This window comes from Flavonifractor hominis, assembly GCF_040095835.1.
GTDB lineage: Bacteria > Bacillota > Clostridia > Oscillospirales > Oscillospiraceae > Flavonifractor > Flavonifractor hominis.
This window is the reverse complement of the sequence record NZ_JBBMFT010000005.1, coordinates 112,511-170,181: the sequence shown is the minus strand read 5'-3', so window position 1 is coordinate 170,181 and position 57,671 is coordinate 112,511. Positions and strand designations below refer to the sequence as shown.

At 60.2% G+C, this 57,671-nt stretch carries 39 protein-coding genes and 1 other RNA gene (2 of these 40 running past the window's edge); 18 read left to right on the top strand and 22 right to left on the bottom strand.

From position 1 onward, the window contains the following. Together spo0A and spoIVB are read right to left on the bottom strand one after the other, a co-directional pair. Positions 1-360, bottom strand: the start of a protein-coding gene (gene spo0A, locus WMO45_RS09940; RefSeq protein ID WP_435387686.1) for a sporulation transcription factor Spo0A. The gene continues 378 nt to the left of window position 1, outside the view; 360 of the gene's 738 nt are visible here — the first part of the coding sequence; the start codon lies at positions 358-360; the stop codon falls past the left edge of the window. Between the two features lie 361 nt (positions 361-721). Further along, on the bottom strand, positions 722-1,759 hold the full coding sequence (gene spoIVB / locus WMO45_RS09935; protein ID WP_349140560.1) for a SpoIVB peptidase: 1,038 nt from the start codon (positions 1,757-1,759) through the stop codon (positions 722-724). A 260-nt stretch (positions 1,760-2,019) separates the two neighbouring features. Between spoIVB and WMO45_RS09930 the strand changes: the two genes are divergently transcribed. Together WMO45_RS09930 and WMO45_RS09925 are read left to right on the top strand one after the other, a co-directional pair. Further along, positions 2,020-2,508, top strand: a complete 489-nt coding sequence (locus tag WMO45_RS09930) for a DUF6512 family protein (protein WP_349140558.1) — start codon at positions 2,020-2,022, stop codon at positions 2,506-2,508. 122 nt (positions 2,509-2,630) lie between these two features. Beyond that, on the top strand, positions 2,631-3,050 hold the full coding sequence (locus tag WMO45_RS09925; RefSeq protein WP_349140557.1) for a hypothetical protein: 420 nt from the start codon (positions 2,631-2,633) through the stop codon (positions 3,048-3,050). A gap of 70 nt (positions 3,051-3,120) precedes the next feature. Here WMO45_RS09925 and WMO45_RS09920 read toward each other — a convergent pair whose 3' ends face one another. Then, complete coding sequence (locus WMO45_RS09920) at positions 3,121-5,745, bottom strand: S-layer homology domain-containing protein (protein ID WP_349140555.1); 2,625 nt, start codon at positions 5,743-5,745, stop codon at positions 3,121-3,123. A 416-nt stretch (positions 5,746-6,161) separates the two neighbouring features. On the opposite strand from WMO45_RS09920, the gene WMO45_RS09915 reads away from it, so the two are divergent. Genes WMO45_RS09915 through WMO45_RS09900 form a run of 4 tightly spaced genes read left to right on the top strand, consistent with a single transcriptional unit; the run spans position 6,162 to position 12,356 of the window. Further along, positions 6,162-8,075, top strand: coding sequence for an HlyD family efflux transporter periplasmic adaptor subunit (locus WMO45_RS09915; protein WP_349140554.1), 1,914 nt, complete (start codon positions 6,162-6,164; stop codon positions 8,073-8,075). Positions 8,076-8,087: 12 nt separating this feature from the next. Further along, complete coding sequence (locus WMO45_RS09910; RefSeq protein WP_349140553.1) at positions 8,088-8,783, top strand: ABC transporter ATP-binding protein; 696 nt, start codon at positions 8,088-8,090, stop codon at positions 8,781-8,783. Further along, the gene (locus WMO45_RS09905) at positions 8,780-9,979 is read left to right on the top strand and encodes an ABC transporter permease (RefSeq protein ID WP_349140552.1); all 1,200 of its coding nucleotides are present in this window, start codon (positions 8,780-8,782) and stop codon (positions 9,977-9,979) included. Before WMO45_RS09910 ends, WMO45_RS09905 begins: the two co-directional genes overlap by 4 nt. 13 nt (positions 9,980-9,992) lie before the next feature. Then, positions 9,993-12,356 carry an S-layer homology domain-containing protein gene (locus WMO45_RS09900; protein WP_349140550.1) on the top strand — a complete coding sequence of 788 codons (2,364 nt, stop codon included), beginning with the start codon at positions 9,993-9,995 and terminating at the stop codon, positions 12,354-12,356. Positions 12,357-12,441: 85 nt separating this feature from the next. On the opposite strand, the gene WMO45_RS09895 is transcribed toward WMO45_RS09900, so the two are convergent. The 3 genes from WMO45_RS09895 to WMO45_RS09885 form a co-directional block, all read right to left on the bottom strand. Continuing rightward, a complete protein-coding gene (locus WMO45_RS09895) occupies positions 12,442-14,094 on the bottom strand; it encodes a recombinase family protein (RefSeq protein WP_349140549.1) in 1,653 nt (550 codons plus the stop codon). Between the two features lie 3 nt (positions 14,095-14,097). Beyond that, positions 14,098-14,355, bottom strand: a complete 258-nt coding sequence (locus WMO45_RS09890) for a hypothetical protein (protein WP_349140548.1) — start codon at positions 14,353-14,355, stop codon at positions 14,098-14,100. A 275-nt stretch (positions 14,356-14,630) separates the two neighbouring features. Next, the gene (locus WMO45_RS09885; protein ID WP_349140546.1) at positions 14,631-15,152 is read right to left on the bottom strand and encodes a PadR family transcriptional regulator; all 522 of its coding nucleotides are present in this window, start codon (positions 15,150-15,152) and stop codon (positions 14,631-14,633) included. A 193-nt stretch (positions 15,153-15,345) separates the two neighbouring features. Here WMO45_RS09885 and WMO45_RS09880 point away from each other — a divergent pair, with 193 nt between their 5' ends. From WMO45_RS09880 to WMO45_RS09855, 6 genes are all read left to right on the top strand, one after another. Further along, complete coding sequence (locus WMO45_RS09880) at positions 15,346-16,722, top strand: MATE family efflux transporter (RefSeq protein ID WP_349140545.1); 1,377 nt, start codon at positions 15,346-15,348, stop codon at positions 16,720-16,722. A 68-nt stretch (positions 16,723-16,790) separates the two neighbouring features. Continuing rightward, complete coding sequence (locus tag WMO45_RS09875) at positions 16,791-17,315, top strand: PadR family transcriptional regulator (RefSeq protein WP_349140544.1); 525 nt, start codon at positions 16,791-16,793, stop codon at positions 17,313-17,315. Beyond that, a complete protein-coding gene (locus WMO45_RS09870) occupies positions 17,312-17,734 on the top strand; it encodes a YjdF family protein (protein ID WP_349140543.1) in 423 nt (140 codons plus the stop codon). The genes WMO45_RS09875 and WMO45_RS09870 overlap by 4 nt, the downstream gene beginning before the upstream one ends. Position 17,735: 1 nt before the next feature. Continuing rightward, positions 17,736-17,921, top strand: a complete 186-nt coding sequence (locus WMO45_RS09865; RefSeq protein ID WP_349140542.1) for a cysteine-rich KTR domain-containing protein — start codon at positions 17,736-17,738, stop codon at positions 17,919-17,921. 457 nt (positions 17,922-18,378) lie between these two features. Then, the gene (locus WMO45_RS09860; protein WP_349140540.1) at positions 18,379-18,807 is read left to right on the top strand and encodes an RNA polymerase sigma factor; all 429 of its coding nucleotides are present in this window, start codon (positions 18,379-18,381) and stop codon (positions 18,805-18,807) included. A gap of 1 nt (position 18,808) precedes the next feature. Then, complete coding sequence (locus WMO45_RS09855; RefSeq protein ID WP_156622122.1) at positions 18,809-19,045, top strand: helix-turn-helix domain-containing protein; 237 nt, start codon at positions 18,809-18,811, stop codon at positions 19,043-19,045. A 281-nt stretch (positions 19,046-19,326) separates the two neighbouring features. Here WMO45_RS09855 and WMO45_RS09850 read toward each other — a convergent pair whose 3' ends face one another. The 10 genes from WMO45_RS09850 to WMO45_RS09805 form a co-directional block, all read right to left on the bottom strand. Further along, positions 19,327-22,047 (bottom strand): ATP-dependent DNA helicase, encoded by a 2,721-nt coding sequence (locus tag WMO45_RS09850; protein ID WP_349140538.1) that lies wholly within the window; start codon positions 22,045-22,047, stop codon positions 19,327-19,329. A 285-nt stretch (positions 22,048-22,332) separates the two neighbouring features. Further along, positions 22,333-24,060: a phospho-sugar mutase gene (locus tag WMO45_RS09845; RefSeq protein WP_349140536.1), complete on the bottom strand. Its 1,728-nt coding sequence runs from the start codon at positions 24,058-24,060 to the stop codon at positions 22,333-22,335. Positions 24,061-24,154: 94 nt separating this feature from the next. Beyond that, complete coding sequence (rlmH, locus tag WMO45_RS09840; protein ID WP_349140534.1) at positions 24,155-24,643, bottom strand: 23S rRNA (pseudouridine(1915)-N(3))-methyltransferase RlmH; 489 nt, start codon at positions 24,641-24,643, stop codon at positions 24,155-24,157. Next, positions 24,640-25,419 (bottom strand): MBL fold metallo-hydrolase, encoded by a 780-nt coding sequence (locus WMO45_RS09835; protein ID WP_349140532.1) that lies wholly within the window; start codon positions 25,417-25,419, stop codon positions 24,640-24,642. Before WMO45_RS09835 ends, rlmH begins: the two co-directional genes overlap by 4 nt. Positions 25,420-25,474: 55 nt before the next feature. Continuing rightward, positions 25,475-26,767: a UDP-N-acetylglucosamine 1-carboxyvinyltransferase gene (gene murA / locus WMO45_RS09830; RefSeq protein ID WP_349140531.1), complete on the bottom strand. Its 1,293-nt coding sequence runs from the start codon at positions 26,765-26,767 to the stop codon at positions 25,475-25,477. Between the two features lie 424 nt (positions 26,768-27,191). Continuing rightward, complete coding sequence (locus WMO45_RS09825) at positions 27,192-28,016, bottom strand: two-component system regulatory protein YycI (RefSeq protein WP_349140530.1); 825 nt, start codon at positions 28,014-28,016, stop codon at positions 27,192-27,194. A 9-nt stretch (positions 28,017-28,025) separates the two neighbouring features. Next, the gene (locus tag WMO45_RS09820) at positions 28,026-29,387 is read right to left on the bottom strand and encodes a hypothetical protein (RefSeq protein WP_349140529.1); all 1,362 of its coding nucleotides are present in this window, start codon (positions 29,385-29,387) and stop codon (positions 28,026-28,028) included. Then, positions 29,374-31,164: an ATP-binding protein gene (locus WMO45_RS09815; RefSeq protein ID WP_349140527.1), complete on the bottom strand. Its 1,791-nt coding sequence runs from the start codon at positions 31,162-31,164 to the stop codon at positions 29,374-29,376. The genes WMO45_RS09820 and WMO45_RS09815 overlap by 14 nt, the downstream gene beginning before the upstream one ends. 35 nt (positions 31,165-31,199) lie before the next feature. After that, on the bottom strand, positions 31,200-31,898 hold the full coding sequence (locus WMO45_RS09810; protein WP_349140526.1) for a response regulator: 699 nt from the start codon (positions 31,896-31,898) through the stop codon (positions 31,200-31,202). Positions 31,899-31,910: 12 nt separating this feature from the next. Then, positions 31,911-32,447, bottom strand: a complete 537-nt coding sequence (locus tag WMO45_RS09805) for an NUDIX domain-containing protein (RefSeq protein WP_349140524.1) — start codon at positions 32,445-32,447, stop codon at positions 31,911-31,913. Positions 32,448-32,612: 165 nt separating this feature from the next. On the opposite strand from WMO45_RS09805, the gene WMO45_RS09800 reads away from it, so the two are divergent. From WMO45_RS09800 to WMO45_RS09780, 5 genes are all read left to right on the top strand, one after another. Further along, the gene (locus WMO45_RS09800) at positions 32,613-33,107 is read left to right on the top strand and encodes an adaptor protein MecA (RefSeq protein ID WP_349140523.1); all 495 of its coding nucleotides are present in this window, start codon (positions 32,613-32,615) and stop codon (positions 33,105-33,107) included. A gap of 71 nt (positions 33,108-33,178) precedes the next feature. After that, positions 33,179-33,652, top strand: coding sequence for an SsrA-binding protein SmpB (gene smpB / locus WMO45_RS09795; protein WP_349140521.1), 474 nt, complete (start codon positions 33,179-33,181; stop codon positions 33,650-33,652). Positions 33,653-33,692: 40 nt separating this feature from the next. Next, complete coding sequence (locus WMO45_RS09790) at positions 33,693-34,214, top strand: peptidylprolyl isomerase (protein ID WP_349140519.1); 522 nt, start codon at positions 33,693-33,695, stop codon at positions 34,212-34,214. A 67-nt stretch (positions 34,215-34,281) separates the two neighbouring features. Continuing rightward, positions 34,282-34,629: a transfer-messenger RNA gene (gene ssrA / locus WMO45_RS09785) on the top strand. 466 nt (positions 34,630-35,095) lie between these two features. Continuing rightward, the gene (locus WMO45_RS09780; RefSeq protein WP_349140518.1) at positions 35,096-37,648 is read left to right on the top strand and encodes an alpha/beta hydrolase domain-containing protein; all 2,553 of its coding nucleotides are present in this window, start codon (positions 35,096-35,098) and stop codon (positions 37,646-37,648) included. Between the two features lie 60 nt (positions 37,649-37,708). Here the strand turns inward: WMO45_RS09780 and WMO45_RS09775 are convergent, their stop codons facing one another. The 5 genes from WMO45_RS09775 to WMO45_RS09755 form a co-directional block, all read right to left on the bottom strand. Next, entirely contained in the window at positions 37,709-39,559 is a 1,851-nt protein-coding gene (locus WMO45_RS09775; protein WP_349140516.1) for an ABC transporter ATP-binding protein, read from the bottom strand. After that, positions 39,556-41,715, bottom strand: a complete 2,160-nt coding sequence (locus WMO45_RS09770; protein WP_349140515.1) for an ABC transporter ATP-binding protein — start codon at positions 41,713-41,715, stop codon at positions 39,556-39,558. Before WMO45_RS09770 ends, WMO45_RS09775 begins: the two co-directional genes overlap by 4 nt. Positions 41,716-41,727: 12 nt before the next feature. After that, complete coding sequence (locus WMO45_RS09765) at positions 41,728-42,186, bottom strand: MarR family winged helix-turn-helix transcriptional regulator (protein ID WP_349140514.1); 459 nt, start codon at positions 42,184-42,186, stop codon at positions 41,728-41,730. A 184-nt stretch (positions 42,187-42,370) separates the two neighbouring features. After that, positions 42,371-49,090 (bottom strand): S-layer homology domain-containing protein, encoded by a 6,720-nt coding sequence (locus WMO45_RS09760; RefSeq protein ID WP_349140513.1) that lies wholly within the window; start codon positions 49,088-49,090, stop codon positions 42,371-42,373. A gap of 413 nt (positions 49,091-49,503) precedes the next feature. Beyond that, positions 49,504-55,779 carry an S-layer homology domain-containing protein gene (locus WMO45_RS09755; protein WP_349140512.1) on the bottom strand — a complete coding sequence of 2,092 codons (6,276 nt, stop codon included), beginning with the start codon at positions 55,777-55,779 and terminating at the stop codon, positions 49,504-49,506. Positions 55,780-56,134: 355 nt separating this feature from the next. Between WMO45_RS09755 and WMO45_RS09750 the strand changes: the two genes are divergently transcribed. After that, positions 56,135-56,611 carry a TspO/MBR family protein gene (locus tag WMO45_RS09750; RefSeq protein ID WP_349140510.1) on the top strand — a complete coding sequence of 159 codons (477 nt, stop codon included), beginning with the start codon at positions 56,135-56,137 and terminating at the stop codon, positions 56,609-56,611. Between the two features lie 50 nt (positions 56,612-56,661). Here WMO45_RS09750 and hcp read toward each other — a convergent pair whose 3' ends face one another. After that, positions 56,662-57,671, bottom strand: the 3' portion of a protein-coding gene (gene hcp / locus WMO45_RS09745) for a hydroxylamine reductase (RefSeq protein WP_349140508.1). It continues 631 nt past the right edge of the window; the window shows 1,010 of its 1,641 coding nt (coding positions 632-1,641); its start codon lies off the right edge, out of view; the stop codon is at positions 56,662-56,664.

Genomic DNA, 57,671 nt, shown 5'->3' with positions numbered 1-57,671 from the left:
CTCGCCCTCTCCGCCGGCCATCTGACGGATGCGCTCCATCAGCGCCGACATGCGGCAGGGCTTCATCATATAATAATCCGCACCCGCAGATGCGGCCAGTTCCGCCATATTGCCCCGGGCAAAGCCGGACATGATCAGCACTTTGGGCCGCTTTTCCAGCTCCGCCAGCTCGCCCAGCACTTCCAGCCCGTCCATCCGGGCCAGGACCAGATCCATCACCAGTACGTCCGGCTCCGTCTCCTGTACCAGGCGGGTCGTATCGGCCCCGTCGCCGGTCTCCCCCACCAATTCCAGGTCGCTCTCTTCCGCCAGGGCTCCCGCAAACAGACGGCGGAATTCCTCGCTGGCGTCGGCCATCATAACTCTCTTCCTGCTTTCCACTCTTGACACCCTTTCCCGCAGGTCGCCCTGCGCAGCGTTTGCCAGCCTGGCCAAGGCTGCTTACCGGTTGCCTATAATTTACCATAATCAGACAGCGAACGCAAGGGTTTTACTGGAAATTTATGGTTATTTCTCCTCGACACCGTTCGACTTTTCACCCGCTTTTTGGACAACCTTCCACCCTTTCCGGCCCTTTCCAGCACCCGTTCGGGCCCTTTTCTTTTTCCAGTGTATGGAAGCAGTTTCCAGTAACTGGCGAATCCTTTCCAGCCAGCCGCGGATCGGAACCGGTCCCACAGACAAAGCAGCCCACACCGAAACGGTGTGGGCTGCTTTGTTCTTAGGCGCCCTCCAGCATAGTTTCGATCAAAATGCCGTATCCTTGAGTTGGATCATTGACCAGCACGTGGGTCACGGCGCCCACCAGCCTGCCGTCCTGGAGGATGGGCGAGCCGCTCATGCCCTGGACGATGCCGCCGGTGGCCTCCAGCAGCTCCGGGTCGGTGACCTTGAGCATCAGGTTCCGGGTGTCATTCTCTCCCTCGGGGTAGATGCGCACGATTTCCACATCGTAGTCCTGCACCTGGTCCCCGGCGATGTTGGAGCGGATGGTGGCCGCGCCGGTGTGGACCTGGCTGCGGGTGGCCACAGGCACCGCCTCCAGCCCCTGGGTCAGCTCTTCCCCGGCCAGGGTGCCGAACACACCCCGGTCGGTGTTGGCGTAGAGCTCACCCAGGTCCCGGTCGATCTGGAACGCCCCCTGAAGCTGTCCGGGTGCCCCCTTTTCCCCTTTCTGGATGTTGGTCACTTCGGAATAGAGGATGGAGCCCGACTGCAGGGGCATGAGTCTGGACGTATCCACATCGTTGATGCCGTGGCCCAGCGCGCCGAAGACGCCCGAGTCGGGATCGCAGAAGGTCAGCGTACCGATGCCCGCCATGGAGTCCCGGATCCAGGCCCCCAGCTTGTACTGCCCGTCGCTGCTGCACTGGACGGCCTGAGCGGTAAGCTGTATGGTCTTGTCGTCCCGCAGGGCCCGGATGCTCATGCTCTGGCCGGCCACCTCCTGGAGCACGCTCTGCACTTCCTCAATGCTGTCCACTTCTTCCCGGTTGATGTGGGTGATGATGTCCCCCTCCTTCAGTCCGCAGTCCTGGGCGGGGGTATGGGCGCCGTCAGAGGCGTCCACCGCCGAAAAGCCCACCACCATCACGCCGTCGGAAAAAAGTTTGATCCCCACCGTCCGGCCCATGGGGATCACCGTCTCAGGGATCTCCGCGGCCCGGGCGGGGGCGGCCAATCCCCACGCGCTCAGCATGAACACCACCGCCGCCAGGAGCGCCGCTTGCCGGCGCCCCCCTTTTTGTTCCACCTTCATGCAACCACCTCTGTTTTTTTGATCTGGATCACAAAAACGACGCGCCGCCGCGCCTGATGTTAATATGACCAAAATCCGCGCCGCGGTCTCTGGGAATGAAACGCTGTTTTGCCTTGGAAGGGCTTTCCACTTCCCGCGCGGCGGTCGTTGCGGCCGTATGGGTGGCAAACTCTTTTTGCAATGCCGTTTTTTACTGTTTTTGGTCTGTTTGCATGCGCCGTACATATCTTCTTTATAAGAAGGAAAAGGGGGTATGCGCTATGTCGCGCCTGAACAAAAGCACGCTGCTGTTTTTTGCCGTCGCCACCCTGCTGGGCTCCTGCCTGCACTTTGTCCACGCCCTGTTCCCCAACCCGGTGACGGCCCTCTTCTCTCCCGTCAACGAGAGCCTCTGGGAGCACCTGAAGCTGCTGTACTGGCCGTGCCTGGTCTCCGCCCTGCTGCTCTGCCGCCGGGAGCCGGAGCGCTTTGCCTCCCGGGCCCTGGCGCTGGTGCTGCTCTGCGCGGCCATGCTGGTGGTGGGCTATGTCTATCACGTGGCCCTGGGCGGGGACTCGCTGTTTTTTGATGTGGCCCTCTATGTGTTGCTCATGGCCGCCTTTTTCGTGCTGCCCTGCATCTGGGCGCCCATCCAGGCGCCCGCGCTCCGATTCGTGGCTCTGCTGGCCCTGGTGCTGCTGGGGGCGGCCATCCTGTTCTGGTCCTTCCGGCCCCCTGTTGGGATCCTGTTTACCGATCTTTCCGCCTGAAATGCGCCGCAGCGGCCCGCCTCTTTCCAGAGACAGGCCGCTGCGTTTCTTTTTTCCACAATTGGTTGTCCGGTTGTGTACAACCTTGGGACCAAACCCGCCCTCAGTAAGGAGGGATTCGTATGGCAAATTATACCGAACATTATCATCTGCACCAGTGGGAGCCGGAGGACAGCTTCCTCCGCACCGATTTCAACGAGGACCTGGCCACGCTGGACGCCGCCCTCAAGCAGCTGGACACCGACCTGGGCGCCCTGGTGGTCTTCGGCTCCTACACTGGCGACGACACGGAAGAGCGGGACATCAACCTGGGCTTTGCCCCTGCGGCGGTGTATTCCTGTACCGACAGCGGCATCGCGGGTACGGTGGAATCCTATCACTACACCTATGGCGGCCTGGCCTTTTCCGGCCGGCCGGTGACCAGCAGCAAGGAAAGTGTGATCGCCCTCACCGCCTCTGGTTTTCACATCTCCACTCCCCACAGCGACGCCCGGGCCAACCGTTCCGGCCAGACCTATCACTACGCCGCCCTGCGCAAATAAAAAAGGACCGCCCCAAATGGGGCGGTCCTTTTTTACGTTTCGTTTGACTCGGTATTCGTTCCAGGAACGATTACACGATGTCGCACTCGCCGCTGGTCTCCACCAGGATGGTGGTCACGATGCCATCGGTGTCGGTCACGATGATGGCGTTAGCGTAGCCGTTGATGGAGTCGAAAGCGTTGATGCCGATCTCGTCGCCAGCCTTGTTGCCGTCAGCGTTGACGTAAACGATCTTCACATCGTCGTCCACAGCCTTGGTCACAGCGTCGCCGCTGCCGACATAAGCGCCGTCCTTCTTCTCCACGGAGGTGTAGTAGGTCAGCAGCTGCTCGGACTCATCGTAGCTCTTCACATAGATCTTGGTGCCGATGGCGCCGTTGCGGGTGAAGACGGTGTTGTCAGAGTAGGTGTCGTCGGAGGTGGGGTTGTACTTCACCAGGTCGCCCACGGACAGGGTGTCGTTGCTGCCGGTGGCCAGGATGTTGACAGTGCTCTCAGCACCAGTCCACACGCTGTACTGGTTGTAGTACTCGCCGTCGCCGATCTCAACAACGCCCTTGTTGGCGGTCACGATGCCGTACACAGCGCTGGAGGTGGCGCCGGAAGGCTCAGTAGCCAGGTCGATGAACGCGGCCACAACCTTGCCGTCCACGGTCACGGCGGTGTACTTCACGTCGTTGGTCTTGATGTCGCCCAGAGAACGGATGTTGTAGGCCTTGTAGGAAGAACCGGTCACATCCACGCCCTTGTCGCTGACCTCAGCGAACAGCACGCAGTCAGCAGCAGTGACGGTGCCCTCGAGGGTCTTGGCGGTCTTGTTGTAGAAGTTCACAGTGCTGGTCTTGGCGTCAGAGTAGGCAGCCTTCACGGTGACCTTAGCGCTGGAAGCCTCGCCGGTCCAGGTGACGATGTCACCCTCGGCAATGGTCTTGCTGGGGCTCTTGTCGCTGACGGTCAGAGTGGTCTTGGTGCCGTCGGCAGCCATGACAACGACCTTCAGGGGGCTCAGGGTGCTGTCGACAGAACCGTCGTTCTTGTCAACAACCAGGGAGTAGTTGCTGGCGGTCTCGCTGGTCTTCACAGCGGCGGCCACGAAGCCGTTCACCAGGTACAGGGTGTAGTCAGCGTTGATGTCGCTGGTGCCGAACTTGGTGGTACCGGTGTCGCCGGCCACGGAAGCGGGCATAGCAGCCTTGTTGTACACCTCATAGGTGGTGCCGTCCAGCACGACCTTGGAGGAGGTGTCAGCGTTGTTGGCGGTGTAGCCGGTGACCTTGCCGGAGACGGACTCAGCCTTGGTCACGACGTACTGGGTGTTGTCGCCGTCATACAGCTTGGAAACCACGACCACGTCGTTCTTGGCGATGTCAGCGTAGATGTCGTTGTCCTCGATCTCGATGGCGCCCACGCCGGAGATGGTGACCTTCTCGCTGTTCTTAGCAGTCACGGTGCCCAGGGTGTACTCGGTCAGGTAAGCCTTGGTGATCTTGCCGTCGGAGTTCAGGATGAACTTCACGCTGTTGCCGTTCTGGCCGGCCAGAGACTCGAAGGCAGCCTTGTAGGTCTTGAAGCTGGTGGCAGACTCGGAAGCGTCAGCGTCAACCACGATCTCCTCCTTGGCGCCGAAGTTGCGAACCACGGCGGTGGTGGCATCGTTGGTAGCGTCGATCACGCTGTAAGTAGTGCCGTCAACCTTGATCTTGCCAGCGGTGGTGTAGCTGGTGGAGATCTGGTCGGGAGTGGCGTTAACCACGCTCACACCGTCGGTCTTGTAGACGCCATAGATGGTGTCCTTGGAGTCGGGCTGGTTGGCCACGCCGCCGGTGCCGTCCTTGAAGATAACCTTGTACTCCTCGCCGATGTTGGAGATAGCGATCTCAGCGGGGAAGGAAGCGCTGTTGCTGCCCTCAGTCTCGGTGGTCAGCTTGCCAGTGACCTGGACATAGCCGTCCTTCAGGCTCAGGGAGTTGGCGTTGCCGTCGAAGGTACCCACGAACACCTTAGCGCCGAACTTCTGGCTCAGCAGGGTGGTGTTCTTGGACAGGGAGTAGGTGTAGGAAGTGGTGCCGTCGCTGTTCTTGGTGGGGGTCTTCTCCATGATGTAGGCGTTCAGAGCGTTGTAGATCATCTGAGCGGCGTCGTCACGGGACAGAGGAGCAGAAGCCTGCAGGCCCTCCAGACCGTCATACAGACCAGCGTCGTTGGCCTCACGGTTGGTGTTGATCTCCCAGTCAGCGCCGGTGAAACCAAACACGGTGCTGTCGTAGCCCAGGGCGACCAGCAGCATCTTAGCGGCCTGAGAGCCGGTGATGTTGCCAGTGGGGTTGAAGCGGCCCTGACCGTCGCCAGCGATGATGCCCATGCTGGAGCAGTACTCGATGTAGGTCTCAGCCCAGGTGCCCTTGATGTCGGAGTAGGTGGGGGTGGTCTTGGTGCCCAGGACAGGCTCAGCGCCACCGTTCAGGGCCAGAGTGATCATCTTGGCCATGGACGCACGGTCGACCAGCTGGTCGGGGCCGTAGGAGCCGTCGGGCAGGCCGTTGATGATGCCGAGGGTGCTGACCATCTCAACAGCCTCAGCGTTGGTGATGCTCTCTTTATCGGTGAAGTCCGCAGCGCTGGCGCCGACAGAAACCATGCCGACCAGCGTAGCGGAGGCCAGCACCAGGGAGAGAGCCTTCTTGAGGTTTCTCATTTGGAATGCCTCCTTCAAAGTTTTGAGGTTTAGAAAACACGTTTCTTCCCTTGCCTCTGGCATGATAATAAATCATCTTGCGGCAAAGGTCAACCCGTTAACGGCATTTGTAACAAAGCTGTAAAACAACCGCCGGGCTTTGCCAAAGCCTCCAACACCAACCGTTTCCCGGTATATATATAATGTATGCGCCCGGTTTTTGCCCCCGCCGCCGTCCGCCGGACGGCCCACCCCCTCCCCCGAAGACTCTGAAAAATTCTGTTGCGCGGGAATGAACTTTTTCGCCGCTTGAGCGTCTTATAATAACAGCAGTGGAAAATTTAAGGTTTTATTAAGAAGTTGTCACTGCTTTGTAATGTCAACCGCTACAGGCTGTGTTACAATGACAGAGAAGACCAATCAAGGGAGGAAGAAACATGACGCAGCAACAGACACCGGCGGCGGAAGTACCCGCTCAGACCAGGACCACCCCCCCTGCCGCTCCCACCGGGCCCAAGAAAAAGCGCAAGGGACGTTGGAAGACCGTTCTTACATTTGTAATTGTGGTGGTCGTTTTGGCCGCCGTGGCCGGTCTTTTGTGGTATTTTGTATTCCGCAACGATACCTCCACCGGTGAGGTGATGACCGACTTTGTCTCCGTAGGCTCCATCCAGTCCATGGTGGAGGGCAGCGGCACCACAAAGGCCAAGGACTCTGCCACCATCACCCCCGGCTCCGGCACCATTCTGGAGCTGTACGTCAAGGAGGGCGACCAGGTCACCGCCGGCCAGCAGCTCTACCGCATGGACGACACCGCCGCCCGGGACGCGGTGACCGAGGCTCAGAAGAGCGTGGACAACTGCCAGAAAGAGCTGCAGGCCGTCTACGACAAGATCAACGAGCTGTCCATCAAGGCTCCTCACGCCGGCAACCTGCGTGAGGTGGCCGACCTCAAGGTGGGCGACACGGTGAACGAGGGCGACACCATCGCCACCATCGTCAACGACACCAAGCTCAAGCTCTCGCTCTACTACAGCTACGCCTATGAAAACGACATCCAGGTGGGCCAGACCGCCCAGATCTCCATCCCCGCCATCATGACCCCCCTCACCGGCACGGTGGAGGAGATCAACAAGGTCCGCTTTGTCTCCCAGGAGGGTGCGGTCCACTTTGAGGTGGTCTTTGTGCTGGACAATCCCGGCACCCTCACCGAGGGGATGGACGCCTCGGCCACGCTGACCGCCGCCGACGGCACCCCCATCTATCCCTATCAGAACGGCAAGCTGAGCTATTACGAGACCACCGTCCTGACGGCCAAGGCCTCCGGCCCGGTGGAGAGCGTGAATCTGCTCAACTATGCCGACGTCAAGCAGGGCCAGCTGCTGGTCAAGCTGGGCGAAAAGGACACCGGCGAGGAGATCGCCACCAAGGAGAACGCCCTGCAGGCGGCCCAGGAAAAGCTGAAGACGGCCAATGAAGAGCTGGGCAAATTCAACGCCGTGGCTCCCATCGACGGCACCGTCCTCTCCTGCAGCCTGGTGGCCGGCGAGGAGGTCTCCAGCGGCCAGGGCATCACCATTGCCGACACCTCGGTCATGACCATCGAGATTCAGGTGGACGAGCGCAACGTGCAGTACATCAAGCCCGGCATGATGGTCAACATCGACCAGTACGGCACCCCCTACATGGGCATTGTGGAGAGCGTCTCTCTCACCGCCACCGGTGAGAACGGCGTGGCCACCTTCCCCGCCGTGGTGAAGGTGGACAATCCCGACGGCAGCCTCATGAGCGGCATGTACGTCAGCTACTCCTTTGTGGCCAGCCAGTCGGACAACTGCCTTACCGTTCCGGTCCAGGCGGTCAAGTACGTCAGCTTCGCCAACGTGCAGCTGCCCGATACCCTGGACGCCGATCCCGCCGCCGGCATGCCGGAGGACGGCATGATGGAGGACGGCATGATGGAAGATGGCATGATGGAAGACGGTATGGTGGAAGATGACATGGCGGGCAGCGCGGTGGCCGTGCCTGAGTCCTACACCGGCGGCGCCCACCTCTCTCCCCTGATGTCGGTGTCGGTGGCCGTGCCCATGCCGGACACCGGCATGGATATGGGCGGCAGCGCCGGTATGGAAGGCGAATCCACCGGCGCCATCGTGTGGGTCCGCTCGGAGGAGCCTCCCGTCAACGCCATTCTGGAGCCCGATCCCAGCTGGGAACAGCCTGAGGGCTTCTGGGCCGTCCCGGTCACCGTGGGTCTGGCCGATACCTCCCGGGTGGAGATCACCCGCGGCCTGTCCGAGGGGCAGGAGGTCTTTGTGGGCTACCAGAACCCGGACCAGATGTATTATTAAGAGGACCGCGCCATGCTCATTGATGTAAAAAACCTCTTCAAGATCTACCACGAAGGGGAGGAAAGCGAAGTGCGGGCCCTGGATGGGGTCTCTCTGGAGGTAGACCGGGGGGAGTTCGTGGCCATCATCGGCCAGTCCGGCTCGGGCAAGTCCACGCTGATGAACATTCTGGGCTGCCTGGATATCCCCACTTACGGGGACTATCACCTGGACGGGGTGGATGTGACCGAACTCAGCGACCGGCAGCTGGCCCATATCCGCAACAAGCAGATCGGCTTCATTTTCCAGGGCTTCAACCTGATCCCGGCCCTCAACGCCTGGGAGAATGTAGAGCTGCCGCTCATTTATCAGGGCATTTCCGCCTCCAAGCGGGCCGACCGGGTGGAGGCGGCCCTGGAGCGTGTGGGGCTGGCCGACCGGGCCGGGCACAAGCCCACCGAGATGTCCGGCGGCCAGCAGCAGCGGGTGGCCATCGCCCGGGCCATTGCCACCCAGCCGCCCATCATCATGGCCGACGAGCCCACCGGCGCGCTGGACTCCCGCACGGGCAAGCACGTGCTGGAGATCCTCCACGGCCTGCATGAGGAGGGCTCCACCATTATTCTCATCACCCATGACAACGGCATTGCCGCCACCGCCGAGCGCATCGTGCGCATCTCCGACGGGCATATCCTCTATGACGGCGACAGAGAGGGGGCCTTCCAGTGAATCTGACCCAAGCCTTCAAGATCGCGGTAAAATCCATCGCCGCGAAAAAGGGCCGCTCGGCGCTGACCATGCTGGGCGTCATCATCGGTCTGGCGGCCGTTATCATCCTGGTGTCCTACGCCGAGGGCCAGAACCGCCAGATGCGGGAGTACTATGAGAGTCTGGGCAGCAACGTAGTCAACATTGACGCCTGGAGCAACAAGGATCTGACCAAGGAGCTGACCGACTACTGTCTGGAGGATCTGAACCAGTACATTCTGGGCGTGACGCCCAACCTGCAGGTCTGGAACCAGACGGTGCTCAAATACGGTGCCAAGACCCTGGACAGCTACCAGACCAGCTGGGAGGAGAGCCCCCAGCTCACTATGGGCAACGAGGCCTACTCCCTGTGCAACAACTACACCATTGCCAAGGGGCGGGACATCTCCTTCCTGGACGTGGAGCAGTACAGCCAGGTGTGCGTGCTGGGCTCCAAGATGGCCGAGCTGCTCTTCAACTACGTGGACCCGGTGGGTAAGGAGATCACCATCAACGGCGTTCCCTTCACGGTGATCGGCGTCTTTGCGGAAAAGGACCCCAACAACATGTCCGGCATGGACAAGATCGTTCTGGTCCCCTACACCATGAACCGGGTGCTCACCAAGAGCACCGAGATCACCTCCTTCGTGGCCAAGGCCAAGGACTCGGCCTCCACCACCAAGGCGGTGACCCTGCTGCAGGGCTTTTTGGACAACCTGCTGGGCACCGGCTCGGCCAACGTCTACACCCCCGACCGCTGGCAGGACCAGGCGGAGGAGCAGGACAAGATGCAGCAGCGCTTCCTGGGCGGCATCGCCGCCATCTCCCTGGCCGTGGGCGGCATCGGCATCATGAACATCATGCTGGTCACCGTCACCGAGCGCACCCGTGAGATCGGCATCCGCAAGGCCATCGGCGCCGAGCGCAAGAGCATCATCGCCCAGTTCCTGATCGAGGCCTGCATGATCTGTGGCATCGGCGGTCTGTTCGGCATCGCCGCGGGCTATGTAGGGACGCTCATCGTGGGCAAGCTGTCCTTCCAGATCATCCTGTGGCCCAGTCCAGGGGTCGCGGTGGGCGCCTTCTTCATTTCCGTGGCCCTGGGCGTGATCTTTGGTCTGTACCCTGCCATCAAGGCCTCCGGTCTTCAGCCGGTGGAAGCCCTGCGGGCGGATTAAAAGGAGAGAGAATATGAGACTGAACCGACTGATTTCCTCACTGCTGGCCGCGGCCCTTCTGGCCGGGCTGCTGTTCTGCGCCCCCGCGTCGGCGGCGGGGAGCGCCGCCTTCACCGACATCACCGACCCCGCCGTGGCCGAGGCCGCCGAGATGCTCCGCCTGCTGGGCGTGGTGAACGGCACCGGCGGCACCGCCTTCAACCCCGGCGGCACCCTCACCCGGGCTGAGTTCTGCAAGATGACGGTGGAGATTATGGGCCGGGGCGACGAGGAGCCCGGCCAGCGCAACCGCACCATCTTTACCGACGTGGGCCCCACTCACTGGGCCCGGGGCTATGTGAACCTGGCCGCCTCCATCACCATCGGCGGCTCCACCGGGGAGGACGGCGCCAGCTCGGGCGGCACCCGGCTCATCATGGGCGTGGGTGACGGCACCTTCCGTCCCGACCAGGTCATCACCTATGGCGAGGCCGCGGCCATCCTCCTGCGGGTGCTGGGCTACAGCAACGCCGATGTGGCCACCGGCGGCAACTGGTATGACGGGTATGTGACGGTGGCCGCCTCCGCCGGCCTGTCCGACGGGCTGAGCCTGTCCGGCGGCTCCACCATCACCCGGGGCCAGGCCGCGCTGCTGTTTTACAACCTGCTCTTTGCCAAGCCCAAGGGCAGCACCGAGCTCTATATGACCACCCTGGGCTGCAAGGAGGCCGACGGCGGCATCCTGCTGGACGTGGACGCCACCGCCCCCGACGGCACCGCCGGCGCCGTCAAGACCACCACCGGCACGTATAAGACCGACCGGGCCGGCGGTCTGGATGAGGCGCTGGAGGGGATGCAGGGCGACCTCATTCTGAATGAGGACGGCATGCTCCTGGCCTTCCAGCCCAAGGAGAACGTCACCAGCCGGTCCGTCAGCGTGTCCGAGTGGGCCTACAACAAGGTCCGCCTCACCGGCGGCGAGGAGCTGGAGGTGGACCCCAAGGCCGTCACCTATCTGGACGGGGAGAAGAAGGTCTATGAGGAGCTGTGGCAGGACCTGAAGCCCGGCACCCCCGCCACCTTCTATTACACCGCCGACGGCAAGATCGACTATCTCTTCCTGCGCACCACCGCCACCGCCGCCTCGGCCATGGTGGCCCGCACCGCCCCCAGCGGCGGGGTCAATCCCTTTGCCGTCCTGGCCGGCGGGGATACCGGCTATCAGCTGTATAAAAACGGCGTGCCCGCCACCGTCTCCGACATCCGGCAGTTTGACGTGGCCACCTACGACAGCGCCTCCAAGGTCATGAACGTGTCCGACCTGCGCCTGACGGGCATGTATGAGAACGTCTATCCCAACACCGACACTCCCGCCCGCATCAAGGTCATGGGTGTGGAGCTGAACGTCCTGTCCAGCGCTGCCCAGGACCTGAGCCACTTCTCCATCGGGGACGTGATCACCGTACTGCTCACCCGGGACGGCCAGGTAGCCGGCGTGGTGGACCCCTCCACCGCCCGCTCCACCGCCGTGGGCTGCGTGGAGAAGATCGACGAGAGCGGCAACGCCACGGTGAAGCTGCTCAACGACGTGCTGCCCGCCCTGGAGGGCAAGACCTCCTACCGCGGGGAGACCGCCACCAAGCTCACCGGCGAGCTGGTCACCGTCTCCTCCTATGAGGTGGGTCAGCTCTCCCTCACCCGCCTGAACAGCAGCGGCGCCGCCGGCGGCGCGCTGGACGTGGCCGGGCGCACCCTGGGCGGCACCGCTCTGGCGGAGAACGTGGTGGTCTACGAGCGGGTAGGCAACGGCCCGCTGGCCGCGGTGGACTATGAGCAGATCACCTGCGCCAGCGTCCCCGCCTCCAAGATCCTCTATGCCTCCAAGGACTACGCCGGGCGGTACAACGTGCTGGTGCTCAACGACGTGACCGGCGACCAGTACTACTACGGCTTCCTCACCACCGACACCGAGCCGGCCGACTCCATCAGCACTCCCCTCTATAACCCGGTGGTCAACCTGAACACCTCCGCCAAGGACGCCACCACCAAGTTCATGGGCACCCTGAACATCCGCCAGAACACCCCCGGCGGCGTGGCGCCCTCTCTGGAGACGGTGAACGGCTCCCCCAAGCTGGCGGGCTACATGTCCCTCAATAAGCTGGAGGGCGTGCGCCGCAGCGAGTTTGACATGCAGAACAAGGTACTCACCAGCAGCGGCATGGTTCTGCCCATCTCCGAGCAGGTGGTGTGCTACAACGCCTCCACCAAGCTCTGGTTCACCGGCGACACCGCCATGGACGCCCTGAACCAGGCCCGGGCCTACTCGGACAACATGACGGTCTATTACGACCGCACACCTTCGGAAGGCGGCAAGGTCCGCCTTGTGGTGGTGGAGTGATCCAAAACCAAAAAGGGACGCCCCGCAAAAGGCACGCACCCATAAGGAAGTAATTTGATTGTCGCAGGGCGGCATGGCTGAAAAGTCATGCCGTCCTGCCTTTTCTTTGCCGTTCCACAGTCTCATTGTCGCCCGGTAGGTTAACTTCTCCGATGAAATTCCAGACCAGTTCGATCTTCTGCCTGCGGTGGCCGCTGGACTTGTCCGGCGCATGGACGATGATCTTCTTTACAAACTCATTGACGATGGTGGGCGTCAATTCCCGGATGCCCACATATTTTCGCACAATGGCTGCAAAGCTGGCAAAATCGGCTTGATCCTGTTCAAAGGTTTCTACTGCGTCCCGCCATGCCTTGACCTGCTCCGTCAGTTCTTTTTGTTCTGCCTCATAGTCAGCGGAGAGTTTCAAGAACCGTTCATGGCTGATTGCCCCGCTGATGTCGTCCTCGTAGATGTGCTTGAAAATGCGGTCAAGTTCGGCAATGCGCTTTTCCGCTTGGGCGATTTCACGCTTGCGCTTCTTGGCGTCTTTTTCGGCTTCTTGGAACCGTTGCTTTCTCGCCGCTTCCTCAAAGGCCATAGCATCATCAAAGAACAGAGCCGTCACATCGAAAATCCGCTGCAACACAAACAGTTTCAGCGTTTCTTCCCGGATAAAGTGCATGGTACAATCACCCGTATTACTCTTATACCGGGAACACCGATAGCAGTCTTGCTGCGGTGTCATGTTTTTACCTGTGGCGAAATGCAGCTTGCTTCCACAGTCGGCGCAGTACAGCAGGCCAGAAAACAACCCTTGCCGTTCGGCTTGCTTGGCCGGGCGGCGTTTGTTCTCCCGCAACTCCTGTACCCGTGCAAAGACTTGTTCTTCGATAATGGCGGGCTGGGTATTGGGGAAAATCCGCTGATTCTCCGGGGCATTATGCAGCCGCTTTTTCAGCTTGTGGGACTTGGAATAGGTCTTGAAGTTCACCGTGCAGCCGGTGTATTCAGGACGCTCCAATATCCCCGCGACAGACTTCGGACTCCATTGATACGGTTTCTCCGGCAGCGGTTTTCCGTCCCGGTGGGCGTAGTGGGCCTTAACCGTCAGGACGTGTTGGGCGGTCAACAGTTTGGCAATCTGCATGGGGCCTTTCCCCGCAATGCACAGGTTGAAAATCCGTTTGACGATCTCGGCGGCTTCCTCGTCCACGATCCACTTCTTTTTGTCCGCCGGGTCTTTCATGTACCCATAGGGCGGATTGGAGCAGAGGTGTTCCCCGGCGTTTCCTTTTGCCCGCATAACGGCCCGGATTTTCTTGCTGGTATCGCGGGCGTAGAAGTCATTGAACAGATTACGGAAAGGGGTAAAATCATTGTCCCCTTTGTCGCTGTCCACGCCGTCATTGATGGCGATATACCGAATATCGCGCTCGGCAAAGAAACTCTCGGTATAGTAGCCCACTTTCAGATAGTCCCGACCCATGCGGGACATATCCTTGACGATGACGGTTCTGACCTTTCCTGCTTCAGCCAGCCGGATCATCTCATTCCAGCCCGGACGGTCAAACGTCACCCCGGAAACGCCGTCGTCGATGAAAAATGTGGGATTAGGGAAACCGTTGTCGGTTGCGTACTTCAAAAGGATTTTCTTTTGATTGGCTATGCTGTTACTCTCGCCGTCCAGCGCGTCCTCTTGGGATAGGCGGGCGTATAAAGCGGTAATGTTGTCGGGATAGTTGGTGTTTGCTGTCATGGTTCATTCCTCCTGTAATGAACGCCCGACAAACAGGTTGCTGCCCTTATTATACTGCGGTTTGTCCTCTTTGTCAGCAGATGCAGCAATGGCTTCCGAGCGGATGAGCCGCACCATTTTGTCATAGAGCGGTTCTGTACCACCGCAGGAAGTATGTACTTCATAGACCGTCCCGCCTAGCTTATAACAGACGGTTTCTTGCAGAGGATTTCCCCGTTTTGGGAGATAATCGCTCTCTTTGGTGCTTTGTTTCCTTTCCATTCCGTTCCCGTCCTTTCCGGGGAAGCCACAACAGAGCAAGCATAGGAAGTGTGGCCACACTTCCGCAAAATCTCCGTTTCCGGCCTGCTGCCGGAGCGGAGATTTTTGCTTGTTGGGAGCTTCCCAAACCCTTGTTTTTTGCTTCGCCAATATTACGCTTGAAAGGACGGAAACTGCCCGCTAAAGAGGTGGAAAAAGTATTTTCAAATCAAAGCAGCCAGTAGCCTGCAAGTTTGCTCCGCAGGTTACTGGCTGTTTTAGCTATTTTGATTTGATTAAGCAAGATTCAAAGAATTGATCCATGTCTGGATTGCTTCTGCCAATACATACTGCTGACGCAATACGGCCATACCTGTTGCCGGAATACTAGGTTCGTATTCCTTTTCTTTTATGTTTTCTTCTAGGTAGGCTTTCAAAGTATTGATATTCTCCTGAATCTCTGCAACGCATGCACGCTGTTTTCCATCCGGTAAAGAATCCAGATTCACAATAACAGCATTGAAGTCCAAGAAAATATTAATTGGCTTTGAAGAGATTTCAAACATGAGCCGTTCAAATTCGGATTCTCCAGCCTCGGTCAGAGAGTAAACTGCCTTTTCCGGCATCTTGCCTTCTTTGACGACTTCGCCCCGGATTAGGCCTTTTTCCTCTAACTGAATTGTCTTTTTATAGATAGATGGGGTGCTGATTTTTACCCATTTAGAGATGTTCCTGTATTCCACCAATTTCTGTATATCATAGGCGCTCATTGGCTCTTTTTTTAACATTCCAAGAACGATTAAATCAATGGTAGCCATGTGGATCACTCCCTTCCACTCCAGTGCGTATTTTGAATGGCAACACTATAAATTATAGTATTGGATTTTATAGTCTTTGTCAAGAGTGGGCGAGACTCCCTTGACAACTACTATAATTTATAGTAGTATAATCGTTACAGTATACTATAATTTATACTACTGTAATTTATTCTTTTAGGAGGAAGTGTCCACAATGAGTAAACGCAACAACAAACTTGAGCTTTTGGGCAGTGCACCCATCCCCAAAGCTCTGATGGCCCTCGGCATACCGATTATGATTGGGATGTTGATTAATGCACTCTATAATCTGGTAGACGCCTATTTTGTGGGCGGTCTGGGCGAAAGTCAAATGGGTGCTATTTCCGTCGTGTTTCCCCTGGGACAAGTCGTGGTTGGTTTGGGCCTTATGTTCGGTAACGGAGCCGCATCCTATCTGTCAAGACTACTGGGGCGCGGAGATAAAGATACCGCCAATAGGGTGGCAAGCACCGCACTATACAGCAGTATTCTGATTGGCGCCATTATCATTCTGTTTTCTACGGTTTTCCTCAAACCAATTTTGGCGATGTTGGGCGCAACAGAAACGATTATGCCGTATGCCCTGACATACGCAAGAATTTATGTGCTGTCCTGTATTTTCAACGTGTTTAATGTAACAATGAACAACATTGTAAGCAGCGAGGGCGCCGCAAAGACGACCATGTGTGCCTTGCTGCTGGGAGCCGTATTGAACATCGGATTGGATCCTCTTTTCATTTACGCTTTGGACATGGGTGTAGCGGGTGCAGCAATTGCCACAGCAATTTCGCAAATGGTGTCCACACTCGTTTATCTAACCTATGTTCTTCGCAAAAAAAGCGCATTTTCCTTCAGTGTAAAAGTGTTTTCTCCTACGGGACAAATGATGGCGGAAATTTTGAAAATTGGAATTCCCACTTTAGTATTCCAACTGCTGACAAGCCTTTCGATTGCGCTGATTAACCGTGCATCCGGCGATTATGGCGATTCGGTCATTGCAGGCATGGGGGCAGTCACGCGAATTACTTCTATGGGAACGCTTGTTGTTTTTGGATTTTTAAAAGGGTTTCAGCCTATTGCCGGATTCAGCTATGGGGCAAAGAAGTTTGATCGCCTGCACAAAGCAATCAAAATCTCAATCATTTGGTCTACCAGTTTCTGCTTAGTCGTGGGTTTGGTGATGGCCGTTTTCTCCACGCAGATTATCTCTCAATTTACAGAGGGAGATACTCAAATGATTTTGGCCGGTCAAAAATCCCTGTTTGCGAACGGCCTTACATTCATTCTCTTCGGTTTCTACACGGTATATTCCTCTCTGTTTCTTGCTCTGGGCAAGGGGGCGGCAGGCTTCTTTTTAGGAGCGTGCAGACAAGGTATCTGCTTTGTCCCTGTCATTTTGTTGCTGCCTATGGTATGGGGCATGAACGGAATTTTGTATGCCCAACCCATCGCAGATGTAATTTCCGTAGTAATCACTATTTTTATGGCGTTGCACCTTCATCAGGAACTGTCCAGGGCTGAAAAACAGGCTATGTCCAATTCGGAAATGTAAGTTACGCCCCTTGACTTTTGCTATTGTCAATAGTACTATTGTTAATAGTAAAAGCCAGAGGTGTCGTTATGTCGTCGATTGATTTAGTCATACTTGGTATTGTATTGGAGAAACCGCAAAGCGCCTATGACATTCAAAAGGATGTGGAGTACCACCATTTTTCCCGCTGGACGAAAATAAGCGTCCCCTCTATTTATCGAAAAGTACTCCAGTTGAGCGAGAAGGGTTATCTCCAAAGCGATATTGTCAAGGGCGATAAGTTTGCGGATAAGGCCATTTATTCTATTACCGATCAGGGCAGAGCATATTTCAAGGAGTTGATGTCCTCTTGCGTCGCTGGCCCAGTACCCTTGCTATTCGATTTCAATGTGGTCATTACCAATTTGAACAAGATGGACAAAGCCGAAGCGTTGGAGCTGGTTTCGGCTTTGCGCCGGAGCATACAGTCCTCGGCTGAATCGAACGAGGGCTATGCGCGGGAATTTGCAGACATTCCTTTGGTTGGGAGAACGATCTTTGAGCAGCAGCAGCTTCTCTATCGCGCTCTTCTGGAATGGCTGGATCACTTTGAAGGGCAGTTCTTAGAAGAATGAGTACAGGCCCCCAAAGCAGTTTGACCATCCTATTTGAAGCTCCGTTTTGGATTGGTCTATACGAAAGAACGGATAATGGCAAGTACGAGGTATGCAAAATCACTTTCGGCTCAGAGCCCGAAGATTATGAGGTCTATGAGTTTCTGTTGAAGAATTGGCACAAGTTGAAATTCAGTCCTCCAATCCAGGCCGAGATAGCCATAGAGCGAAAAATCAATCCCAAACGTATGCAGCGCGAAATTCAAAGCCAACTGCAGGATAAAGGCATTGGAACAAAGGCGCAGCAGGCGTTGAAACTCCAGCATGAGCAATGTAAGCTGGAACGGAAAACCAAGAGCCGTGAGCAGAAAGAGGCGGAGAAAGACCGCCAGTTTGCCATACGGCAGGAAAAGAAGAAAGCCAAGCACAGAGGAAGATAACATGAAGATAGAATGGATTTTATGCCCCTTTTGCGGCAGCAAAACGCGATTGAAAATCCGTGATGATACAGTACTGGAAAACTTTCCACTGTATTGCCCGAAATGCAAACATGAAACCTTGATAGCGGTAAGACAATTGAATCTATCCATCATCCGAGAGCCAGACGCTAAGACGCAGAGCCGATAACTTGCAAGAGTATTTATTCTTGTAGTTATCGGCTTTTTCTATTCCTTAACACATAATCCAATTATCCCGCCCGACGGGGAAAGAAAAAAACCGTTGCCGGGCAGGTTGTTTTTGTGCGCTCTATTTCATATCCCAGCGGCGGTTTTGAGAAATCAAGACCGCCGTTTTTGCTTTGCTTACTCTATGCAGGATCGGCAGTCCACGGAGGAAACCACCATGCTGATACAGTCTGTTTATCAACTATATAGCTTATCAAAAAAAGCTTATCTTCAGCACGGGAAAGGTTTAGACAAAAAGATGTACAATACGGTGTAAGTTATCGGCATATTATGTTTACTTTTGCTGATCTGTTATTGCGGTTTTGCGGTGCGGGCCGAAACTGCCGTATCAACATAGACACAAGGAGTGATGACACCAAGTCTAACTTCTCATTCTCCCGCGGATCGGGGGTGAGAAGATGAAGTACATCTCTGATAGTTATGGAGAACGCTGCCGATTTGACGCTTTCTGCAAAACCGTCCTCCGCAATGAGGCCAAAACCTATCTGCGAGATTTGTGCCGCCAGCGAAAATGGGAAACCCAGTTCAGTGCCTTGTCCCAACATGAAATAGCTGAACTTTGTACCGTAGACGAATACTTCAGCGACAAGTTTGTATTTTCGGCTTTTGGCTATGTTCTGTATATTCAGAGCGAATTAGTGGCCAATTCTTTTGCGAGTTTGCCGGAATGTGAACAGCAGATTTTAATTCTGCATTATGCGCTGGAACTTCCTGACAGAGAAGTGGGTGATTTTGTAGGGATGTCCCGCAGCGCCGTCCAACACCACAGAACAAAGACACTGAATGAACTGCAAAAAGACTTGAAATCCAAAGGAGTGAGAAACTAACATGAAGCAGCCGACTTTTAACGGCAGAGTGCTTTTGCCCGTGGACGTAATTGAGGCCGCCCGTGCAGGTGATTCGTTAGCGTTGGAGCAGATCTTGCGGTATTATGACCGCTACGTCAACAAGATTTGCACGCGAACACTCTATGACAAAAACGGTTTACCGTACATAGGCGTGGATGAGTACATGAAACATCGCTTGCAGGCAAAGCTGACGGAAGCCATCGTAAACAAGAAATAGCAAAGCTAAAGGAAGCCGTCAAAGGTCGAGATGAACGCTCCGCGCCCTTGACGGCTTCCTCCGTCTTTGCTGTGCGGTAACCAAGCGGGCGCAAACAGAAATCTGCTTGCGCCCGTTGCTATTATGGCGTTTGCACCTACGCATTTAGCGGATAGAAAAGCCCGATACCACAGGGCTTTGGGGATAAGAATTAATTGCGAGGAATATCTTACCATTTTTACCCTTGCAAGTGTCGTTTGAAATGCGTAGAAATCCTCTGTGTGTTACTGATAGTTAAGTTCTTAATTAGCCATTGTGATTGAAGATAGTTGTGCTAGCAAATAAGCATCTTTATTTGAGTTTTTAACTTCAAGACGCTCAAGGACAAATTTTTCTGTCTCTGGACTCCAATATATTTTCAATTTATTCTTTGCACGGGTGATTGCCGTATAAAAGATATTATGCGTGATGCGTTCTTCTGCTTCTTTTGTGATAACGATTTTTACGGAGTCGTACTCTAAACCTTGAGCTTTGTGAATAGAAACGGCATACGCGACCTGAAATGGTACAACCGTGGAGTTATTATCATCATCATCTTCGTCAGTACTGCGGATTTTATTAACACTGAAAGAAATAATGGAATTCCCAGATTCAGACTCCCCAATCAGTTCAAAGTCGTAGTCCCACGCATCTATCTCGTTTATTGATTCCTCAAGTTCAATATCAAATTGGATTTGTTGCTCTTCTGGGTGAATCCCAACAATTCTACCTTTTGTGTTGTTATGAATCAATGGAGAAAAGATATTTGATTCATTAAACAGGACTGGATCACCAATTTTATATGTGTTGATTCCCCATACAATACCTTCATTTGGATTGTTGTTCTGCAAAAAGCGGTTAACATTATTAATTCCATAGAGTCCATCGTAATTCAAACAGAGAATAATCTCATCATCGTTGCTATGTTCAAAGATGGATTCATCAAGTTTTGCAACGTAGTCGTTTTTCACTAATGGTTCTAAAATTGCATCATCGAGTCTGCGTACGCGATCCCACACAGTTAGTAAATCTTGATTAGTGGTTCTGTATGGATACGTTAATTCAAACACAGAAGTTGTCGGTACAAACTTTCGCGCAATGCTAAACCAATTTCCAAAGTAAATGGATTCTATCTGATACACATCACCCACTAAGACCAAGAGCTTGAAGTCGGCCTTTTCAAGTACTTGTCTCATATCGTTGTTGCTTACGGTGCTACACTCATCGATAAATAGTATATCGCACTCGGTATTGAGATTTCTTTTTGATAAAAACTTGGCAATGGTATTATATTCGCTGTTGCCCGCAGTTACTTTTCTCCTCATATTATCCACAGCGGGATGAGTGTTTGCCAAAAAGAGCTTATCCTTTTCTCCCCAAAAATTAGCTATATGATTAATTAGGGTAGATTTGCCTGTCCCAGCAGAACCATATACTAATGCAACATGTGATTTTTCAAACATTTGGCGAAGTGCATCTTTTTTGCTTTCATCATCAATAGTGTATGACTCTCGAGAGAGCCATGAGTCAACAGATGCCGTATATTGAGTAACACCAGAAGAAGAGAGCTGTTGCAGCTTTTTTATTATTTCAGCGCTATCCTCAGCATATTCTTTGATATAAATATGGCCCTTATATTCTTCTAGCCTACGTCCAGTGTGTTTATGGTAAAGAGCAGCGTTGTATTTTTGTATCGACTCATCAATATTCTTAAACCCTTCGATTTCCGATTTAGGTGTGAAGAGTTTTCCTTCGATCTCTGTATTATTCTTAATGCACCGGGCTAAGAATTCATGTTCACGATCAGAAGTAGGGATTGAATTAAATAGATCATATATTCTCGGATTATGCTGACGAAGAGAAGTGCAATAAGGCATACGGTCAAAAGGCATACAGCCATAGTTTAGATAGAGATTTGATAAGCCTTCACACCGCTTATTTGAGTACTGCCATTTGATGACTCGATTATTCATTTTATATAACAAATAACGCAATACGTTTGAGCCAGCCTTGTCGTTCAAAATTACCTCTCGACACTGATCCAGAAGGTCATATATTTTGACGGACTTAGCTTGTGCAGTAATATTATTTTTTACAAAATCGTAGTAATCTTGTTCACTACTTACCAACTCTGTCAGAGACATTCTGACGGTTGAAAGAAATTTCATCAGTTCTCTATACTCATTGGAGCTAGTGCTATGCTTTACTCGTGGCCCAAAGATTTCAGAAAGGTTATCCCATTCACACGGCCGAATAGATACTTCATACCCATCTATTATTAAGATAGACATATCTTTATCCAAAATACGAATTATATCATTGTGAATGGAAAACTTTATAGCATAGTTGTCCATGATTTCATGACGAGTAAATGCAATTACTCGATCAAATTTACTTGTATTAGCCGTTGCCGCAGTAAATGTAACCTCATAATATACTTTTTGATTTATAAAGAAAGGCTTGATTTTTTGAACATAATAGCGATCGTTGTATGTTACAGCATAGCTAAATCTGCTTGGTGACTCAATTCTCTCTGCGATTTTCGTGTAATAATCGGATAGTTCAGTATCAGTGTCCAAAGGAAAATCTTCTATATTCTCTAACACATCCAGATTGTATGCCTGCTTAAGATAGAGTTTTGTCTTTAGTAAGTGTTCATAATATTTGAGCATGAGCCGCTCGGAGCCATCTTTGTCTACAGTGTAGTGCGACACAGACTTCTGGAGTAGCTCATGAAATCTATATAAAAAACGCAAATTTCCATGACGTTGCATATCTTTTAGAGCGGCAACATTGAGATTATAATCGTTAGGATTAACATCAGCACCATTAGAAAATGCCTTGATTGCTACATATTCTACAAAATTGCGAATATGACCCAATATGTTTTGGCTCAAAAGACCTCGCTCGGTTGCGCCAAAACGTGCAATGTTGTCACAAATCACGCCACTTGTGTCCAAAATAGCTTTGTCAATTCTTAGCAATATTACCATCTCCTTTTTGCAGAAAATCAAAGTTATAGTCACTGTTATTTTACACCTTTATACTCGAGTCGTAAATCCGCCAAATTTCGAGTGTTTGTGTTTTAAAATAAATTCTTTGAACAGACAAAAAAGAAAAGGAACCGGCGTGCCATTTCATTGCGAAATAACATGCCGGTTCTTTTAGCAACCCTGTTTGTCAGCCGTTAAGTTAGTATAATTTTGATACTTCCTTATTGGTGTTCACCAAATGCGGGGCGTCCCTTTTTTAATGGTTTCTCGCTGTGCTCAGCCGCGCAGGCTCTCGGCCCAGGCGGCGTACTTGGCCACCTTCTCGTCGCACTCGGCACGGGAGGCGCCGTTGGCCAGGATATAGACCTTGACCTTGGGCTCGGTGCCGGAGGGGCGGACGATGAGGCTGGTGCCGTCGGCCATCTCGTAGCGCAGCACGTTGGAACCGGTCAGCTCCATGGTGCTCTTGCTGCCGTCGGCCACGGTGACCACGCTGCCATCCTTGTAGTCCTTCTGCTGGAGCACCGCCACGCCGGCGATCTCCACCGGGGGCTGCTCCCGCAGGCCGGCCATCAGCTCGGCCATCTTCTTCAGCCCGTCCAGGCCGGGCATCACCAGGTTCATGGTCTTTTCGCCGTAGAAGCCGTACTTCTCATAGCACTTCTGGAGGGCGTCGTACAGGGTCATGCCCTGCCCGGCGTACCAGGCCGCCATCTCGGTGAGGGCCAGGGAGGCGGTGACGGCGTCCTTGTCGCGGACGTAATCGCCCAGCATATAGCCATAGCTCTCCTCGTAGGAGAAGATGACCTTGCCCTCGCCGGCGTTCTCCAGCTTGTCCTTCTTTTCGGCCAGGAATTTAAAGCCCGTAAAGGTGTCATAGCACTGCAGGCCGTTGGTCTCGGCCACCTTGCGGGCCATCTCGGTGGTAACGATGGTCTTGAGGGCCACCGGCTTGTCCGGCATCTTGCCGGTGCGGCGCTTGGCCCCGATGAGGTAATCCAGCAGCAGCACGCCGGTCTGGTTGCCGGAGATGGTGACGAATTCGCCCTGGTCGTTGCGCACCATGATGCCCACCCGGTCGGCGTCGGGGTCGGAGCCCAGGATGAAGTCGGCGCCCTCCTTCTTGGCCAGGTCCACCGCCAGGTAGAAGCCCTCCGGGTTCTCCGGGTTGGGGGAGACCACGGTGGGGAAGTTGCCGTCGATGACCATCTGCTCGGGCACGCAGATGACGTGCTTCATGCCCAGGCGGCGCAGGGCCTCGGGGATGAGCTTGTAGCCGGTGCCGTGGAAGGGGGTGTACACCATCTTAAAGGTGTCGGCCACCTGTTCCACCGCGGCCTGGTCGTTGACCTGACCCATGACGTTGGCCAAAAACTTCTCGTCGGTCTCCGCGCCCATGAGGGTGATCCTGCCGCTCTTCAGGGCCTCGTCGTAGTCCATGCGCACGATGGAGTCGAACAGGTCCAGCTCCTCCATCTTCTGGGCGATGGCGGAGGCGTGGTGGGGGGGCAGCTGGGCGCCGTCCTGCCAGTAGACCTTGTAGCCGTTGTACTCCTTGGGGTTGTGGCTGGCCGTTACGTTCACGCCGGCGATGCAGTGGTACTCCCGCACGGCGAAGGACACCTCGGGGGTGGGGCGCAGCGCGTCGAACAGGCGGACCTTGATGCCGTTGCCCGCCATGACGCAGGCGGTCTCACGGGCGAAGGTCTCGGAGTTGTTGCGGCAGTCGTAGCACACCGCCACGCCCCGCTCCATGGCCTCGGCTCCCTCGGCCTTGATGACCTCGGCAAAGGCCTGGGTGGCATGACGGATCACGTGGACGTTCATCTGGTGCAGGCCCACGCACATGGTGCCGCGCAGTCCGGCGGTACCGAATTCCAGGGGCGCGAAGAAGCGGCTTTCGATCTCCCGCTCATCTCCGGCGATGGCCCGCAGCTCCTGCTTCTCCTCTTCGCTGAGGGCCGGGCTGTTGAGCCACTTTTCATATACATCACGATAGGACATGGGACTAACCTCCATTATCTGAAATTCGGACGCAGACATTCCGCCGTCAAGGCGATTATACCACATCCATCCAGATCATGCCACTGCATTTTGTCTATTTGTGGTAAAGCGAGCCCTCCTCGATCTTGAAGCAGCGGTAGATCTGCTCCAGCAGCATGACCCGGGCCAGGTGGTGGGGAAAGGTCATGGGGGACATGGACAGGCGCAGGTCGGCCCTGGCCTTGAGCGCGGGGTGCATGCCGTAGGAGGAGCCGATGAGGAACACCAGGGTGTTGCGCCCGCTGTCCGTCCACTTCTGCAGCCGGGCGGTGAGCTTCTCGCTGGAGAGCAGCTCGCCCTCCACGCACAGGGCCACCACCGCCGCCCCTTTGGGCAGCCGGGCGGTCACCGCCGCCGCCTCCTTCTCCAGGGCGGCGTCGATCTGGGCCTGGGAGGGGTTTTGGGGCAGGCGCTCCTCGGGCAGCTCGGTGATCTGTAGCCGGCAATAGGCCCCCAGCCGCTTGGCGTACTCCGCCGCCCCGTCTATGTAGAACTTCTCCTTCATCTTGCCCACGCAGAGGATGTGCACCGTACTGCCCTTCATACCACGTACCTCCGTCCGGTCTCGCTGCGGGGGGCCACTTCCAACACCACGTGCCCGGCCCCCATGCGCCGCAGGGCGTCGCCCACCACCTGCCGGGCCCGCTCCGGGGTGTTGTTCTCGTGGGAGAGGTGGGCCAGCACCACGGTGTGGGCCCCGTCCTCCACCGCCGCGCAGGCCAGGGCCGCCCCCGCCTCGTTGGACAGGTGGCCCCGCTGGCCCAGGATGCGCTCCTTGAGAAAATAGGGGTAGGGCCCGGACTGGAGCCACTCCACGTCGTGGTTGGCCTCGGCCAGCAGCAGGTCGGCCCCCCGGATTCCCCGGCGCACCTCCTCGGTGACGTGGCCCAGGTCGGTGACCACCGCCGCCTTGCGCCCGCCGGCGCTCAGGGCGTAGCCGGCGCTCTCGGCGGCGTCGTGGGGGGTGGGGAAGCTCTCCACCTCCACCCCGCCCACCTGGAAGCACGCCCCCGGCGCAAAGGGCCGGATCAGCTCCTCCAGGAAGGGGATGCGGTAGCACAGCTGCCGGGCGGTGCCCCGGCTGGCATAGACCGGCACCCGCCGCTGCTTGGTGAGGGTGGTCAGCCCCGAAATGTGATCGGTGTGCTCATGGGTGATGAGCACGGCGCTCAGCGCCGCCGGGTCCACTCCCAGCCCCTTCAGGGCGGTGGTGATCCGGCGGCAGGAGATCCCCGCGTCCACCAGGATATGGGTGTCCCCGTCGCTCACCAGCGTACAGTTCCCGCTGGAGCCGCTGGCCAGGGTGGTCAGTGTCAGCAATGCAAACGCTCCTTTTCACAGAAAAAGGGCGGCGGACTGTGCCGCCGCCCGGATCTTATCCAACTTGTACCTGTTTCTCCTCGTCCGGAGTGATGACCACCCGGATGTCGGCCCCGATGCCCGAGAGCTTGCGTACGATGTCCTCGTAGCCGCGCTCGATGTGGTGAATGCAGCTGATCTCGGTGGTACCCTGGGCCGCCAGACCGGCGATGACCATGGCCGCGCCGGCCCGCAGGTCGCAGGCCCGGATGCGGGCCCCCGTCAGCTTCTCCACGCCCTCGATGACGGCGATCTTGCCGTCCACCTGGATCTGGGCCCCCATGCGGCGGAACTCGTCCACATAGCGGTAACGGTTGTCCCACACGCCCTCGGTGAGCACGCTGGTCCCCTCCGCCAGGCAGAGCACCGCGCCGATCTGGGGCTGCATATCGGTGGGGAAGCCGGGGTAAGGCAGGGTCTTGACGTTGGTGCGGGTGAGCTTGCCGGTGCGGCGCACCAGTACGGCGTCGTCCCGCTCCTCCACGTCCACCCCCATCTCCAGCAGCTTGGCGGTGATGCACTCCAGGTGCTTGGGGATGACGTTCTTGACCAGCACCTCGCCGCCGGTGGCGGCCACGGCGGCCATATAGGTGCCCGCCTCGATCTGGTCGGGGATAATGGAGTAGGCGCCGCCGGTCAGGCGCTCCACCCCGCGGATCTTGATGACGTCGGTACCGGCGCCCATGATGTCGGCGCCCATGGAATTGAGGAAGTTGGCCAGGTCCACCACGTGGGGCTCCTTGGCGGCGTTCTCGATGATGGTCATGCCCTCGGCCAGCACGGCGGCCAGCATGATGTTCATGGTGGCCCCCACGGAGACGATGTCCAGATAGATCTGGGTGCCCATCATGCGGCCCTTTTTGGCCCGGGCGTGGATGAAGCCGCCCCGGACGTCCACATCGGCACCCATGGCCACAAAGCCCTTGATGTGCTGGTCGATGGGCCGGCCGCCGAAGTCACAGCCGCCCGGCGGGGGCACCTCGGCCGAGCCGAAGCGGCCCAGCAGGGCCCCGATGAGGTAGTAAGAGGCCCGGATCTTCCGCGCCAGCTCCTCGGGCACCCGGCGGTTGTGGATGTGGGAGCAGTCCACGTCCACCGTGGTGCGGTTGACCGTGCGCACGTCGGCGCCCAGCTCCTGCAGGATATTGAGGATCAGCGTCACGTCGCTGATCTGGGGAATGTTCTCAATGCGGCAGACCCCGTCCACCAGCAGGGCGGCGGGGATGATGGCAACAGCGGCGTTTTTCGCGCCGCTGATATCGACCTCTCCATAAAGCGGTTTCCCGCCGTGAATCACATATTTTGTCAAAGCTACAACCCTCTATTCCTTCCGCCCCGGGCCATGGGCGCCGGCGGCGAGGTCCAACATCCGGCGCAGGGCCGGACCGATAATTGCAAATTTCAGGCGCTTCTTCCGCAAGCGCGCTCTAACGCCCATATAGTATACCATATCTCTGTGTAAAATCAAAGCAAATTTCTCGTATGGTCTGATTTTCGGCACGCAGTCTCCTGTCGGGTATATTCACCTTGCCCAATTTGGACGATTCTATACCTTTTTTTATTATGTCGACCATGCTCCGCTCAAAAAGGCCCGCCGGACCTGCGTCCGACGGGTCTTTTTTCTTCGATTAGCATAAACTATCTGTTTAAAAATATGTCGCTTCATCCGGTCTTTTTCCGACCTTTTCCGGCGAAAGGCCTGTTTTTTGTCTACTTGAACAAAATCACCGGATTCAGCCCGCCAGCGACAGGGTGCCGGTGGCCGCGTCGACATAATAATCGCCGCTGTCGGTGCTCAGCCGCCAGACCGGGTCTAGCCGGGCGGGCCGCACACTGCTGCTGAGCCGGTAGCCCGCCGTCATGGAGTCGATGCGGCTGCACACATACCCGCCCTCGTTGATCCCCGCCAGGAAGCGGATCAGCGCCGTGGAGACCGCCAGCGGGGTCTCCCCCGCCGTCTCCTCCGCCGTACCGCTGAGGCGCTGGCCCTCGATGCTGCGCAGCTCCTCCCCCGACCAGGTCAGCGTGAGGGTGCAGGAAAAGACAGGCGTCCCTTTCCACTGCTGGCAGTAGGTCAGCCGGACCTGTCCGTCGGCCTGCTCCTGTTCGATGAGTTCACCGTGAAAGCCGATGCGTTCCAGGCACTCCTCCGAGGCCTTTTCATAGCTCTGTCCCTCCTGCCGGAACCAGGCCCCCGTGGCAAATTGCACCGACAATTCCCCGTCGGCGGAGTACTCGGCGCTGCCGTTGAGGCCGGAGTAGCGCGGGCGCAGCTCACTGCCGCCGGTCTGCTCCACCTGGCCCAGCAGGGCGCGCACCGCCTCCAGCTCGGCGTCCTGGTCCCGGTTGACCAGCAGGGGCTGCAGCGCCATCTCCCTTGGCAGGTGCTCCAGGTTCACGGCGATGCCGCTGCGCTGCAGGGTAGCCACAGCGGACTTGCGGGTCTCCTCCTGGTAGCGGGCGCCGCTGCCCTCCCGCATGCCGACCAGCAGCAGGAGAAAGGCGTTGACGCACACCAGCAGCAGCAGGATGATGTTTTTCAGCTTTGACCATTCCATCGTCTGTTCCTATCCGGCCTCCCACACGGCCTGTACGGTATCCGCCCCGGTATCGGTGTAGTAGAGCGCCAGCTCCCGCCCCTGGGGGTCCAGCGCGTCCAGGGCGGCGGCGGCCTGGCGTTCAGGGAGCACCAGGCTCTGTTTCCCCGTCTCCTCATAGCTGCGGAAGCGCAGGGTATAGTCGGTGATCTGCCCCTTGCGGATCACGAACTGGGCGGCGCAGCCGCCGTCCGGGAAGAGCACGGCCGCGCCGTTGAGGCTGTAGCCGTAGTAGACCGTCAGGCTGCCGTCGTCCCCGCTCCGGGCGCCCAGCAGGTACAGCCGGGCGCTGCCGCAGTAGCTGCCCACCGTCCCGGAGGCCAGGGACCAGGTGGCCTCCAGCCAGCCGGGCAGGCCGCTGCCGCTGTCCTCCTGCACGGGGTAGCGGTAGGCGCCCTCTCCCGCCGTGTCGTAGACCACGGTGCCATCGTTGCCGATGAGCAGCGTCTCCTGTCCCTCCCGCACCCGGATGCCGTTGGCCACGGGATAGACCGAATTGTTCTGGGGCCGGAAGGAGACCGCCTGCTGCAGCGCGTCCACCATGGCGTCATCCACGCTGCCAAGGGGGTTGGACGAGCGGTAGATCTGGGGCGAGGGCGTGGTGGGCAGGATGAGCACATAGGGGTCCAGCGCGTCATAGCCCGCATCCCCGGCCAGCTCAAAGGCAAAGCTGGCGTTGTTTCCGGCGTAGCCCTCCAGCACCTGATCCATATGCCCCTCGTAGCGGACCTGGGTCCGGCAGGCATAATACAGGCCGTCAGACTCATTATGATAGTACAGCGCAACCTCTCCCGTCGCTTCGTCCAGCGCCACAGCCAGCTGCCGCACGGTGGCCTCCAGCGCCGGGTTGCTGCTGCCCTGGCTCAGCCAGGCGTAAAGGACCTCCAGGGGCACCTCCCCCAGAAAGTCCATCCAGATCCCCGGCGCGCCCAGGGCCCGCTGCCAGTCCTGCTCGGACACCGGCTCCGGCGTTTCCGCGCCGGAGAGGGCCTCTCCCAGCAGGGTGCTGACCTCCTCAAAGACCAGGTCGCACCCGGCGGTGTCGTACTGCACGGCAAAGCGCTCCTCCCGACCGTGGATCGCGATGCGCACCGGATAGACCGCCACCGTCAGGGAGGTGCCGGTCTGGGAGGGCTCACTCTCCAGCTCCTCCCCGGGGCGGAACAGGGTCACCAGCCGCCCCAGCCAGCCCTGGGGCAAATGCTCGGCCAGCTCGTTGTAGACCAGCACCCGGGCCGTCAGATAGACCGCCGAGAGGGTGAGCAGCAGGATGAGCAGCGTTTTCAGGTTTTCCAGTCCGCGCCGCCGGCGCCGCCGTCTATTCCCCTGCATGGTCCGGTCCCTCCACCCAAAGCGTGATGCGCACCGTCAGCCCCGGGCCCGGCCGGTCCACCAGCTCGATGGTGCCGTCGTGCCGGTCCACGATCTCCTTGGCGATGGAGAGGCCCAGGCCCGTACCCCCCGATTCCCGGGAGCGGGCCTTGTCCACCCGGTAGAAGCGCTCAAAAATGCGCCCCCGATCCTCTTTGGGGATGCCGATGCCGTTGTCGGCCACCTCCATCCACACCTTTTTGCCCCGCCGGCCGGCCGAAATGCGGATGCGCCCGCCGTCGGGGGTGTACTTGATGGAGTTGGACACCACGTTCATCATGACCTGTACGATGCGCTCCCGGTCGCCCACGATCCGGGGCAGTCCGTCCTCCACCGCCAGGTCCACCCGGTGGCCGTGGCGGCGGGCCTCCATGAGGTTGGCGCTGTACACGTCGTGCACCGCCCGCTCGAAGGAGAAGGGGGCCAGCTTGAGCTCGGACCGGCCGGAGTCGAACCGGGAGAGGGTGAGCAGGTCCTGGACGATGTGGGTCATCCGGTCGGACTCGTTGAGGATGACGCCCAAAAAGTTCTTTTCGGTCTCGCCGGGCAGCTGCCCGGCGTTGTCCACCAGGGTCTCGGCGTAGGAGCGGATGTTGGTCAGAGGGGTGCGCAGCTCATGGGAGACGTTGGCCACGAACTCCCGGCGCATCTCCTCGGTGCGGCGCTGGGCGGTCACGTCGTGGATGACCACCAGCACGCCGCCCAGCCGCTCCTGGTCAAAGGGGGTGAGCAGCAGCTCCAGCCGGCGTCCGGCCACCTCCCGCTCCCCGTCCAGATAGCCCGGCTGCTCCACCGCCAGCACCCCCTGGAGGGGGGCGATGTCGGAGAAAAGGGTATCGTAATTCTCCGCCCCGCCGATGGGAATGGCCCGGCCCAGCATCTCCTCGGCGGCGGGGTTGGACTGGATCACCGTCCCGTCCCGGGAGAAGGCCACCACGCCGTCGGTCATGTGCAGGAAGAGGGTGCCCAGCTTGGTGCGCTCGTTCTCCACCTCTTCCAGGGTCTGCTTGAGCTGGCGGGCCATGTCGTTGAAGGTGCCGGTGAGCACGCCGATCTCGTCCCGGGAGGTGACCTCGATCTTCTTGGAGAAGTCGCCGTCAGCCACCCGCTCGGCGCCCTCGGTCAGCCGCTCGATGGGGGTGATGAGGGTCTTGGACAGCAGGAAGGAGAGCAGCACCGAGATGATCAGCCCGAAGATCAGGGCCTCCAGGATCAGGGTGATGAGCTCGCTGTTGAGGGCGGAGGCGTTGGTGCCGTCGTCCCGCACGTAGACGATGTACCGGCTCTCCCCCCGCTGGACGGCCACCGCCACATCCATGTAGGGGGCGGCGGGGTCGTTGTCGTCCCCCACCTCGGCCCCGGCCAGCACCTGCATCAGGTTGCGGGAGTCCTCCTTCAGCTCCTGGCCCGCCGCCGGCTCGTCCGAACCGGTGAGCCAGTGGCCGTCGGTGCCGTCCAGTACGTAGTATTTCCGGCTGCGGTTGTCCACGCCCAGGGCGCTGTTGTAGGTGTCCAGAATGTGGGCGATGCTGGCCGCGCCGTCCTCCTCCCCCTCGGCAGGGGTCTCCAGGTCGTTCCAGAAGCTCTCATTGCTGAAGGCCTCGGCCATCTGCTGGTAAAAGTCCTGGGTGTAGTAATTGGCTACGGAGTTGATGAGAAATGCCCCCACCACGGTCATCAGCGAGACGATGAGCAGCGTCATGATGAGCATCAGCTTCATATGCAGGCTTCGAAACATGGGGACACCCCCCTCCTACCCTTCCGGTTACGCCGTCAGGCGCTGAAATAATAGCCCAGCCCCCGCCGGGTGACGATGAACTGGGGCGAGGCCGGATCGTCCTCCACCTTCTCGCGCAGACGCCGCACAGCCACATCCACGGCCCGCACATCGCCCACGTACCCCTCGTAGTTCCACACGTGCTCCATCAGAGCCTCCCGGGAAAAGACCTTTCCCGGCTGGGAGGCCAGGAATTTGATGAGCTCATACTCCCGCTGGGTCAGCTCCAGGGGCTGGCCGTCCTTGTAGGCCGCCATCTGGTCCAGATCCAGCTGGATGCGCCCCAGGTCCAGCCGGTGCTCCGCCGCCTGGGGGGCGGCGGCGGCCATCTCATTGCGGCGGATGTTGGCCTTCACCCGGGCCAGCAGCTCCCGCATGGAAAAGGGCTTGGTGATATAGTCGTCGGCCCCCAGCTCCAGCCCCAGGACCTTGTCGGCCTCTTCCTCCCGGGCGGTGAGCATGATGACCGGGGTGCTCCGGTTCTCCTTGCGCAGGCTGCGGCAGACCTCAAAGCCGTCCATCTTGGGCAGCATCAGATCCAGCAGGATGAGGTCCGGGTTCTGCTCCAGCGCCAGCTGCAGCCCCGCCTGCCCGTCATACGCCTCCAGCGTCTCATAGCCTTCCTTGTTCAGATTGAAGCTGAGGATGTCCACAATGTTTTTTTCATCCTCTACGATCAATACCCGCTTGCCCATGCCTGCCTCCTCTCAATTGTCCAGCAGCCGTCTGGCCTTGAGCACCAGGGCCACCGTCTTGGCGTCCCGGATGGTGCCGGCCATGACCTGCTCCACCAGTGTGTCAAATGGGATGCGCTCCACTTCCAGAAATTCGTCCTCGTCCGGGTGGCACTCCCCCTGGGTCAGATCCTGGGCCAGGTACATGTGCAGCACCTCGCTGGAAAAGCCCGGTGAGGCGTACAGGCACCCCAGATAGGACAGCGTGCCGCAGCGGGCGCCCACCTCTTCCTCCAGCTCCCGCAGGGCGGCCAGCCGGTGGTCCTCCCCCGGCTCCAGCTTTCCGGCGGGCAGCTCGGTCACCACCTCCCCGAAGGGATAGCGGAACTGGCGCACCACGCTCACCGTGCCGTCGTCATACAGCGGCAGCACGGCCACGCCGCCGGGGTGCTCCACCACTTCGCGGCTGGCCAGCTTCCCGTTGACCAGCTCAGCCTGGTCCAGGCGCACGGTGATGATCCTCCCGCGGAAGATCACCTGGCTCTCCACGGTCTTTTCCCACAGTTGCATCCCATCTGCCTCCCATTTCTACAACATTAGGTTTAGTATATCACATTTTCCCAATCCGCGCCAGACTGAGCTTTGCCAATCCCTCCAATCATTACAGCTGTTCAACCCCGCCCCTCTCCCTTTATAATGGAGCTTACGCGGAATACGCAGATAAGGAGGCCCCCCATGACCATTCAGCCCATCGGAAGCGCCAGCGTGGCGCTGTACATCACCCCCGCCGACCTCAAAGAGCACGGCCTCACCCCCTCCGGCCTCACCCTGGAGCGGGCCCTGGAGCTGACCCAGACCGCCTTCCGCCAGGCCGGCATCTCACTGGACGGTTCCATCGAGATCGAGGCCTACCCGGACGCCTGCGGCGTGCTGGTCTTTGCCCGGGTCCGGGTGCCCGAGCGGGCCTGGTTTTCCTTTCCCGAGCTGGACCCCCTGCTGGCCGCGGCCCGGGCCATGCCCCTCCCCCGGCCGGACGCCTCCCTGCTGTGGTGGGACGACCGCTGGTGGCTCTCCCTCCCCGCCGAGGAAGAGCAGGCCGCCGCCCGCCTGTCCGAGTTCGGCCGCTGCGAGACCGCCCGCCCCCACCTGGAGGCCCGGCTGGCCGAGCACGGCCGCCCCGTGCTGGAGCGGGACGCTCTCACCGCCCTGCTGGCCTTTTTCCCCACCTGAGCCCCGCCCGGTTTATCCCCTTGACAACCATGGTATAATAAAATCCAAGTGTATGGCCCGGAGGTGAGCAGATGGAGGGCAAGGGCGTCAAGGTCGTGGCAAAAAACAGCAAGGCCTACCACGACTATTTTATCGAGGATAAGTATGAGGCCGGCATCGAGCTGGCCGGCACCGAGGTCAAGTCCATCCGCCAGGGCCATATCAACCTGAAGGATTCCTTCTGCATCATCAAGGACGGGCAGATGCACGTCCACGGCATGCACATCAGTCCCTATGAAAAGGGCAACATCTTCAACAAAGACCCCCTGCGCCCCCGCCGCCTGCTGCTGCACAAGCGGGAGATCCTCCGGCTGTTCGCCAAGGTCAAGCAGGACGGATATGCGCTGGTGCCCCTGTCGGTCTACTTCCGCGGCCCCCGGGTCAAGCTGGAGATCGGGCTGGCCAAGGGCAAAAAGCTCTACGACAAGCGGGACGCCGCCGCCGCCAAGGACGCCAAGCGGGAGATGGACCGCACCATGAAGACCCGCCGCAACAGCGGCTACTGAGGACAACCGCGGGCCCACGCCCGGGAAAGGAAGGATTTATATGGCTCAGAATCCCATCGTCACCATCGAGATGGAGGACGGCGGCAAGATGGTCGCCGAGCTCTACCCCGAGGTGGCCCCCAATACGGTCAACAACTTCATCAGCCTGGTCCAGTCCGGGTTCTACAACGGACTGATCTTCCACCGGGTCATCCCCGGCTTTATGATCCAGGGCGGCTGCCCCCACGGCACCGGCACCGGCGGCCCCGGCTACTCCATCAAGGGCGAGTTCCGCCGCAACGGCGTGGACAACACCCTGCGGCATGAGCGTGGCGTGCTGTCCATGGCCCGGGCCATGCATCCCAACTCCGCCGGCAGCCAGTTCTTCATCATGGTGGAGTCCGCTCCCCATCTGGACGGCGACTACGCCGCTTTCGGCAAGGTCATCGAGGGCATGGAGGTGGCCGACGCCATCGTCAACGCCCCCCGGGACCGCATGGATAAGCCCAAGGCCGACCAGCGGATGAAGTCCGTGACGGTGGAGACCTTCGGCGTGGATTATCCCGCCCCGGCCAAGTGCTGAATCGGGCCTTCTGATCGAAGCGAGCAAATTCTCTTTGTCGCGGCGCGGCAAAACCGCGCCGCTCCATGGGGGCGTACTGGTTTCGACGGGGACGTAGAGGCAGGAATAGCGGGCGGATGCGCCCAGCATCCCAAAAATGGGCAACTTATAAATTAAAGAACAACGATAACGTCGTTCTCGCCGCTGCTTAAATAGCGGCCGTCCCACCCGGAAGGACCACGGTCCGGGATGGGGCGTCGTCTAGTGGTGCACGTGCGTGCGCAAAGCTTTGAGCGCACCATGAATCATGAAGCTACCAGACCCTGTAGTTTGACGGCCTACGCCAGGGCGAGGGAATGTAAATGACCGTCTGCGCCCGGAGAAGTTCCTGAAGAAGCGTTTTCGGACGGGGGTTCGACTCCCCCCGCCTCCACCAAAAAGAAAGACACGCTGAGAAGCGTGTCTTTCTTTTTGGGTTCCACCGCCCAGAGGGCGGCTCCACCCTTCGGTGATTAAAATGCTCGGGGCAAATGAATTGCCCCTGCGCCAAGGTTTTCGCCCAAGGCGAAAACACTTGTACGGCGCATAAGCGCCGCCCCGCTGTGCGGGGCCCCAAGTCCTACCGGCATCGATACTGTTTCGATGATACATCGCGGAATTTCTTAGCTATGGTTTTTACAGGATGTCCGTTTTTTCCTCTTTTTTCATCTTTTCACCAGTTACTTCTATATATTCCCATATATTTTTGTTTGATTTGACATTTTTTCCGTTGTTTTTTGTGGGTTCATCCAATCTTAACTTAAGTTCATTGGGAATCGTTTTCATCCCTTTCTTTTTCATGTATAATTTCTGAGTAGTTCGTTTTGTACCAAGAATTTGAGGGAAGAAAGGAACCGATTCGCATGAAACATCATACCTTACGCACACGCGCAGTAGCCGCCGCACTCACGGGCGTACTTCTCACCGGTGTGGTCACCGGCGCCGGTGCAGCCGGCGTCACCGCCGGCGACATTGCGGGCCACTGGGCGCAGGAGAGCATCCAGTACGTGCTGGATCAGGGCTGGATGGGCCTGGATCAGGCGGGAGATTTTCTCCCTGACGAGACCATCACCCGGGAGGAGTTTGCCCATCTTCTGAATCAGGCCCTGGGGCTGGAGGACGAGAGCATCCTCTACTTCTCCGATACCGGTGACGCCCAGTATTACGACGACATCGCCAAGGCCGTCCGCGCCGGCTACATGGTCGGCAAGTCCGATGCCTCCTTTGCCCCCGGCGAGGCCCTGTCCCGCGCGGAGGCGGCCACCATTCTGGCCCGGCTGCTGCCGGTGCAGGAGGGTGAGGCCGTCAGCTTCACCGATTTTGACCAGGTGGGCGACTGGGCCAAGAGCAGCGTGCTGACCGCCAGCCAGAGCGGATACATCACCGGCAATCCCGACGGCACCTTTGCTCCCCAGCGCACCCTGACCCGTGCCGAGGCGGTGCAGATGGTGGTGGCTCTCACCTCCGGTGAGACCATCCAGAAGGGCCACCTCAACATCACCGCGGACAACCAGGTCATCCGGGACACCATCGTGGCCGGCAACGTGTATGTGGACCCGGCGGTCACCTCCCTGACCATGGAGAACTGCGTGGTCCTGGGCAACGTATATGTGGACGGCTCGGCCACGCTGAACTTCAACGGCCGCGCCCGTGTGGTGGAGGCCAAGGGTCAGGCCAAGGTCACCCTGGGCAGCGACACGGTCATTGAATACCTCTACCTGTGGGGCAGCGACAATACCGTCGACGCCGGCACCGCCCAGATCCACAGCGTGGTAGCCTACGGCAGCACCGACATCACCGGCGCCCCCACCCTGGACCTGCTGCGGGCCAATGCCGACGGCGTGACCTGCTCGGTGCAGCCCGGTGAGATCACCATCGGCGAGATGACCAAGCAGATGCCCGTCATCGCCGGCAAGGCCTATGTGGCCAGCACCTCCCCCACCGTCAGCCCCGACAAAGACAAGATCATCTCCACCGCCAAGACCCTCCCCACCATGACCGAGCTGCCCTATGACGAGGGGGTCACCTATCACCAGGACGTGTATGACAAGAGCCACCCCTTCAGCTCCATGTACTGCTCGGTGGGCAGCGTGAATCTGGAGGAGAACCAGTACATTGAGAAGGAATTCCTCATGTCCGGCAAGGCCAACGTCTACAACCTCTACGACAACGACACCCCCTACATCGTCTCCGCCGATAACCCCTACGCCACCCGCATCCTGGTGCGCTATCCCGACGTGGACAGCGGCAAGGAGTTCTCCGGCCGGGTGTACGTGGACATCCTCAACGCCTCCAGCGGCATCGACCTGGAGGACGTGTGGAGAAGAAGCTATCAGCACTTCATGGACAGCGGCGACGTCTACATCGGCATCACCTCCCAGAGCGGCACGGCCGAGGCCCTCAAGCGCTTTGACAGCGAGCGCTATGCCGACATCAACTGGAGCGTGGACGGCGAGCTGGAGGACGGTCTGTTCTTCGACATGCTCAGCCAGCTGGGCAACCTGCTGCGGGACGATCCCCACGCCATCCTGCCCGAGAACATCAATCCCGAGTACATCTACGTCACCGGTCAGTCCTGGTCGGGCGACTATCTGAACACCTACTCCAGCGTGTTCTATGACTACTACAACCAGGACCGCTCCCTCTTTGACGGCTATGTGAGCATCGTCTCCCCCGCCGAGACCTTCATCGCCTCCGGCGTGGCCGGCCCCCGTGACGTGTACACCGAGACCAAGGAGCCCTATTTCGTCATCATGTCCCAGGGCGAGCACTACTTCGGCAGCTACGGCGACTGGTATCTGGACTTTGAATATGTCCGCATCCCCGACGCCTCCGAGGACGACTACAAGTTCCGCTTCTATGAGGTGGCCGGCGCCGGTCACTCCGACCCCGTCTCCCCCATCCTGCCCAACAACGCCGAGATCGCCCTGGCCAACAACGGCACCGGCCGCGACCCCAAGGTGTACAACGGCGACGAGAAGCCCAGCGACCTGCAGCTGGATATGATCATCACCGCCAGTCTGGAGAACGTCCACAACTGGGCGGCCAACGGCGTCCCCGCCCCCTCCGGTGAGGACTACTGGCTGGAGTACCGCACCGTGGTGGATCCCTTTGTCAAGGACATGCCCGAGACCGTGGAGGACGAGCATCACAACGCCCTGGGCGGCATCCGCATGCCTCAGATCGAGGTGCCCGTGGCCCAGTACAAGCCCTTCCGCAACGACTCCTCCACCACCGACGGCAGCATGATCTACTTCGACTCCGACACCCTGAAGGCGCTCTATCCCCAGGGCTACGAGCAGTACAAGGCCGCCTTTGACGCCGCGGCCAAGAAGGTCTATGACGAGGGCTTTGTCATCGAGAGCGACTATGAGAAGCTCATCGCCTCCGACGCTAACCGCGACCTGTTCGAGTAATCCTTCCCATCTGCATAAAAACGCCCTGCAGCCGTACGGCTGCAGGGCGTTTTTTTGTTTTCAGGATGCCTCGCTCTCTTCAAACTGGGCGTTGTAGAGTCCCGCGTAGAAGCCGCCCTTGTCCAGCAGCTGCTGGTGGGTGCCCTGTTCCACGATGTCGCCGTCCTTCATCACCAGGATGAGGTCGGCCTCCTTGATGGTGGACAGCCGGTGGGCGATGACGAAGCTGGTGCGCCCCTTCATCAGGTTGTTCATGGCGGCCTGGATCAGGTGCTCGGTGCGGGTATCCACCGAGGAGGTGGCCTCGTCCAGGATCAAAATCCGGTTGTCCGCCAGGATAGCCCGAGCGATGGTGAGCAGCTGCTTCTGCCCCTGGGAGACGTTGGAGGCGTCCTCGTTGAGCTCCATCTGGTAGCCCCCGGGGAGGGTCTGGATGAAGTGGTGGACGTGGGCCGCCTTGGCCGCGGCCATGACCTCCTCATCGGTGGCGTCCAGCCGGCCGTAGCGGATGTTCTCCATAATGGTGCCCTTGAACAGCCAGGTGTCCTGGAGCACCATGCCGAAGGCCTCCCGCAGTTTGGTGCGGTTGAACTCCCGCACGTCGTGGCCGTCCACCCGGATGGCGCCGGCGTCCACGTCGTAGAACCGCATGAGCAGCTTGACCATGGTGGTCTTGCCCGCGCCGGTGGGACCCACGATGGCCACCGTCTGGCCCGGCTCCACCTTGGCGGAGAAGTCGTGGATGATGGTCTTTTCCGGCACATAGCCGAACTTCACGTGGTCAAACTCCACCGCGCCGGTGAGCTGCTCGGCGGGCACGGGGCAGGCGTCGCTCTGGCTCTCCTCCTCCTCGGCCAAAAACTCAAACACCCGCTCGGCGGCGGCGGCCATGGACTGGAGCATATTGGACACCTGGGCGATCTGGGTCACCGGCTGGGTGAACTGCCGCAGGTACTGGATGAAGGCCTGGATATCGCCCACGGTGATGGCACCGGCCACCGCCAGCATGGAGCCGGCCACGGCCACGGCCACATAGCCCAGGTTGCCCACGAAGGTCATGATGGGCTGCATCATGCCCGAGAGGAACTGGCTCAGCCAGGCCGACTTGAAGAGCACGGCGTTGGTCTCGTCAAACTCCCGGATCACTTCCTCTTCCCGGTTGAAGGCCCGCACCACGCTGTGGCCGGAGTAGGTCTCCTCCACCTGGCCGTTGATCTTGCCCAGGTACTTCTGCTGGGCCACGAAGTACTTCTGGCTGTGCTTGACCACCAGCATCACCAGGCCCGCCGACACCGGCAGGATCACCAGGGCGATGAGGGTCATGAGGGGGGAGATGGTGAGCATCATCACCAGCACGCCGATGAGGGTGGTCACCGAGGTGATGAGGGTGGTCACCGACTGGTTGAGGCTCTGGCCCAGGGTGTCCACGTCGTTGGTGATGCGGGAGAGGACCTCGCCCACCGTGCGGGACTCAAAGTATTTCATGGGCATGCGGTGGATCTTTTCCGAGATGTCCCGCCGCAGGCCGTAGCAGGTCTTTTGGGTGACTCCGCTCATGATCCAGCCCTGGAGCAGGGAGAAGCCGGCGCTGATGAGGTAGAGCACCAGCAGCACGATCAGGATGCGGCCGATCTTGCCGAAGTCGATGCCGCCGGTGCCCTGGACCTTGGCCACCAGGCCGGTAAAGATCTCGGTGGTGGCCTGGGAGAGCACCTTGGGCCCTACGATGTTGAAGATGGTGGAGCACACAGCGAAGAGCCCCACCAGGGCCAGCTGGAGCTTGAAGCGCCCCATGTGGCGCAGCAGCTTCTTCACGGTGCCCTTGAAGTCCTTGGCCTTCTCGCCGGGCACGCCCGGGCCGCGGTGGCCCATGGGGCCCCGGGGCCGGGACATGGTATGTTTTTCACTCATGCGCCTGCACCTCCCAATTCCGCTTCCGACAGCTGGCTCCGGGCGATCTCCTGATAGGTGGGGCAGCTGGCCATCAGCTCCTCATGGGTGCCGATGCCTGCGATGCGCCCCTCGTCCAGCACGATGATCTGCTGGGCGTGGAGGATGGTGGAGATGCGCTGGGCCACGATGATAACGGCGGCGTCCTTCACCTGCTCGCCCAGGGCCCGGCGCAGGGCCGCGTCGGTCTTGTAGTCCAGGGCGGAGAAGGAGTCGTCAAACAGATAGACCTTGGGGTCCTTTGCCACCGCCCGTGCGATGGACAGCCGCTGCTTCTGGCCGCCGGACACGTTGGTGCCCCCCTGGGCGATGGGGGAGGCGTAGCCCTCGGGCTTGGCGTCGATGAAGTCGTCGGCCTGGGCGATGACCGCCGCCTGGCGCATAGCCTCGTCGGTGATGTCCGCCCCGCCGAACTTCAGGTTGCTCTCAATGGTGCCCGAGAAGAGCACCCCTTTCTGGGGCACATACCCCAGCAGGCTGTGGAGCTTGTGCAGCGACAGGTTCCGGATGTCCACCCCGTCGATGGTGATGCGCCCGTAGCTCACGTCAAAGAACCGGGGGATCAGATTGAGCAGCGTGGACTTGCCGCTGCCGGTGGAGCCGATGATGGCGGTGGTCTGGCCGGGCTTTGCGGTGAAGGAGATGTGCTCCAGCACGTCGGCCTGGGCGTCTGGGTAGCGGAAGGACACGTCCTCAAAGCACACCTCGCCCCGCCACTCCTGCCGGCTCTCGTCCTTATTCTTGCCGGGCTCCGGGTCGTGGATGGAGGGCACGGTGTCCAGCACCTCCTGGATACGCTTGGCGGACACGCCCGCCCGGGGCAGCATGATGGATACCACCGAGATCATCAAAAAGGCCATGACGATCTGCATGGTGTAGGTGATGAAGGCGATCATGTCGCCCACCTGCATGGTGCCCAGATCCACCCCGTGGGCCCCCGCCCACACGATGAGCACCGAGATGCCGTTCATGATGAGCATCATGATGGGCATCATCATACTCATGGTGCGGTTGGTGAACAGCTGGGTGCCCATCAGGTCCCGGTTGGCCTTGTCAAAGCGCTGGCGCTCATACTCCTCCCGGCTGAAGGCGCGGATCACCGGCAGGCCGGTGAGGATCTCCCGGGAGACCAGGTTGACCCGGTCGATGAGGGTCTGCATCTTCTTGAACTTTGGCATGGCCACCGTCATCAGCACCGCCACCAGCACCAGCAGCACACCCACCGCCACGGCGATGATCCAGCCCATGCCGGTGCGGGTGGTGGCCACCCGCACGATGCCGCCGATGCCGATGATGGGGGCGTAGAGCACCAGGCGCAGCAGCATGACCACTACCATCTGGATCTGCTGGATGTCGTTGGTGGAGCGGGTGATGAGGGATGCGGTGGAGAAGCGGTCGATCTCCGCGTTGGAGAAGCCGACCACCTTGCGGAACACCTGGCCCCGCAGCTCCATGCCCACGCTGGCCGCCACCCGGGAGGCCAGCATGCCCGCCGTAATGGCGGCGGCCACCATCAGCAGGGTGAGGGCCAGCATCTTGCCGCCGGTGGTCAGCAGATAGCTGCGCTGGAGGGCGTGCAGATCCACCCCCATGGCCTCATACTCCTGCTGGACGAACAAGATGGCCATCTGGTCGGTCATGGTCCCGGCGGTGGCGCCGTACTGGTCGGCCATGGCCTGCATCTGCTCCATGAGCTGGGCCTTGAAGGCCGCCCGGCCCATCTGTTCGGCCTGTCCCACCAGGGCGGCCGGGTCCATCCCCTGCTGCTCCATCTGGTAGAGGGCCACCATGGGCAGGCCCAGCTGCTCATCCAGCCGGTCCAGCGTGTCCCCGTCGGTCTCCGTGAGGACATAGTCCCCGTTGCCGTCCGCGGTATAGGCCGCCCGGAGGGCCGCCTCGTCCTCGTCGCTCAGAAACAGGCTCAGCGCCTCCAGGGTGCTCCCCCGCATCCGCTCCGGGGTCACCCGCTCCACGCCGCTCTGCTGGATCCCTACGTCCACAATGTCCGACGTGTACCGGGGCAGCGTCAGGTCACAGTAGGCCTGCACGCACAGCAGCACCAGGATGAGCAGGACCATGCCCACGTGCTTTTTCAAATATCTCAGGATATTTCCCATGCCATTCGCTCCTTATTCCACAGACATCTTCTTCCGTTCTTCCTGAACGGTATCGGTCAGCCGGTCCAGCTGGGCCGCCAGGGCGCTCAGCTCCTCGCTCCCCATGCGCGCCACCACACGGCGCCCCAGCTCCTCCATCTGCTGCCGGCATACCTCCAGCAGGGCCAGGCCGTCCCCGGTCAGCACCACGTAGGTGGTGCGCCGGTCCTCCGGGTCGGTCTGCCGCTGGACCAGCCCCTTGCCCTCCAGCCGCCGCAGCGTGCGGGACACCGCCGGCGCCGACACGTGGGTGCACTGGGTCAGCTGGGAGACATACACCTTCCGTCTGTCCGGACCTGTGCCCTCCCGGTGCTGGATGAGCTGCAGCATGAAAAACTCCCCCATAGGCAGCCCGCCCATGGGCAGGCTGTAGCGGACACGGGCCAGCCGGTGGAGGGCTCCGCTGAGCTGGGTCACCAGTTCCTCTTGCATTTTGTCACCGCCTTAATTCTTAACATTGTTATCTATTAGCGTGACAACTATATTACGACGCTCCCGCCGTGAAGTCAAGGGGATTGCCTGCCGTAATTGTAAACACTTTGTGAACCGGCCATGCCAACCAGCGCAAAAACACGCGCCGCGGACTGTGTCCGCGGCGCGTGTTTGGGTTTGGAACTCACACCATGGTGGAGATCCGGATGTCTGTGACATAGAAGTCCGATGCGGCGGAGTTGGAGGAACCGAGGATGAACCGGTCCGCCGCCGTCTGGGCACTGCGGAAGCCCAGGTCCTGGCCCTCCAGCGTGCCGTTGATGTACAGGTCAAAGGTCTGGCTGTCCAGATCCAGCACCGCCTTGAACTGATACCAGTCCTCGGTGGTGGTGGCAAAGCCGCCGCTCTTGATGTCCAGAAGGGTGGTGTCCGAGGTGCCCACCTTCCGGTAGCCCAGCTTGCCCTGGTTGAAGTAGAGCTCCATGTCCATCTTGTCGATGTCACCGGCGGGGTCGGTGGGGGCGCCGTTGTGGGCCACCATGCGGACATATTCCCCGCCCAGGGCCTCCCGCATGGTCCACTCGATGGTGAGCGTCCCGCCCTGCTGTGCCTCAAAGCCGCACATCAGGTTGAGCACGCCCTTGCCCGCGTCCCGGTCGGCGGTGTCCACCACGTGGAGCACGTGCTTGGACACGCCGTCCACCTCCATCTCCTCGATGGTGGCCGAGAGCTTATCCTCCCGGCTCTTGGTCACGGTCCAGGTGTCGTCGCTCACCAGCTCGGTTCCGGCCTCATAGCCGCTGAAGTCCTCCTGGAAGAGCACCTGCGCCTCGCCGCTGAGAACGGTGACGGCAAACGTGGTCTCCGCCCCGCTGTAGTCCTCCTTGGCGGCAGTCACGGTGATCACGGCCTCGCCGGCGGCGACGCCGGTCAGGGTGATCTGCCCGTCGGCATAGACCGCCTTGACGATCTCCTCGGCGCTGGAGGAGACCTCCACCACCGCGTCGGCCGGGTCTACCTGGACGGGGATGGTCCGCTCCTGGCCGGCGGTCAGGTCCCGGACCTCGTCAATGGGCGCCAGCGTGATCCGGCCCTGGTCCAGCACCGAGACATGGAACCGCCGCTCCCGGCTCAGGCCATCCTGCTCGGCTCGGAGGGTGATGACCGCCTCACCGGCGGACACGCCCGTCACGCGCACCTGGCCGTTTTCATAGGCGGCCGTGGCTACGGTTTCATCCGAGGAGCTCACGCTGACCTGGGCGCTGTCCGGGGTCACTGTGACGCTCTGGGTACGGCTGTCTCCCTTGACCAGTTCGGCCACGTCCTTCAGCTCGCCGCTGATCACAGGGGCCGTGCCCTCCCCCAGGGGGGTGACGCTGACGTCGTCAAAGTACAGATCGCCCGGTCCCTTGCCGCGGGTACCGATGATGATGTGGTCCACGGCCCGTCCGCTGGTGTCGGTCAGGGGGTTGGTCTCTCCGGCCTGGACCCCGTCGATGTAGGCTTCAAAGGTCTTGTTGTCCAGATCCACCACCAGCTCCACCTCGTGCCAGACGTTGGGGGTAATGGTGCCCAGGGTCTGATTGGTGTTGTCCTGTCCGGCCTGCTGGCGGTAGATGAGCTTGCCGTTGTGGAGATAGGTCTCCAGAACGAAGCCGCTGTAGTCCATGGCGTCCTCTCTGGGGGCGCCGGAGTGGAGCAGCACGCGGGTGTACTGCTGGGAGGTCCCGTTCTCCTGCACCTTCCACTTGATGGAGTAGCGTCCGCTGGTCAGGGGGGAGAACTGACGGCTGATGAGGGCGTAGCCATCGGAGGAAGTGACGGTATCGGTCAGGTGGATCACGTTGCTGGTCTCGCCATAGGCGCCGTCGGTGCTGGCCACGGTCACATCGGTGCCCGCCGGCACACTGTAGATCCAGCCCTCCGGCTTCTCCCCGGCCGTCTGCATCTCAAAGTCGTCGTAGAGGAACTCGTCCAGCAGGCGGGTCTCCTTGGCGAAGATGATGAAGAGGTTGCCCTCCTCCTCCGGGTTGGGCTTGTTGCCGGTAAAGCGGATGGTGTCGCCCTTGAGCATATCGATGGTGTACAGCGAGTAGGTGACGCCGCCGATGACGATGTCGTCGCCGGAATCGGCAAAGCCGCCCTTCACCGTCTCACCGTCGCGGACGATGAGCTCGTCGTCGCTCAAAAATTCCGCCTTGGTCTGGATGCGGTCGTCATAGGCCACCGTGAGCTTGATGTCCCGCCCGGCGCTGAGCATGATGAAGTCGCCGGCGTCATAGTTCTGATCGGCGTTGGGGGCCAGGACATAGTCGCCGTTGAGGATGTACATGGGCAGATCCTCGCCGAACACCAGCTCCGGATGGTCCTTGCCGTTGTCGTTGTAGACCGGCTCGCCCGCGGCCGCGGGGTTGACGATCTTGGCCGGATGTTTGCCGCTGACACCGCCGGTGGGACCGGTAAAGGAGAAGTCCTTGATGAGCGCGGAGGTACTCTCCAGATTGTCGCTGCCCGGATCGATGTAGCCGTCGCCGATGCCGGGGTACTCCACATCGCTGAAGTCGTAGTCAAAGCACGTGGGCAGGGTGGTGCTCACGCCGCCGGTGTTGTCCACCGGCTTGGAGGTGACGCTCACCGTGGCGGGGGCGATCTGGTCGATGCCCTCGGTGCTCAGCTCGGCCCCCGGCTCGGCGGTGCCGATGCCCACGATTTTGGCGCCCAGGGTGATCTCACCGGCCTTCTCCGTGGTGCGGATGGCCACACGGTTGATGCCCGCCTCCACATAGAGCTCGGTGTCGTTGATGAAGGAGAGGTCGCTGGTCTTGTCCTGGGAGATGCCGAAGCCGCTGCTGTAGCCGCCCCGCCAGATGCCGGTGCCGTCCTCGGTAAACTGGCTGACGTCGAAGGACACCTTGCCGTCAAAGGTCAGGCAGCGGTTGCCCTCGGCGTCCACTACCTCCACGTCCACCAGCATCACGTCGCCGCCCGCCAGCAGGCCGTCCGGGCCCTCGATGGGGGTGAGCTTCAGCGCGGCCGGTGCGCCGTGGGTGGTCTTTTCATAGGAGCAGATCTCCTGGCCCTGCTTGTCGTACCCCACGGCCTTGATGGTGCCGGCCTGCCAGGTCACATCGGGGAACACGAAGCAGTACTGATTCTCCGGCTGGGTATTGGTCTGGCCCACCTGCTCCCCGTTGATGAACAGCGCCACGCTGCTGGCGTCGGACACGACGTAGACCGGCTTTACCGTCCCCTCGGGGTAGTTCCAGTGGCCGATGATGTAGCAGTCCGGCTCGTCGGTCCACATGGTCTGCAGCGTCCAGTAGGCCTCTTTTTCCAGCCGGACGGCGTCCACCTCGCCGGTAGCGCGGGTGACTTCCGAGAAGTTGCGGCCGTGGCTGGTGGAATCGGAGTAGATCCAGTTGGCGCCGCCGCTGTGCCACACCGGCGTCATGGCCAGCCAGGTATTGACGGCGTTGGTGGCAAACTTCTCAGAGGTAAAGTCCTTATAGGTGCCCTGCCCCTCGTAGTCCTCATAACCCGGGGTGTACTTATCCCACACCCGGCGGGGGGCCTCGGCCCGGTCATACTCACTCTCCACGATGGGGTGCTTGCCCTTGCCCACCCGGTCGCCGTCGGTGGTCTCGATCACCGTCAGATACTGGGCGGTGTAGTCGCCGCCCTCACGGGCGGTACGCTCACGGCCGCTTACGGTGCTGGGCTCGATCTCCGAGAGGTCGTTGCTCTTGCTGCTGGGCTTGCTGCGGGGGTCCCACTTGGAGATGATGTCATCCATGATCTGGGCGTTGTCCCGCTCGTTCCCCTCGGCGTCCGTGCTGTTGCGCACCGGCTGGTTGCCGTACTCCCACAGCAGGATGGAGGGATGGTTGCGGTAATAGATGATCATGTCCCGGAAGGCCTCTTCCCGGACCTGGTAGCTGATGTCGCTGTAGCCGTAGCCGCTGGACAGGTGTCCTTCGCCGTCCACGCCGGGCTGGGTGATGATCATGCCGTACTTGTCGGCCAGCTCAATGGCTGTGGGCCCGCCGGCGCAGTGGCCCCAGCGGATGTAGTTGGCCCCGGCGTCCTTCATCTGCTTCATGGTGAAGTCGTGCATCCAGTCGGGATAGGCCGATGCCAGACCCGCCCACTCCTCGGTGGGCTTCTGTCCCCAGCCCTCCAGCTTGGTGTGGTGCTCATTGATGTAGAAGCCGGTATCCATGGTGAACTCCCAGGTACGGATGCCCAGCGAGTCCTCGGTGCGGTCCACTTCTTTCCCGTCCACCAGGATCTTGCTCACCACGGTGTAGAGGTAGGGATAGTCGGGGGACCAGCGCTTGGCGTCCTCCACCACGCCCTCCACAAATACCCGGCCGTCCCGGATGTTGTCCCCCGTCACGCCCGCGTCGGAGGTCTTGGTGTTGGCGGGCAGGGTCACCTGGGTGCTCTTGCTCAGCACCACGTTGCCGTCCATGTCCAGCACGTCGGCCTGATAGGTGAAGGTCTTTTCGGTGTCGTACTGGTTGTAGATCTCCGCCTCCACCGCCACGCCGGAGGTGGTCTCCTGCTCGTCATAGGTGTACACATAGGTGCCCTGGGTCTCCAGGAAGCTGTACAGCGGCAGGGTGATGTGCAGCGGATCGGTCACATACAGGTAGACGTTGCGGTACAATCCGCCATAGGTGGGGTGCCAGTGGGAATCGTGCCAGCTGAGGATATAGTCGTCCTTTTTGGACCAGTCGATCTCGCCGTACTCGGTGGTGCGGTAGGGGAAGGTGTTGTCCACCATGATGGCGATGGTATTGCTCTCCCCTGCGGGATTGAGGTAATCGGTCAGGTCATAGCCGAAGGGGATGAAGCCGTTTTCGCACTTGCCGTCCAGCTTCACGCCGTTGACATAGACCTCAGCGGCCTGGCGGGCGGCCTCGATCTCGATGAAGACCCGCTTGCCCTCTGCCTCGGCGGGCAGGGTGAATTCCTTGCGGTACCAGGTCTTGCCGGTGTACATGTCCCGCTCGCCCGGGTGGGTGGTGGTCTTGATGTACTGCCCGTCCGTATCTTTGATCCTGGGGGCCTCGCTGTCATTGCGCAGATAGTCGTCAAAGGAGTCCTCTTCGTTGTAGCTGTGGGGCAGGTTCACGTCCTCCCAGGACGAGTCGTCGTAATCCGGCTCCACCGGCGGGTCGGTAAGGAAGCCGTAGAGGTCGGTGTGATCGCTGGGTCCTTCCGGCTCGGCCTTGATGAACTTCCAGCCCATGTTGAAGTTGTACTTCACACGGCTGCCGTCCTCCACCACCGCCGGCTCGTCCACCGCCACCAGGAAATCGGTGCTGGCGGCGGTATAGCCGCTCTTCTCGGCGGTAACGGTGATGACGGCGCTGCCCTTGCTGATGCCGGACACGGTGAGCTCATGTCCATCCACAGCCACCTCGGCCACCGCCGGATCACTGGACACAGCGGTCAGGACGGCGTCCTCCGGGTCGGTCACCGCGGTGATGGACTGGCTCTTGCCCGCGCTCAGGCCCGTCAAATCGGGGATCTCCGAGAGGGTCACCACCGGCTGGGCCGTCTTTTCCACGGTGACCTGGAAGCCGATATTGGCGCTGGCATAGCCGGTTTTCTCAGCGCTGACGGTGATGGTCGCGCTGCCTTCACCCACGCCGGATACCGTGAGCACATGGCCTTCCACGGCCACCTCAGCCACCGCCGAATCGCTGGACACGGCGGTCAGCCGGGCGTCCTCCGGGTCGAGCTCCGCAGTGAGCGTCCGGCTCTGGCCCACGCCGAGCCCCGTCAGGTCGGGGATCTGCTCCAGACGGATGGAGGGCTCCTCCGTATCTCCGCCGCTGGAACCGCCGCCGGAGGGCTCCGTAGCGCTGTCCACCCGGCCGGAGGCGTCGGTGGTCTTGCTCTGCCCGGGCTGTACCTGCCCGCGGGCCGTGCTCACCGTACCGGCGCCCTGCTCCACCGTGATGGCGGTGTTGGGGGTGGTGACGGTGACGGCGCCGCTGCCTTCCGCCGCGCGCACGGCCTTTACTTCACCCTTGCCGGAGATGGTGCTCTGACCGCCCCGGTTGCAGATGACCACCTGGTCCACCCGGCAGCCTTCGCCCACTTGCAGGCTGCCGCTGCGCACCAGTACCCGGCCGGTGACGGTGACCTCTTCCAGGGTAACGGTACCGTTGTTCCCCACACCGTCGCCCAGGATCAGATCACCCTGCACGGTCACGCCCTTCAGCGTGACGCCGCCGGTGCGGACCATCACGTTGCCGGTAAGGTCGGCCGTATCCGTCCCGTCCGAGACATACGTCCCCACCAGCGCATCCATCACCGTGGCAAACTCCGCCCGGGTGATGGTGGCCGTGGGATTGAGCCTTCCGCCGGCGCCGTTGACATAGCCGGCCGCTACCAGGGCGTCCACACCGCTTCTGGCCCAGTCGGCCACCTGATCGCCATCGGCAAAGCGCCCCAGGCTCGCCCCGTCTCCTTCCAGGTGCAGGGCGTTGGCCAGCACCACAAAGGCCTCCTGCCGGGTAATGGCCCGCTCGGGCTCCATATTGACCCCTGTTCCGGACATAACGCCCATGCCCACAGCCCGGGCAATGTCATCCCGGTACCAGGCCCCGGCCGGCACGTCGGCATAGCTGCTCACATCGGCCATGGTCTCCGCGCCGAAGGCCCGGCCCACAATGGCGGCCATCTGGGCACGGGTCAGGGTCTCCCCAGGCATGATCTTGCCGCCGTAGCCGGTCAGAAGTCCGTTTTCGATGGCATGCTCGATTCCCTGCTGCGCCCAATCGTGCGGGATGTCACTGTACTCACTTACATCCGCGCCGAAGGCCGGAGCGCTTACGCTCAGCAGGATGGAAGCCGCCAACACACATGCTAAAAGCTTCTTGCCTCGCATTTGATACACTCCTGTCTTTCCGTCTCGCTTCTTCTGCCTAACCTGTTTGATCTGCACACTCCGTCCGGGTCCGCTCCGCCGGTATCTTCCCCTCCTCTCCTGCCGGACCCATTCTTTTCTGAAAGGAAATGCCGACCAGTTAGTCTATATCTGATTATAACCTTCCTGCTATCCATTGCAATGTGTGCGTCTTTTTTTCTCCCTTTTGTCCATTTCCGCTTTCAGCGGCGCCAGGAGTAAAACGTTATCCTGTTCCGTTTTTTTATGCCCAGTTTCATTTTACGGCTCTTTTGCATCATTTGGATGCTATACATTTTGCCAAAACCGGCCTTAAACAGCGGGAGCGCCCCCGCTGCAGCAGCGGGGGCGCTCCCTGCCGGTGTCTCACCAGCGGATCAAGGGGGAGGAAACATTTACTTCAGCTCCAGAAAGCGGACCAGGATGGTGGCCGCTTCGCCGCGGGTGGCAGTTCCCTCGGGATGGAGCACGTTGCTGGGCTTGCCGGTGATGAGGCCCTGGTGCACCGCCCAGGTCATGGCCTCCACGGCCCAGCTGCTGACGCTGCCGCCGTCAGTGAAGCCGGTCAGATCCGCGCCGTCCGCCTTGGTATCCAGCCCGGTGAGGGCGGCATAGCGGTACAGGATGACCGCCAGCTGCTCCCGGCTGATGGGGTCATTGGGACCGAAGGTGCCGTTGCCGTAGCCCTTGACCACGCCGTTCTGGGCCGCCCAGCCCACGGCGTCGGTGTACCAGGTGCCGGCGGGCACGTCGGAGAAGCTGGCCGCGGTGGCGGCAGTGGCGCCGGACATACGGTAGAGGATGGTGACCACCATGGCGCGGCTGAGGGTGTCGTCGGGGGCGAAGCGTCCGCCGCCCACGCCGTTCATCAGGCCCTGCTCGGCCACCTGCCGGATGGCGTCGGCCGCCCAGTGTCCGGCGGTATCGGTGAAGGCGCCGACCTGACGGAAGGTGGCGGTAACGGTGACCTTGCCGGAGGGCTGGGTGTAGCTGTACTTGCCGCTGCCCAGATCCTCCAGGGTAATCTGCTTGCCGTTGCGGTCGGTCACGGTGATCCCGGCCAGCTCATAGCCGTCGTTGGCCTTCACGCTCAGGGTGACCTTGCTGCCGGCGGAGGGGTTCTTCGGGTCGGCGGTCACGGTGCCGCCTTCGCTCTTCTTGATCTCGATGGTGGCAGTGCTGCCGGAGCTGGAGCCGGAGCCCGAGCTTCCGCCGTCATCGCCGCCGCCCATCTGGATCTGCATGGGCTCGTCGGAGAGCACCTTGGAGTAGATGGTGTTGGTCACATAGCGGTAGTCGTCCTGCTGGTGGGTGCGGTTGACGATGGAGTTGGCAAAGACGGTCAGGTCCATGCCGTCGCGCTGGATGGCAAAGGCCTCGGGATAGCCGTCGATGGGGGTGCCCGCGTCGTTCAGGCAGCAGCCGGCGATGAAGGCGTCCTTCTCGGCGGCCTGGATCAGCACCTGGGCTCCCTCGGGCAGCTTGGTGATGACGCCGCAGTTATAGGTATAGGTGACAAAGTCCTCGTCGCCCACATAGCTGGCGGTGGTCAGGCTGTCGGTGGGGTAGGTGACGGTGTGCAGGGCCTCCATGCCCAGGGTGGTGTACTCCAGGTCGGTGAGCAACTCGCTCTGGATGTAGCGCAGCGGGGAGCTGCCGGTGGCGATGTAGGGCACGCCGGAGCGGATGGCCTCCACGGCGGCCGTACCGGTCTCGCCCTGGTTGGCAGCCACGGAGCCCACGATCACGTCGGCCTTGGCCGGGTCGCTGGTGGTGGAGAAGCCCAGCTGCTTTTCATAGGCCATCACGTCCTGGGCGGAGGTGCCGTTGCTGTACACGTTGCGGTAATCGTAGAAGCCGTAGCCCTCGGAGAACCACTGGGCGTAGTAGCCCTCGGTGATCTTGCCGCTGCTGAACGCGTCGTAGCGGCCGGTGAGGAACAGGGTGGGCTGCTCGATCTCATAGGCCACGGGCATGGTGGACACGCCGGTGGCGGTCAGGGTGAACTGCTCCCGGATGCCCACGTAGTCGTCATAGTCCACCACGAAGTCGCCCGTATAGTCGCCCTCGGTGATGAGGCCCACGGGGATATCCTTGGCCAGCATGGCATTGACGGCCCGGACGGCCTCGTTGCCGCTGTTGGCGATGACCACCGCCCGGTCGGATACGCCGGAGAAGGTGGATGCGGGGGTGATGGTGCTGAGGGTGCGCAGGCTGCCGGCAAAGGCGTCCGCCTTGGCCACGGGGATGCAGTCAAAGCCGCGCATCTCCGGGAAGTTGGACACGGACTCGGAGTAGAGCTCGGGGAAGCCGGAGGCCGAGGCGTCCGCGCCCCGCCACAGCACGGCGTTGGCGTAGTTGCGCTTGGCCTGGTGCATATCCACCACCAGGGTGCCCGCCCGGTAGGTGGTGCCGTCCACACTCACGTCCCGGTCCAGCGCCGACACCTGTACGCCGTTGCGCAGCAGGAACTGACCCATCTCATAGGCGTCGGCCACGTCCCGCTGGGAGGCGCCGTCCACGGGGATCACATAGTACTCGGGGAAGTAGTTGTTGTTCTCGGCATAGGGCACGCGCCAGGTGTCCTCTTCCAGGGCCTGGTTGCTGATGTCCACGTACCAGGACTGCATGTCGGCCCGGTGGTCCTCATTTTCGATGCCGCGGCGGAAGAACTCCAGCTGGTTGAGGTAGATGTCCTCCTTGTGGTCCATCACATAGTCCATCAGTCCGTACATACCGCTGACGAACAGCTGGGTGGAGGCCTGGTTGGCGCCGGGGGTCTCAATGGTGTAGCCCAGGGAGCCGCAGTTGAGCATGGCGTAGCTGGGGCCGTAGTTGGTGCACAGGTCGTCCCAGGCGGACCACTTCATGGTCTGCGGGTCGTAGTCGTCCCGCAGGGGGGTATAGTAGGTGCGGAACTTCACATCAAAGTCGTACTGCTTGTCGGTGGTGGCCAGGGCCGACATACCGTAGGCCTCGGCGCCCAGCATGAAGTTCTTGACCAGCAGGTCGTACTCCAGGTTGGGCTCGTGGGGCGGCGTGCAGGGCTCTACCAGGAATTCGGACATGTAGCCGTGCAGCTCGGCAAAGACCACGGGGTTCCACTCGTTGATCATCTTGGCCAGGCCCCGGGTCTCGCTCTGGGTCTGGTTGGAGGCGTCGCGGTTAAGGTCGAAGCCGTTGGAGTTGCGGCGGGTGTTGTAAGTGCGCCCGTCGGGGTTCTCGTTGGGGCAGACCACCAGGATCAGGTGATCCAGCAGCTCATCCACCGAGTAGACGATGTCCTCGCTGATGTTGTAGATCTCGCCGGCGCCCTGGGTCACGTTGTTCTCACCGGAACCGCCGGGCAGCAGCTTGCGGGAGCCAAAGCCGGTGATGCCCAGATCCACCACGTCGGGGGCAAACAGGCTCATGTCCACTTCCTCGCCGCTCTTCAGGCCGGTGAGGGTGTTGTAGGTGATCCGGTCGGCGGTGGCCAGCTCCCACAGCAGGTCCATCTGGGCGTCCACGCCGGGCATCTCGTCGGAGTGGACGTTGTTGATCATAAAGGGCACCCGGTAATTCTTCAGGGTTTTGTCCTTGATCTGCTGCTGGAGGGAGGCGGGGTCGGTGATGGCCGTCTGGTTCATCTTCTGGAACTGCTCCACGGAGGCGGCGCTGTCGGACAGGGTCACGTAGACCTGGTCGTAGCCGGCCTCGCTGGTGCCGGAGGTGGTGATCTCGAAGTAGCGGCCCTTGGCCTCGGCCGCGGCCTTGATCTGCTCCAGCTCCTCCATCACGTCGGCATAGCGGCGGTAGCTCTCATAGATGTTGAACTTGACGGGCTCATCCAGGGTGGCAACCACGTTGTCCCCGTCCTTGACGGAGAAGGTGTAGCCGCCGATGAAGCTGCCGTACACGTTGCGGTAGCTGTCGGAGTTGCGCAGCAGGCCGTTGCCGCCCACGCCGTTCTTATTATAGAAGAAGGGCGCGGCCGTGCGGAAGCTCAGGCTGACGGTGACATAGTCGCCCTTGTCGGCGACCTTGACCTCGTCCAGCTGGAAGTAGGCGCTGCCGTCGGTGCCGTTGGAGCCCCAGGTGGTCCAGTTGTCCAGCCGGTCGCCGGTGTACACGTGGGGGTAGAGCGCGCTGTCCTGCTCGCTGCCCTCCCGGGTGAGCCACCAGGTCAGCCCCTTGGCCCACTGGGTCCACTCATCCTGGGACCACTTGGCGGTCTCCTCGGTATCCCACACGGTGAGGGAGGCGTTGAAGGCCATGTCGTTCTGGTCCATGATGAGATCGGTGTTGTCCAGGGTCAGCTTCTCGCCCAGGAAGATCTCCTTGGCGTCGGCCAGGGCCTTCTGCTCCATGGCGTCGATGGCCGCCAGATGGGGCTTCGCCAGCTCCTCGTTGGAGGAGAAGTACTTGGCGCAGGTCTGGATGGCCTCCCGGTACCAGGTGGCCCAGGCGGAGAGGATCTCGGTCTCCTCCTCATAGGCACTCTTCACACTGCCGCCGGTGGTGTCGGCCCAGTCCTTGTGGGCCTTGGTGTTGTACTCGGCCTCGGAATCGAAGCGGGCCTGGGCCGCGTCCTCCAGGATCTGGAGCATCTCCCCGGTGTACCGGGTGGGGTTGGCGGCAAAGTAGCCCGCCGCCAGGGAGGTAATGCCCACGCTCTCCATCTCGTCGGCGCTGGCCATGTACAGGGTGTCCACAGTGGTGTGGTAGACGTAGTCGGTGAAGTGCCAGGTCAGCACCGCGGGCACGTCCTTGGCCAGGAAGCGGCTGTGGTCGCTGCCGCCCTCATAGGGGCACACGTCCACGGCAAAGTCGTACTTCAGGGTGTCGGCCACCTTGGTGCGGGCCGACTGGGCGGAGGCCATGTACAGATCGTTGATGAACACGCCGCCCAGATCGTAGCTGCCGGGGTTGCCGGCGCCCCACAGGGTGTGGGAGTCGGGCAGGCGGACGAACTTACCGTCGGAGTCGCTGCGGGTGTCATCGTAATAGAGGGGATCCTCCGGGATGTTGTCCAGGGTGTAGTTGTAGTAGGCCGCGGGATCGGGGGCCTTCTCGATGCGCATGGGGCCGCCGGTCTTGTCCGGGTCCTCGCCCACCATGTCCAGGTCGATGCAGCAGATGATGTCCTGCACCTCGTCGGGGTGGGCGTCCAGATACAGGTCGGAGAAGGACATCTCATCGCCCCACATGAAGACGATGGTCCGCTCGGGACGGGGCAGCACGCCCTCATCGATGAGCTGCTTGGTGCGGATGGCCAGCTCCATGTTGAGGGCCACGCCGGTGGCGTTGTCGTCACAGCCGGGCTCCTGCACGTGGGCGGCCAGCACGATGCGCTGGTGCTGCAGCTCGGGGTTGGAGCCCTTGATCTCGGCAATGGCGGTAAGCTGACCCTGGGCGGCGGGCACGCTGGGGTCGCTCATGCCGTACATCTGGCCCACGGTGGCCACGTTCATGGTCACGGTGCACCCGGCCTGCTGCAGGGTGCGGATGGCGTTGTACTGGTCGGGAGAGATGTTCCACTCCACGATGGGGGCGCCGGAGTTCATGGCCTGCTGGTTGGAGGCGGCGCCGGCCCCGCCGGCAAAGCGGGCGGAGTTGGTGTACCACTCGTCGGTGCCGCCGTACCAGCTCTCATACCAGTCGGTCATGGCCGGGTCCTGGGCGCCGAACCAGTTGTCGTCGATCTCGGGGTTGCTGTAGTTGTCCAGGGCGGCGGTGGTCATCACCGAGACCGCGCCCACCTCCTGGGCAAACTTAAAGTTGTTCCGGTTGGCCGAGTCGCACAGCAGGATCTTGCCCTTCAGCGCGGACTTGTCGCCGTCGAAGCTGTTCACGTCGCCCACATAGACCACTTCACCGGTCTTGCCGGCCACCAGGTCCCGGACGTTGCCGGGGTTGGCGCGGATCTGCTCCAGCTCCTCGGCAGTGACGTTGAAGCCGGTGTTGGTGGCCAGGTGGGCCCGCCGGTTCAGGTGGGCTTCGGGGCCACGGGGATCGCCGGGCTCCTCCCCTTCTGGGAAGACGTTGACCCGCTTGCCGGTCTCATCCTTCTCATTGATCCAGGCGGACATGGCCTTCACAAAGCCGTCGGTGTCGCCCACCTTGGCGTCCAGATCATAGAGCTCGATGTAATGGGCCTGATAGATCTCGCTGGTGGGGTCAAAGGAGTAGCTCTCCACGTTGACCACGTCCCGCAGGGCGTACAGCGGGTCCTCCTCGCTCAGTTCCTGCCCGTCCTTCTGGATGGAGGTGATCTCCATCCGGGCGTACTCGGGCGCCCAGGTCAGGGAGGAGGACGCATCGTGCTGGACCCAGAAGAAGTCCTGCGTATAGTCATGGGTTTTATCGGAGAATTCCGCGCCGGTATACGAGTCTCCGGCGTCCACATAGCCGGCCTCGATCATGGCGTCTCCGATAAAATCATTGATCACATAATTCTGCCACGGGCCGCCGGTTGTCCGCCAGCCGAGGAATACGGTACCCAGGTAGTCAAAGGCGGACTCGCCGTCCACCCCTGCGTCGCCCCCCAGCAGATCCACGATGGCATCCAGATCCTGGGGCAGGTCCGCATCCTCACTCGCCGCAGCGGGGATGACCAGGAAGGAACAGAGCATGGCCAGTGTTAATAACAGGGAAAGGGATCGCCTGAGTTGCTGCTTGTGCTGCTTCACGGTTTGATTCCTCCTTCTGCTGTGTCACTGCTTTCCTACCGGTTTTTCCATTTGCCGCCATTTTGCAATATTTTTTTATTATCCTCCCCTTTATTTTTGTGTAATATGACGGCGTTCTATTGGCATTATAACAGCTCTTCTTAGAAGATGCAACCATTCCGTCCACCATCCGAGGACGCGGCATTTTATGCATCTTTCCATAGCGTACCGGCGCTTTTTCTTCCGCTTGGGCCGTTCTGTCAATCTTTTTCTGGTATTCTACGTTTTTGGAACTGGAAGCCCGGTCAAACTTTGGTACCGGCCGGAGCGTATCCAAATGCACAAATCTGCATATGCTCTGAGCGGGTGATGGTATATGAATCAGCACAAATGGGGTGTCTATGCTTCGTGGACGGTCCTGGCCGAGGCGGTGGGCGGACTGTCCGGCTGGCTGACCCGGGACGGCGCCCGGCAGTACAGCCAGTCCATCCGTCAGCCGCCCCTGTCCCCGCCGCCGGTGGTCTTTCCCATCGTGTGGGCCGGGCTGTTTGCCCTGATGGGCGTGGGCGCGGCGCGGATCTATCTCTCCGCTCCCTCCGCCGACCGCTCCCGGGCCCTGACCGCCTTTTTCGTTCAGCTGGGCTTCAACTTTTTCTGGAGCATCCTCTTCTTCAACCTCCAGGCCTTCGGCCCGGCCCTGCTGTGGCTGCTGATCCTGTGGGGGCTCATCCTGTGGATGATCCTGTCCTTCCGCCGGGTGGACAAGGCGGCCGCCTGGCTGCAGGTGCCCTACCTGCTGTGGGTGAGCTTTGCGGCCTACCTCAACCTGGGGGTCTGGCTGCTCAACCGGTAAACGCAAAACGCGGCAGGCTGTGCCTGCCGCGTTTTTTGCGCTGTGTCCGGTTACTGCCCGTCCCCAAAGAACAGGGCCAGATCGTCCTCCACGCTGCCGATGCCCGCGATGCCGAAGTTCTCCACCAGCACCTTGGCCACGTTGGGGCTGAGGAAGGCCGGGAGGGTGGGGCCCAGGTGGATGTTCTTCACCCCCAGGTAGAGCAGGGCCAGCAGCACGATGACCGCCTTCTGCTCGTACCAGGCGATGTTGTAGACGATGGGCAGCTCATTGATGTCCTCCAGTCCGAAGACCTCCTTGAGCTTGAGGGCGATGACCGCCAGGGAGTAGGAGTCGTTGCACTGGCCCGCGTCCAGCACCCGGGGGATGCCTCCGATGTCGCCCAGGTCCAGCTTGTTGTACTTATACTTGGCGCAGCCTGCGGTGAGGATGACGGCGTCCTTGGGCAGGGCCTTGGCAAACTCGGTGTAGTAGTCCCGGCTCTTGGCCCGGCCGTCGCAGCCGGCCATGACCACGAACTTGCGGATGGCGCCGCTCTTCACGGCCTCCACCACCTGGTCGGCCAGGGAGAGCACCTGGGCGTGGGCGAAGCCGCCCACGATCGCGCCGGTCTCCAGCTCGGCGGGAGGGGCGCACTTCTTGGCGTGGGCAATGAGGGCGGAGAAGTCCTTCTTCTCCCCTGCTCCGCCGGGGATGTGCTTGCAGCCGGGGAAGCCCGCCGCGCCGGTGGTGTACAGCCGGTCCTTGTAGCTGTCCCTGGGGGGCACGATGCAGTTGGTGGTCATGAGGATGGGACCGTGGAAGGCCTCGAACTCCTCCTTCTGCTTCCACCAGGCGTTGCCGTAGTTGCCCACAAAGTTGGGGTACTTCTTGAAGGCGGGATAGTAGTGGGCGGGGAGCATCTCGGAGTGGGTGTATACATCCACCCCGGTGCCCTGGGTCTGCTCCAGCAGCATCTCCAGGTCCCGCAGGTCGTGGCCGGAGATCAGGATGCCCGGGTTCTTCCCCACGCCGATGTTGACCTTGGTGATCTCCGGGTTTCCGTAGGCGGAGGTGTTGG

Coding starts and splice junctions, on each gene's coding strand:
- spoIVB (WP_349140560.1), bottom strand. CDS start 1,759: ATGAAGGTGGAACAAAAAGGGGGGCGCCGGCAAGCGGCGCTCCTGGCG.
- WMO45_RS09930 (WP_349140558.1), top strand. CDS start 2,020: ATGTCGCGCCTGAACAAAAGCACGCTGCTGTTTTTTGCCGTCGCCACC.
- WMO45_RS09925 (WP_349140557.1), top strand. CDS start 2,631: ATGGCAAATTATACCGAACATTATCATCTGCACCAGTGGGAGCCGGAG.
- WMO45_RS09920 (WP_349140555.1), bottom strand. CDS start 5,745: ATGAGAAACCTCAAGAAGGCTCTCTCCCTGGTGCTGGCCTCCGCTACG.
- WMO45_RS09915 (WP_349140554.1), top strand. CDS start 6,162: ATGACGCAGCAACAGACACCGGCGGCGGAAGTACCCGCTCAGACCAGG.
- WMO45_RS09910 (WP_349140553.1), top strand. CDS start 8,088: ATGCTCATTGATGTAAAAAACCTCTTCAAGATCTACCACGAAGGGGAG.
- WMO45_RS09900 (WP_349140550.1), top strand. CDS start 9,993: ATGAGACTGAACCGACTGATTTCCTCACTGCTGGCCGCGGCCCTTCTG.
- WMO45_RS09895 (WP_349140549.1), bottom strand. CDS start 14,094: ATGACAGCAAACACCAACTATCCCGACAACATTACCGCTTTATACGCC.
- WMO45_RS09890 (WP_349140548.1), bottom strand. CDS start 14,355: ATGGAAAGGAAACAAAGCACCAAAGAGAGCGATTATCTCCCAAAACGG.
- WMO45_RS09885 (WP_349140546.1), bottom strand. CDS start 15,152: ATGGCTACCATTGATTTAATCGTTCTTGGAATGTTAAAAAAAGAGCCA.
- WMO45_RS09880 (WP_349140545.1), top strand. CDS start 15,346: ATGAGTAAACGCAACAACAAACTTGAGCTTTTGGGCAGTGCACCCATC.
- WMO45_RS09875 (WP_349140544.1), top strand. CDS start 16,791: ATGTCGTCGATTGATTTAGTCATACTTGGTATTGTATTGGAGAAACCG.
- WMO45_RS09870 (WP_349140543.1), top strand. CDS start 17,312: ATGAGTACAGGCCCCCAAAGCAGTTTGACCATCCTATTTGAAGCTCCG.
- WMO45_RS09865 (WP_349140542.1), top strand. CDS start 17,736: ATGAAGATAGAATGGATTTTATGCCCCTTTTGCGGCAGCAAAACGCGA.
- WMO45_RS09860 (WP_349140540.1), top strand. CDS start 18,379: ATGAAGTACATCTCTGATAGTTATGGAGAACGCTGCCGATTTGACGCT.
- WMO45_RS09855 (WP_156622122.1), top strand. CDS start 18,809: ATGAAGCAGCCGACTTTTAACGGCAGAGTGCTTTTGCCCGTGGACGTA.
- WMO45_RS09845 (WP_349140536.1), bottom strand. CDS start 24,060: ATGTCCTATCGTGATGTATATGAAAAGTGGCTCAACAGCCCGGCCCTC.
- rlmH (WP_349140534.1), bottom strand. CDS start 24,643: ATGAAGGGCAGTACGGTGCACATCCTCTGCGTGGGCAAGATGAAGGAG.
- WMO45_RS09825 (WP_349140530.1), bottom strand. CDS start 28,016: ATGGAATGGTCAAAGCTGAAAAACATCATCCTGCTGCTGCTGGTGTGC.
- WMO45_RS09820 (WP_349140529.1), bottom strand. CDS start 29,387: ATGCAGGGGAATAGACGGCGGCGCCGGCGGCGCGGACTGGAAAACCTG.
- WMO45_RS09815 (WP_349140527.1), bottom strand. CDS start 31,164: ATGTTTCGAAGCCTGCATATGAAGCTGATGCTCATCATGACGCTGCTC.
- WMO45_RS09810 (WP_349140526.1), bottom strand. CDS start 31,898: ATGGGCAAGCGGGTATTGATCGTAGAGGATGAAAAAAACATTGTGGAC.
- WMO45_RS09805 (WP_349140524.1), bottom strand. CDS start 32,447: ATGCAACTGTGGGAAAAGACCGTGGAGAGCCAGGTGATCTTCCGCGGG.
- WMO45_RS09800 (WP_349140523.1), top strand. CDS start 32,613: ATGACCATTCAGCCCATCGGAAGCGCCAGCGTGGCGCTGTACATCACC.
- smpB (WP_349140521.1), top strand. CDS start 33,179: ATGGAGGGCAAGGGCGTCAAGGTCGTGGCAAAAAACAGCAAGGCCTAC.
- WMO45_RS09790 (WP_349140519.1), top strand. CDS start 33,693: ATGGCTCAGAATCCCATCGTCACCATCGAGATGGAGGACGGCGGCAAG.
- WMO45_RS09780 (WP_349140518.1), top strand. CDS start 35,096: ATGAAACATCATACCTTACGCACACGCGCAGTAGCCGCCGCACTCACG.
- WMO45_RS09775 (WP_349140516.1), bottom strand. CDS start 39,559: ATGAGTGAAAAACATACCATGTCCCGGCCCCGGGGCCCCATGGGCCAC.
- WMO45_RS09770 (WP_349140515.1), bottom strand. CDS start 41,715: ATGGGAAATATCCTGAGATATTTGAAAAAGCACGTGGGCATGGTCCTG.
- WMO45_RS09765 (WP_349140514.1), bottom strand. CDS start 42,186: ATGCAAGAGGAACTGGTGACCCAGCTCAGCGGAGCCCTCCACCGGCTG.
- WMO45_RS09760 (WP_349140513.1), bottom strand. CDS start 49,090: ATGCGAGGCAAGAAGCTTTTAGCATGTGTGTTGGCGGCTTCCATCCTG.
- WMO45_RS09750 (WP_349140510.1), top strand. CDS start 56,135: ATGAATCAGCACAAATGGGGTGTCTATGCTTCGTGGACGGTCCTGGCC.